Origin of the sequence: Haladaptatus sp. W1, assembly GCF_001723155.1 — an archaeon.
Lineage (GTDB): Archaea > Halobacteriota > Halobacteria > Halobacteriales > Haladaptataceae > Haladaptatus > Haladaptatus paucihalophilus.
In genome coordinates, this window is record NZ_MEIH01000391.1 from 1 (window position 1) to 44135 (window position 44135).

Here is a 44135-nt window from a genome sequence, read left to right on the forward strand (position 1 = left end):
CTGGGAGGAACAGAAACGCCGCGATGCTGTAGACGAACGCAACCGTGATGCTGAGCAACGCCGCGGCGCTCCGGTCGCCGAAGGCGGTTTCGTCGCTTCCGACGCGGGCTATCTCCCCTCCGAGCGACCGAATCGGGACGAGGGTCCGTGGCGACGGTCGCCGCCGCGCGAAGTCGAGAATCGTCTCGGTTTCGTCGCCGCCGAACGCGGCGAGGTAGTGCGATTTCCAGTAGTAGCGGTCGCCGTCCGGGAACGCCGCGTCGAGCATCGACTGTACCTGCAGGTAGGGCATCGGTCCGCTCAAGTCGAGGAGCGGCGTTCCGATTTCCCGGAGGGGCTGCATCGCCTCTGGCCCCTTCTCCGGCGGTCCGGCGTACATCCCGACCACGCCGATGAACGGCGTGCCGTGAAGTTCCTCCGGAAACATCGGGTCCGGCGGAACGCTCCAGATGAGCGCATCGACCGTTATCTCGTCCGGCGCGTCGGTCATGAACTCGCGCCACGCCGAGAGCACCGCCTCGCCGTCGTCGAGCGGGTAGAGCGCGCCGAGGAAGAACACCTCCGGGCCGAGTCGGAGACACTCGTACTCGAAGGACGTGACGACGCCGACGCCGCCCCCGCCGCCGCGGAGCGCCCAAAGGAGGTCTTCGTGCTCGTCCTCGCTCGCGTGGACGAACTCCCCCTCGCCGGTTATCACGTCGGCCGAAACGAGGGAATCACAGGTGAGTCCCAACTTCCGTCGCGTCCATCCGTATCCGCCGCCGAGCGTGAGTCCGGCGATTCCCGTCTCCGAGACGACGCCGCCCGGCGCGACGAGTCCGAAGGCCTGCGTCTCCCAATCCACGTCGGCCCACGTCGCGCCGCCCTGTGCCCTGACGCGGCGGGATTCGGGGTCCACCGTGACGGACCGCATCTCCGAGAGGTCGATGACGAGGCCACCGTCGCGGACGGCGGTTCCGGCGACGTTGTGCCCGCCACCGCGTACCGCGACCGGGATGTCAGCCTCGCGGGCGAACTCGACGGCCTCCTTTACGTCTCCGACGCCGGAACACCGCGCGATGATGTCGGGGTGTGCGTCCCGCATTCCGTTCCAGACGATTCGGTCCTCCTCGTATCTCGCATCACCGGGGCGTGAAATTCGCCCCCGGAACCGCTCGTCTATCGTTCCGTCCTCGCTCATTTGGTGTGTTTTCGTCCCCATCTCCACCGCCCCAAACGTATGTTAGCATCCGACAACCAAAGTGATGTATCGCGTGGCGTCTGCCACGATATACGGCGGAAAAATTATAGAAGACAGGAAACGAACGCTCGTTCGAACGACCCATCGAAAAGCCGTCCGTTCGATGGCATCGTATCGTGGTTTCTCCGAACGTATTTTCTAAATCGAGAAAAATTATTCTCGGTTAGAGAACTAGTGCGACCATATTTAGAAGTGAAGACAGAGAATAGGAAACATAAGCGGCAAATTTATAAACAATACCTCTTATATTCTACGTACAGGAGATCCTGTTAATGTCCGAGGATACACCCAAACACGGCATGGCAGAACCCGATTACGAGCAGGAGAACGTCGAGGCGTTCGACCGCGAGGAGACGCAGGAGGTCTCCCGATGACGCTCGGTGACGACCACGACTGGTGGCCGGAGCACCTGAAGGTAGAGCTCCTCGACCAGAACGCACGGGACGTCGGCCCGATGGACGAGGAGTTCGATTACGCCGAGGCGTTCGAGTCGCTCGACCTCGACGCCGTGAAGGCAGATATCGAAGAAGTGATGACGTCCTCGCAGGACTGGTGGCCTGCCGACTACGGGCACTACGGGCCGCTGTTCATTCGGATGGCGTGGCACAGCGCCGGGACGTACCGCACCAAGGACGGCCGCGGCGGCGCGTCCGGCGGACGGCAGCGCCTTCCGCCGATCAACAGCTGGCCGGACAACGTCAACCTCGACAAGGCTCGCCGTCTTCTCTGGCCGGTCAAACAGAAGTACGGCCGCAAGCTCTCGTGGGGCGACCTGATCGTCCTCGCCGGGAACGTCGCCCTCGAATCGATGGGCTTCGAGACCTTCGGCTTCGCCGGCGGCCGAGAGGACGACTACGAGCCCGACGATGCGGTCAACTGGGGTCCCGAAACCGAGTGGGAGAAGACGTCCTCCGACCGATTCGACGAGGAAGGTCACCTCGAGAACCCGCTCGGGAACACCGTGATGGGCCTCATCTACGTGAACCCGGAGGGTCCGAACGGCGAACCGGACCTCGAAGGGTCGGCGACGAACATCCGCGACACCTTCAGCCACATGGCGATGAACGACGAGGAGACGGTCGCGCTCATCGCTGGCGGGCACACCTTCGGGAAGGTTCACGGTGCCGACTCCGGCGACAACCTCGGTCCCGAACCCGAGGCCGCACCCATCGAGGAGCAGGGCCTCGGCTGGGAGAACGAGTTCGGTGAGGGCAAGGGTCCCGACACCATCACCAGCGGCATCGAGGGACCGTGGACCAGCGCCCCGACCAAGTGGGACATGGGCTACATCAACAACCTGCTCGACTACGAGTGGGAGGCCCACAAGGGTCCCGGCGGCGCGTGGCAGTGGCGGCCGGTCGATGAGGAGGCACAGGATACCGTGCCGGACGCCCACAAGCCCGACGAGTCGGTCGACCCGATGATGCTCACGACCGACATCGCGCTCAAGAAGGACCCGGACTACCGGGATGTTCTGGAGCGCTTCCAGAACAACCCGGACGAGTTCCAGGAGTCCTTCGCAAAGGCGTGGTACAAACTCATCCACCGCGACATGGGCCCGCCGGAGCGGTTCCTCGGTCCCGAGGTTCCGGACGAGACGATGGTCTGGCAGGACCCCGTTCCCGACGCCGACTACGACCTGATAGGGGAGGACGAAATCGCCGAACTCAAGCAAGAGATTCTCGACTCCGATCTCTCCGTCACTCAGCTGGTCAAGACCGCCTGGGCGTCCGCGTCGACGTTCCGCCACAGCGACAAGCGCGGCGGCGCGAACGGGGCCCGCATCGGTCTCGAACCGCAGAAGAGCTGGGAGGTCAACGAGCCGGACGAGTTGGAGAGCGTGCTGACGACCTTGGAGGGAATTCAGGAGGACTTCAACAGTTCGCGCTCCGACGACACGAGGGTGTCGCTCGCCGACCTGATAGTGCTGGGGGGTAACGCGGCCGTCGAGGAGGCGGCCGCGGATGCCGGCTACGATGTGGAGATTCCGTTCGAACCGGGCCGGACGGACGCCACGCAGGAGCAGACCGACGTCGACTCCTTCGAAGTGCTCGAACCGGACGCGGACGGATTCCGCAACTACCTCGGGGACGACCTCGACCGTCCGGTGGAGGAGGAACTGATAGACAAGGCCGAGCTACTGAGCCTGACCGTGCCCGAGATGACGGTGCTGGTCGGCGGCATGCGCACGCTGGGCGCGAACTACGAGGACAGCGACCTCGGCGTCTTCACCGACGAACCGGAGACGCTGACCAACGACTTCTTCGAGAACCTGCTCGGCATGGACCACGAGTGGGTGCCGGTCTCCGACGACGAGCAGGTCTTCGAGCTCCGCGACCGCGAGACGGGTGACGTCGAGTGGGAAGCGACCCGCTTCGACCTCATCTTCGGATCGAACTCCCGACTACGCGCGGTCTCGGAAGTCTACGGAGCGGACGACGGCGAGGAGAAGTTCGTCCAGGACTTCGTTGACACGTGGGACAAAGTGATGAAGCTCGACCGCTTCGACCTCGAATAACCGCAGTCGAGAGTCACCGATTCGGTAGCCGCGTCCCGCGTTTCGATGGCGTCGGCACCTGATTTTTTCGTGCGATGGTTCGAGCGCTCGTTGCAGCACGGTCGCCGCTTCCGCGATTGTAGCGCCGAAAATATAAGATATAATACTGAAGCGCCGTTCTGGAAAGGTTGATACTCTGACCGAGTATATTGTCATTCGATGACAGGAAATTTTTCCCTCGAATCCCTCGCACGCCTTCCGGAGTTCAGCCATCCGGCGGCGTCACCCGACGGCGAACGGGTCGCCGTCTACTACGACAGCACCGGCCGCAACGAACTCCACGTTATCGACGTGGAAACGGGCGAAATGCGGCAGGTGAGCGACGGCGAGGTGCCGCGGAACGTGAGCCAGCCGTTCGGGTGGGCACCGGACGGCGAGCGCATCTACTACCATCTGGACGACGCGGGCGACGAGCAACACGACATCTGGGAGATAGACCTCGACGGGAACGCCGCGCCGGTCGTCGAGGACTCCGGGCAGTGTATCCTCACCGATATCGACGACGGAAAACTGCTCTACGTGAGCAGCACCGACGGACAGATGAACCTCTACCGCTACGACCGCGAGACGGAAACGAGCGAGCAACTCGCGGAGTACGAGTTGGGTGTCTTCCACGCGTCGTACGGTCCCGATGGGGACCGGATGGTCTACATGACCAACGAGTCGGACGATTTGACCAACATGGACGTGTACGTGGCCGACGCCGACGGGTCGAACCCCCGGAATCTCGAACTCGGCATCGACGGGAGCGAAACGCACTTCGAGGACTGGTCGGCGGACGGAACGAAACTGCTCGTCTCGGATAACGCGGCGGACAAGACTCGAAGCGGCGTCTACGATTTCGAATCCGAATCCGTCGAGTGGTTCGGCGACGGCGAGTACGTCGAGGACGGCGTCGCGTTCCTCCCGGACGGAAGCGGCTTCCTCGCGCTCCGAAAGCGTGACGCCGCCGTCGTTCCGTTGGTGTACGACTTCGACGGGACCGCGACGGAACTCGATCTCTCCACGGGCGTCGCGTCGTTCCCGCTGTACAGCGACTTCGCATTCCTCGGCGACGGTCGCGTGCTCGTCGAAGGGACGACGCCGACACAGCGGCCCGCGCTGCTCGTCTACGACCTCGAAACGGGCGAGACCGAAACGCTTCTCGAACCGGTTTACGGCGACATCGACCCCGAGTCGTTCGTCGACGCGGAGTACATCACGTTCGAGTCGCACGACGGCACCGACATCGGCGGCCTGTTGTACGATTCCGGCGAACGCCCGTCCAAGGCGGTCGTGAAAGTCCACGGCGGCCCGCCGGTACAGGACCAGCGGAACTTCAAACGACGGACCCAGTTCTTCCTGAGCCGGGGCTACACCGTGCTGGAAATCAACTATCGTGGGTCGACGGGCCGCGGACGCGAGTTCAAGGACAGTCTCATCGGCGACTGGGGCGGTGCCGAACAGGCGGACGTCGCCGAGGGCGTCCGTTGGCTCCGCGACAAGGACTGGATAGACGAGGACGAAATCGTCGTGTACGGCGGCTCCTACGGCGGCTACAGCGCCTACTGGCAGATGGTTCGATACCCGGAACTGTACACCGCGGGCATCGCGTGGGTCGGCGTCACCGACCTCCACGACATGTACGAGAACACGATGCCGCACTTCCAGACCGGCCTGATGGAGAAGTACATGGGCGACCCCGACGAGAACCACGACCTGTACCGCGAGCGAAGCCCCATCGAGTACACCGAAAACCTCGATTCGCCGCTCCTGATGGTCCACGGCGTCAACGACCACCGGGTGCCGGTTTCGCAGGCCAGACTGTTCCGCGATGCGCTGGACGAAGCCGGATTCGAGGAGGGCGAGGACGGCGACTTCGAGTACGAGGAACTCGGCGAGGAGGGGCACGGCACGAACGACATCGAGCAGAAGATTCGCTCGATGGAACTCGTCGCCGACTTCCTCGACCGGCGGGTGGCGACGAACTGCGTATCGTAATCAGCGGTCGTCCACGACCGCCAATCCGCGTGCCGTCGTCCGTTCGAATTCGGTCGGCCACTCCGCGACCACTTCTCGCCACGTCGTCCCGGCGTCCTCGGTTCGGAAGAGGCCGCGGTTGTTGACGGCGTACAACTCCCCGTCGGCGGTGCCCGATTCGAAGACGGCTCGGGTGACGCCCTCGCCGGTCGGGAGGCCGTCCAACTGCTCCCACGGTTCGCCGTCCCGCTTCCGGGAGACGATGGAGTCCGCAGAATCGACGTTGTGGGCGGTTCGCGGCCCCGTCGCGCTGGAGAGGAGGACGGTATTCGGGTCGTCCGGCGCGAGCGCGACGCTCCAGCAGTACCGGCGGTCGAGTCCCTCCTGCGGGTACTCCCATGTCTCGCCGCCGTTCTCCGATTCGGCGTAGCCGTCCCCCGCGGCGGACCAGACCTTCCCCGGCGCGTCGGGATGGGTGGCGAGCGAGTGGTTGTCCACGCGAGCGGTCGGTACCTTGTCCTCCCACGTCTCGCCCGCGTCGTAGGTTTGGACGAGCGCCCCCGCCTCGATACCAACGTAGAGGTGGTTCGGGTCGTACGGGTCGGGTTCTATCCACCGGACGTGATGGGTGTGCGGACGGGGCGGGAACGACCAGTTCGGTTCCGACGGCAGGTCCGTCAGCCCCTCGCGGCGCTCCCACGAGTCGCCGCCGTCCGTGCTTCGGTAGACGGCGCTCGGTTCCGTGCCGACCCACACGGTGTCCGGGTCGGTGGGGTCGATGGCGAGCGACATCACCGACTCGCGGATGGTCTCCTCACCGACCGACTGGAACGACTCGCCGCCGTCCTCGCTCCGGAAGAGACCGGCGTCGAACGTGCCACAGAAGACCCGTTCACCCGTCGCGGCGACACACTCCAAGTCGTGGTCCGACAGCCGAACCGCGGCCGTTCCCGCTCCGTCGGTGACGAACAGCCCGTTTCGCATCGCGGCGTACAGTCGCATACCGGGAATAACGGACTCCAGCCGCCTGAAGCTATGGATCAAGTGAAATATATTCTACAGGAACGGATTTCAGGAAACCGTTTACTATCGACCGTTCGAACGTCGACTCGATGTCGCGCTCGTCGGCCATCTACAAGTACTACTGCTACCAAGCGACCGTCTCGTTCGGGTTCTTCTCGCCGATATTCACCCTCTTTCTCCTCTACCGAAACCTCGATTACACGCAAATCGCGCTCCTCAGCGCGCTCTACTCGACGCTGACCGTTCTCGGCGAGATTCCGACGGGCTACGTCGGCGACCGCATCGGCCGCCGGGACAGCCTCGTCGTCAGTTCGGTCTGCATGACGCTCTCCATCCTCGGGTTCGTCGTCGCTCGCTCCTTCCTCGCGCTCGCCCTTTTGTACGTCCTGTGGACGCTCGCGCTCGTCTTCCGCTCCGGGAGCGGCGACGCGTGGCTCTACGACCACCTCCGCGCGGAACTCGACACGGACCGGTTCGCCCGCGTTCGCGGTCGGGGCATGGCCGTCAACCGAGCGGTGACGGTCGTCACGGTCCTCGCCGGTGGCGTGCTGTACGAACTCGACCCCCGACTGCCGTTTCTCGCATCCGGCGTGCTGAACGGTGCTGGCGTGGTCGTGCTGTTGACCCTCCCGCGAAACCGGGCGTACGCCGAGGGCGACGACAGGGACGTTCTGTCGCCGCTCGACGCGGTTCGCGTCATCCGCCGTCACCTCTCGAAACCGCCGCTCCGGTCGTTCGTAACCTACGTGGCGCTGTTTTTCGCCGCGACCGGTGCCGTCGAGAGTTACATCCAACCCATCGCCACGGGACCGCTCGGACTTCCCGTCGAACTCATGGGACCGCTGTACGCCGGGTTCACGCTCGTCTCCGCCGGGGTGAGCTACTACGCCGGGACGATAGAGGAGGTCGTCGGCCTCCGAACGACCACCGTGTTCGTCCCGGTGGTTCTCTGCGTCTCGTTCGTCCTGCCGGTGTTCGCGCCCCTCCTCGCCCTCCCGATGTTTGTCGCACGAACCGGATCGAACACGCTGCTCCGGCCGCTGGTCAACCAGTACATCAACGACCACTCGGAGTCGGTCGGCCGGGCGACAGTCCTCTCCGCCGCGTCGATGGCCTACGCGGTAATCAGGCTCCCTCTCGTCCTCCTCGGCGGTCTTGTCGCCGACGCGTACTCGCCGCTGGTCACGGTGGCCGCCGTGGGCGCGGTCGTCCTCGTCGGACTCGTCTCGGTCACCCTCTGGGAATCGCCCGTCGGAACCGGAACCGAAACGGCCAGCGGCTCGTGATTCGGACGACGCGCCCCCGAAAATTCGCTCGACCGTTCGCGACGGTTCTCACTCGGCGGTGCTCGACGGTTCTCGTTCGACCGTTCGCGGCGGTTCCCCGCCGCGTCTCGTGATGTACCCCGCGATGCGGTTCCGAACGCTCTTCGAATCGACGTTCGTCAAGACGCTCACGCTCTCCTTGTTCCGGTCGAAATCGTCCGTGAACGCTTCCGGGTATCGCTCCAAGAGGATTCCACCCACCTTCTTCACGTAATCTGGTTGAACGGGCATTGGCACGTCGTCAACCCACTCCGGCAAAACAGTTGGGGCATCCCTCAACACAGTGAAACGAAGACGATTCCGACCTACTGGTTCGCCTTCCCGACGAACTTCTCGCGCACTTTGCGGATTTTCGGCTGGGCGTTCATCGTGCAGTAGGCGTCGTTGGGGTTCTTCTCGTAGTAGTCCTGATGATAGCCCTCGGCCTCGTAGAACTCCGAGAGCGGTTCGACGTCGGTGACGATGGGGTCCTCGAACGCGCCCTCCGATTCGAGGCCGTCGATGTACGCCTCGGCGACCTCCTTCTGGTCGTCGTCGTGGTAGAATATCGCGGAGCGATACTGCGTGCCCACGTCGGGGCCTTGCCGGTTGAGCGTCGTCGGGTCGTGGATGGTGAAGAACACCTGCAGGAGTTCGTCGTAGCCGACCGTCTCGGGGTCGTACTCCAACTGGACGACTTCGGCGTGACCCGTCTCGCCGGAGCAGACCGCTTCGTAGGTCGGGTTCTCGACCGACCCACCGGCGTAGCCCGACGTGACGGACTGCACGCCGTCGAGTTCCTTGTACGCCGCTTCCAGACACCAGAAACATCCGCCCGCGAGTGTGGCCGTCTCGGTCATGGGTGGAGGTTGGACCGCGAAGCGTTAAGACCCTGCGGTGGCGGTCAACGTTTCAGCTATCGCCTCGTTCCGGCGTTTGAACGAAATGAACGAACCGACGTCAGCCGTCGATGAGTTGGGAGGCGGTGATGACGTTCACGTCCTGCTTCTCGACGTACTGCAGGAGCGATTCGAAGTCGGCCTCGCTGATTTCCCCGTCCGTCCCGACTTCGTGAAAGAGCGGGACGACGAGTTGCCCGTACTCGGCGGCGTTGTCCACGTACCGCTTCGTCACGTCGAGGTTCTTGCCGTTTACCCGCGAGACGATGGCGTCCTCGTTTTCGAACGGCATGGCGTTGGGCGACGCGCCGAAGCTGAACACCGTGTCGTAGTACTTCCGGGCGAGGTCGAAGGTGTTCGGACCGACCTCGTTTTTCGGGACGAGGAGGTGGCGCGCGCCGTCCTCGAAGCCGCGGGACTGCAGGTACTCCTGTGTGCCCTTCAGGAGGTCCTCCTGCTCTTCGGGGGAGTAGTCGGGGAAGTAGCGGGCCTGCACGTCGGGGTGTGCGGAGATGTCCCAGCCGCCGTCGGCCATCTCCGAGAGTTGGTCCTCGGTCAGGCGGTCGTCGTGCCCGATGCTCTCGGGGATGACGGCTTCGACGCCCGCGAAGTCGTACTTTTGCATCAGTTCGAACGCGCGGTAGTGGGTCGTGTGGCTGTCATCGAAGGTGAACATCACCGCGCCCGTCTTCGGGCGAGAAACGGTCCGAAGGTCGTCGACGAGGAACTCGATGGGAGCGGACGCGTTGGTGTCCACCGGCCGTCCGACGATGCGGAGGTCCGACACGGAAGCGAGGTCCGGGCTCCCGGTCGCGGCGGTGACGCCGAGGTTGAGCCGCACCCAGCGGTCTTTCGGTCCGACGAGGGTTCGTTTCAGACGGAGGACGTTGCGTCCGTCCGGAGCGTGCAGTTGGACCGCGATTTTGGCGAAATCGTGGCTGGTGACCTTGACGGCCACCGAGAGGTTGGTCCCGCGGAGGTCGGCACCCGAAAGCGACCGCACGATGTGCCCTTCCTTCGTCTCGTCGCTGCCGGTCACGCGCGCGCACTGTGACCCCTGATACGGGTCGTCGGTGGCTTTCGAGAGCGTCCCCTGCCGCGGAACCGCCTGCCACTCGTCGAGCGTTTCGAAATCGTGGGGAACCGGCACGCTCGACGCACCCCCCTGCCGCGTCTTCCGCTGGTTCTCGTCTGTCGGTAGCGGTGCCTTGCCTGCAATCGAGGAACAGCCTGCAAATCCGACCGCACCGGCGGTCGCCAGAAACGTCCGTCGCGTCTGTCGCGTCTGTCGCGTCATCTCTATCCTGCCAAATGAGACCCCGTATATATTCTTATGAGCAGTTTAATGAGATGCGGTTTTTGTTACTATAGAATACTGAATTTAGTACGTTTACTTGGGACCCTATCCGAAGGCTTGCCAATTCAAGCGATAGCTTTATATGTATTTCGCACTTACCTATAGTTAGTGGGACGCCCTTGCCACCGGTTTCTCCCGAGGGTCAGTTCCGACTCATTCCATCATGACGAGCACGAAAATCCAGCAGACCGACGAGCGGACCGCAGCGCACTCGAACCAACCGCGGACGCGAAAGCGACGGGCACGGACGAACGAACACGAGGACGAACGGGCGACGGAGCACGAGCACGAAGACGAGCGGGCGGACCACCGCTGTCCCGAATGCGGTGGCACCCTCGTCACCGACTCGGAACACGCCGAAACCGTCTGTAGCCAGTGCGGCCTCGTCGTCGAAGCCGACGGCATCGACCACGGCCCCGAGTGGCGCGCCTTCGACGCCAGCGAACGCGATTCGAAATCCCGCGTCGGGATGCCGACGACGAAGATGATGCACGACAAGGGGCTGTCGAGCAACATCGGCTGGCAGGACAAGGACGCCTACGGACGGTCGTTGAGTTCGCGCCAGCGCCAGAAGATGCAGCGCCTCCGAACGTGGGACGAGCGCTTCCGCACCCGCGACAGCAAGGAGCGCAACCTCAAACAGGCGCTCGGCGAAATCGACCGCATGGCCAGCGCGCTCGGCCTCCCGAAGAACGTACGCGAGACGGCCAGCGTCATCTACCGCCGCGCGCTCGACGAGGACCTCCTGCCGGGACGCTCCATCGAGGGCGTCGCAACCGCCTCGCTGTACGCCGCGGCGCGCCAGAGCGGCGTCCCCCGCACGATGGACGAGGTGACCACCGTCAGCCGCATCGACGGCATGGAATTCAAGCGCACCTACCGCTACATCGTCCGCGAACTCGGCCTCGGCGTCAAACCCGCCGACCCCGAGCAGTACCTCTCGCGCTTCGAGAGCGAACTCGACCTCACCCACGCGACCAAGCGCCGCGCCCACGACCTGCTCAAGACGGCGAAAGAGACGGGTATCACGAGCGGGAAATCGCCCGTCGGCCTCGCCGCCGCGGCGCTGTACGCCGCCGCCCTGCTCGAAGACGAGAAGCTCACGCAAGACGAGGTGAGCGACGTCTCCGACGTGAGCACCGTCACGATTCGCAACCGCTACCACGAACTGTTGACCGCGGCCGACGAGACGGATGCGCTCCCGACGACCGCCGGTACCGACGAGGCGACAGCCTAATCGGATTTTTCCTTCGAGTAAGCGACGAATAGAGGCATCCCTCGAATTTCGTATCGCCCCAAAATATAGTATTTCTGAAGTCGTTGCCCACCTATGAACCGGCGAACGCTCACGGCGGGACTGGCGAGCGGTTTCGCGGCCGCCCTCACCGGGTGCGTCTCCCGACTCTCGACAGCGGACCAGACGAATAAGACCGAGCACCGGACGTTTCAGGTACAAAGCGGAACGCGGCTGGCGGTCGAGAACGAAAATGGGTCGATAGACGTTCGTCGCCACGACGGCAGCGACGTCGATGTGACGATGAAAATTCACCCCCGAGAGGCTGGCTCGCTCGATGACGTCTCCCTTTCGGACACGAAGACGGCGGACGAACTCCGCCTGCGCGTGCACGCGAACGCGGACGACGTGAGCGTGGCGCTGACGATTCGCTACCCGAACTCCGTCCCGGTCGGGGAGCTACGGAGCACGAACGGACGCATCGATGCGACTGTGGTCACCGCCGGAGACAGCGCTGCCGTTCGAACCGAGAACGGCAGCATCGACGTGAAATTGCTCGAAATCGCGCGCGACACCGACGTTCGAACCGAGAACGGCAGTATCGACGCGGCGCTCGCGTCCGACCTCGACGCGACGGTTTCGGCGACGACGAAAAACGGGTCGCTCAACGCGAGCGGACTCGACTTCTCCTCGGAAGAACTCTCGATGACGGGGTTCACCGGCGTCCTCGGCGACGGGTCGAACGACCTCTCGTTCGAGACCGAGAACGGGTCTATCTCGCTCTCCGCCACCTCGGAGTAACCCCTCACCGAATCCGCGAGAAGCGCATTTTCCGGTTCGTGCTCGATTTCGAATTCGGCCGAATGTCGTCCAAATCGCCGACCGTCGGCCCGTTGACGATGGTCACCGTTCGCCCGTGGCGGTCGATGCGGAAGGCGTCGGCGAACGGCCCGTCCTCGATGCGCCACGTGTCCGGGCCGACGCGGGTCGCGTTCCGTCCGCGAAGCAGGTCGCGGTACGCTCGTCGGAACTCGGTCGCATCACGGGATGTCTCCCATTTGGTTCGCCAGACGTACCCCCGTTTGTCCCCCTTGTGGTACGGCCAGAGTCGGTCGTTCGCCCAGCCGTCTGACGGCGTACTGGAGTAGTTGAACAGGTCGAACTTCCCTTCGTCGGGGTTCTGGAACTGCCGCCAGCGGATGATGGGGTTCCCTTCGGCCCGGCCCTGATACCAGAACATGGTGTAGATGCCGGTCTCTCCGACCGTCTGTGACCCGTTGACGCCGCGTTTGCCGTACAGCTTCCAGCCGTTTCGGGCCTGTTCGCCGAGGCGGAGGCGTTCGGGACCGTCGGTTCGCGTCTCGGGGTGGATGACCGCCTTCGACGACTCCGGCGGGTTTCGATACTCCTCGGTCACCGCCTTCCACCCGCCGGAATCGAACCGCGAGGCGACGTACGCGGGACCGTCGGAGTAGGGTTGAATCAGCGCGACCTGCATGGCGAGGTTGTAGGACGGAAGCGGGCCGCCGCCGTACGGCGTCCGCTTCGGCCCGACATCGGGCTTGGCGACGCACTGCCACGACTTCCCACACCGGTTCGTGTATCGCTTCTCGACGTACATCGCTTCGCCCTCCGTCAGGCCGTCGGCGGCGCGGCGGCCGTCCATCGTCTTCGATTCGAGTTCCGACGACGACAGGTCGACGTGCTGGTCCTGTATCGCGTGGGTGAGTTCGTGCACCAGCGTCGCGTTGTCGATGCGGCGCTGGCCGTGCGAAATGACGTAGATTCGGTCCTCTCCCGGGACGTAGAACCCCGCGACGCGCTGTTGATAGAGTCGGGTCTGCTGGCGGGCGGCATCGGCGCGCTCGCCGGTGACGAACAGCCCCTCCCACACCTGATTCTCCCACGCGCGCTGTGGCGGCGTGTTCGAACGTGCCGCCTGCTGTCGGACGAGGTTCCGATACTCCTCCCGCGACAGCGGCTCGACGTCCACCGACCGGGTGAACTCCTCGTCCCGAATGAACTCGACGCGCGCCATCGCCCGCCCCACGTACGCCTTCAACTCCGCGTCGGACAATCCGTCGCGCTGGTTCACGTCGATGCTCTCGTTGTACCAGTAGCCGTTCTCCCAGCCGATGACGTCGGAACTCGGGTCCGGCGGATGGGTTTCGGCCGCGCTCGAATTTCCGTGGTTCCCCCGGGAGCCACCATCGCGACCACCGGCGCGGCACAGACGAGTAACACGACGACCAGCCCCACGAGTCGCATACCGATGCCACGAGCGCCCGCGGCATAACGATTGACCGTTGTGTTACGCCGCGTTTTTCGTCGGATTTGGTCGAATCCCGGTGAACGCTGGCGGGACGGCTTCCTCGATTCGGTTACAGAGAATCAAGGAGAAAGCCCCGCTCTTTAGGGCGGGGATAAATCCGACAATACCCTACACCAACCACCGTTCGATGGCACGACTGAATATTCCATGCTGCGTAACCCATTCCTTCAAGTAGGTTTGTCTATATAGTTTACATATGTCGAAACAGGTCGTCACCCGCGCCTACACCGCGTCCATCAGGAACCAGCAACAGGTGTCTGACGACCTTGATTCGCTCGGGTTCGCCGCCAGTAAACTCTGGAACGTCGGACGGTGGACATGCAGTCGCGTCTGGGATAAAATCGACTACATCCCCGAACACGACGAACTCACCGCGTACCTCAAGAAACTCGAACGCTATGCTGACCTGCATTCTCAGTCAAGTTCGTTCGAAAGACGAAGTCTTTCGTGATGCCAAAAATCGGAGATTTTTGAGCACAGCGAGTCCTTCAAGAACTCGCTGAGGCGTTCAACGGCTGGCACGGCAAGCGACGCAACGGAGACACGAGAGCGAACCCGCCCGGCTACCGCAAACACGGCGACGAACACCCGCGTTCAACGGTCACGTTCAAAGCCGCTGGCTTCATCGTCGCGGTGACGACGGCCAATACGAAGTCCTCTCCTTCCATCTGTCGGGCGAGACGGTCGTCGTGTATCTCGACATCCATCGAGTTGACCGCTCGTTTCGGTTTGTATATTTCTTGTCATCCTCCGGGACGCCGATGTCGCGGAAAGAAGACAGAAACCCTAAGTTATCAATCCCGCTACTCGGTACCGTGGAACGAGATACCGCCCGCGTCATCGTCATCGCCCTCCTCTGCACCCTCGCCATCGCGTTCGCCGCCGCGACGCTGAACTCCGCCGTGACGGACGGCGGGTCGGGGACCGGTTTGGGCGGCGGTCCCGGTGGCGTCGGAAGTGGCCAGACGAACGGATCGAGTCCCAGCATGGCCGGTGAGGGAGCCCCGGCGATACCGCTCGAATTCCCCTGCTATCCCGTCCTCAACACGGGACCGGTCATCCTGCTCATCTTCGCGGTGTTTCTGGGACTCGTGGCGCTCGCCTACCGGAAGGCGGGATTTCTCGGCGCGTTCGCAATAATCGGGCCGGTCGGCATCCCGACACTGCTCCTACACGCGCTGTTGACGGCGTGCACCGCCTCACCCTTCCAAGGAGCGGGTGGACTCATGGGCGGGAACCGGACCAACTTCTCGCTCCCGAAGGGCGGTACGGGCGGCATCGGAAACGGTGCGACGAACGTGACGACGCCCTCGGTGCTGATGTTCCTCGTCCTCGGCGTCGCACTGGTCGGTGCCGTCGCCCTCCTCGTTCGGAGTTCGAGCGGCGACGAGGAGACGACGCCGGAGGTCGAAGCCCTCGACGAAAGCGACGAGGACATCGCGGCCGTCGGGCGAGCGGCGGGCGAGGCGGCTGACCGAATCGAATCCGAATCGAGCGTCGAAAACGAGGTGTATCGAGCGTGGCGCGAGATGACCGAGTATCTGAACGTCTCCTCGCCGGAATCGAGCACCCCGGGCGAATTCGCCGCGGCCGCCGTGGACGCGGGGATGGCCCGTGACGACGTGACCGAACTGACGAGCGTCTTTGAGGAGGTCAGGTACGGCGGGCAGGACGCCAGCGACGACCACGAACGGCGTGCGGTCGATGCGCTCCGCCGCATCGAGCGAACGTACGCGGAGGACGACGAATGAACGTTCGGTCGGTCGTTACGGCGGTCGGAGTCCTCGCCGTCGGATGGGGGCTGACGGTCGTCTTCGCGCCCGAGTTGGCGACGCTCTTCCCGCTGCGGGACCTGTTCGTGAAGTTCGTCGGACTGCTCGCGTTCGTACAGGGACTTCGCGTCGTCCAGTCCCGACGGCATACCGACATCGACGGGACCGACACCGGCGACCCAGAGACGAACGTGACGCTTCCGATACCCGGGCAGGAGTTCGACGAGCGACTTCGGTCGGTTCACTCGGGACCGCGAAAACGACGGTTCCGGTCGCGGAAGGAACTCAGGGAACGACTCGAAAGCGCGCTGGTCGAAGCCATCGTTCAGCGCGAAGGCTGTTCGGACGACGGCGCACGGACGCGCATCGAGACGGGGGAGTGGACGAACGACCCCGAGGCCGCCGCGTTCGTCGCCGGGCAACCCGCACCGCGGCGGTCGTGGCGCGAGTGGCTTCGCCAGTCGTTCGGCAGCGAGACGGCGTTCCAACACCGTGCACGGCGGTCGGCCCGTGCCGTCGCCCGGTACGTGGAGGAGGGACGATGAACGTCGTCCGCGAGACCAACCGGTGGCACGGCGTGAGCGCCATGGCGCTGCTCGCGGCCGGTGTCGGCGTGTTCACCGAGAGCCCGGTCACGCTCCTCGTCGGCGTGGTCGGCGTCGCCTTCGCGGCGTACGCTCGGACCGCGACGCCGCCGTCGACCGACTTCGAGTTGACGCGCACCGTGGCCGAGTCGGCGCTCGGACCCGGAGACGAAACGACCGTGGAGGTGACGGTCGAGAACGTCGGCGAGACGACCGCGCCGGACCTCAGAATCGTGGACGGCGTTCCGGACGGACTCCGCGTGACGGCGGGGTCGCCCAGAATCGGGACGGCGCTCCGCCCCGGCAAACGGGCCACGTTCAGTTACACCCTCGAAGCGGTTCGCGGCGACCACGTTTTCGGCCCGGCACAGGCCATCGCCCGAGACTTCAGCGGCGCGGTCGAACGCGAGTTCGAACTCGAAGACGAGACGACCATCACCTGCACACCCCGACTCCAATCGACGGCCGACGACGTTCCGCTCCGCGAACAGACGATTCGACACGTCGGACAGGTCACCACCCGGGAGGGCGGCACGGGCGTCGAATTCTTCGCCACACGGGACTACCGTCCGGGCGACCCGCTCTCGCGCATCGACTGGAAGCGCAAGGCCCGAACGGGCGAACTGACGACCGTCGAGTTCCGCGAGGAGCGAACCGCGACCGTCGTGCTCCTCGTTGACGTTCGGGAACAAGCGTACCTGACGGCTGCGACGGAGGACCCGAGTGCGGTCGAGCACTCGATTCGCGCCGCCGGAGACGTGTTCAGCGCCCTACTCGACAACGGGGATAGGGTCGGCATCGCGGCGCTCGGCCCGGAGGAGGCGTGGCTCGCACCCGGCACCGGCGAAACCCACCGCGCCGAAGCGCGGAACCTCCTCTCGCACGCGGCCGCATTCGCCCAGAGGCCGCCGGACGAGATGTTTTACTCCACTGTGAAACTGCGCTGGCTTCGGCGGCGGTTGCCGAGCGACGCGCAGGTGGTGTATCTCTCGCCGCTCTGTGACCGGTTCGCTCCGGAGGTGGCGCGGCGACTCGACGCCATGGGCCACCCCGTAACCGTCATCAGTCCGAATCCGACGACGGACGAGACGATGGGACAGCGACTCGCACGGGCGGAACGAACACAGCGCATCACGTCGCTCCGCGCCGGAGGTGTTCGGGTCGTGGACTGGAACCCCGACGACCCCCTCGGCGTAACGCTGGCGAAGATGAACAGGCGGTGGGCGCGATGAGCGGAACGGAAATGCGGGACGGGACCATCGACCGCTCGCCAGCGCGGGTGAGTCAACTGCTCTCCGTCATCGCCGCGTCCGTCGCGGTCGGCGCGAGCGCGCTGCTCGGCGGCGTCGGCGCGCTCGGCGGCATCCTCGGCCTGCTGTTCGTCACCGTGGGCGTCGTTCGGGGAAGCCGTCGCTCCGTCACCATCGGCAGTTTCGTCCTCCTGCTCGGGATTCTGGCGGGAAGCCTCGTCGCCGCACCCCCCGAACTTCTGATTCCCGGCGCGATAGCGACCGTCCTCGCGTGGGACTTCGGCGAACAGGCCATCAACGTCGGCGAGCAGTTGGGCCGGGAGGCGGACACCCAGACCCTCGAAGTCATGCACGCCGCGTCGAGCGCGGTCATCGGCATCACGGCGGGCGTCGTCGGCTACGGCATGTATCTGGCCGGAAGCGGCGGCAGGCCCGTGACCGCGCTGGTGTTCCTGCTGATAGCGGTGCTGGCGCTCACGTCGGCGTTGCGGGCGTGAAACGGAAGAAAAACTATTTTCTACTCGACTGTCGGCACGGGAACGCTGTCCAGCACCGACTCGACGATTTCGTCCTTTCGCGCGTTGTTCACCTTCGCGTCCGGCGTGAGGACGACGCGGTGGGCCAGCACGGGGAAGGCGACGCGTTTCACGTCGTCGGGGGTGACGAAATCGCGGCCCTGCATGGCGGCGCGGGCGCGGGCCGCCTCGAAGAGGCGCTGGGTCCCGCGGGGGGAGACGCCGACCTCGACGCGGCGGTCGTCGCGCGTTCCGCGGGCGATGGCGGCCATGTATTCGAGCAGGTCTTCCTCGACGCGGACCGTCTCGGGGACCGATTGGAGGTCGGTGACGAGTTGGTTGTCGAGGACGGTTTCGACGGACGGGCTCTGGCTGTCGCGGCCCGCACGCCGCCGGAGGAGTTCGATTTCGCCGTCGAGTTCCGGGTAGCCGAGGCTGGTCTTCACGGCGAAGCGGTCCACCTGCGCCTCGGGGAGCGGGAAGGTCCCCTCCTGTTCGACGGGGTTCTGCGTGGCGATGACGAAGAACGGTTTCGGCAGTTCGCGGGTGTCGCCGTCCACCGTCACCTGTCGCTCTTCCATGGCTTCCAGGAGCGCGGCCTGCGTCTTCGGCGGTGCGCGGTTGATTTCGTCGGCGAGGACGACGTTGGCGAAGATGGGGCCTTCGTTGAACTCGAACTCCCGGTCCTGTTCGTTGAACACGTGCGTCCCCGTCACGTCGGCCGGGAGGAGGTCAGGGGTGAACTGCACGCGGCTAAACGAGAGGCCGAGCGCGGAGGCGAAGCTCCGCGCGGTGAGGGTCTTTCCGGTTCCGGGCACGTCCTCCAGGAGAACGTGGCCTTGCGCCATGACGCCGAGGAGGACTGTTTCGAGGAATTCGCGGTCGGCAATGACGGCAGTTCCTATCGCGTCGAGGACGGAATCTGCCTTGGTGTTCGCGTCTGTAACGTCCATGAAATATCACGCAACGGCCATCGATTTTAATGTGGTGGTCGTCTGGGTTTGCGTGGCGAAAATCGAAACCCATAAACCGGAAAACGCGGTACTGGAAAGTGAGCCGAGATAGCCTAGCCCGGCCAAGGCGGCAGATTCGAAATCTGCTGTCCTCACGGACACGGGAGTTCAAATCTCCCTCTCGGCGTCATTCTCCGAACGTAACCGACCGAGAGCCGCGTCTCTCGGTCGCGTGTGAGGAGATGGCGGTTGAGGGATTTGAACGACGGAAGAGGCAGTCTCACGAGCGAAGCGAGTGAGGAAGCGTCTTCAGGTAGTTCAAATCTCCCTCTCGGCGTTTCTCTCACGAGCAAATCGTCGAGCACCGCGTAGCGTGTGCTCGCCACGACGCGAGTGGGAGAAACGCCGAGGGAGTTCGAAGTAGACCGGACGCACGCCCGCGAACGAATGAGTGAGCGGGACCGTTCGGGCGTGGTTCAAATCTCCCTCTCGGCGTTTTTTCAACCACAACGTGATCAGTCGAGACGTTGCGAACGGAGGTGAGCAAACGTCGAGACCCATCTCTGTGGTTGAAAAAGCGGTCAGGGAATTTGAGCAGGCGAGTCGCACGCCCGCGGAGAGAACGAACGTGAGCGAGCGGGAACGTCTCGGCGGGTTCAAACCTCTCTCTCGGCGTTTCTCGTGGAAAATACTCGTCGTTTTTCCTCCCTTATCACCCGTTCAATCGTTGACTCAAACTTCGAAAATCGACGCGAGCCTCCGGGCGGCGTTCCCTCCGGTCCGTCCCAGCGCGCGCCGGGGCAGTTTTTCACTTCGAGCTTTGCCACTCCCGCACGGCATCTCACGTCCAAAATGAGAAATCCCGCCGCCGTCAGTGGCGGCGTTCGGAGAGCATCGGGCGGGCGGCCTCCAGAACTTCGCCGGGGTCGATGTCGGTGTCGTCCCACGCCGGGAGGACGGCGTAGCGGTCGTGGTCGTCCGGGGGTCGAACGGCGTCGGCGTACGTCTCGACCTGTTCCCGCTCGGCCGCCGAATCGTAGTCGAGGCGGTTGAACTCGGCGTCGGCGGCGTACTGCCGGACGAACCGGCGCGCGGTGTCGCGGTAGCGCTCGGGGAGCGTTTCGTACTCGGGCGTGACGCCGTGGGCCTCACAGACGCGAAAGAGGGCACTGCCGACGCCCTCGCTCATGGTGGAGAGGCCGCCCGGTCCGGCCACGCCGCGGTGGTCGTGTTCGTAGCGGCCGAGGTCCACCTGTGCGCTCCCGTCGAATCCGGCGTGTTCGAACGCGCCGCCGAGGGTGCCGACCTCCAAGCCCCAGTCGCGTTCGACGCGCATGCCCGCGGCGAGGTCGGCGGTCATGCCGAACTCGCCAGCCAGCGCGTAGCGAAACGCGGCGAGGTAGTCGAGGATTCGTCCGTCGTCGGCGCGGCGCAACGTTCGAACCAGCGGCGCGTAGAACAGGCGAAACAGCCGACCGTAGAACCGGTTCTCCTCGACGCGGGCGTAGTAACCCTTCGTGAACGAGAAGTCGCGGTCGAGCGGGGCGAGCAGTCGCGGCACGACGGACGAATCGTACGTTTTCGTGTCCGCGTCGTGGCAGACGACGAACTCGGAATCGGCCGCAGCGACGCCGAGGGCCAGCCACACGTCCCGGCCTTTGCCCGCCGGTCCCGTCAGACCGTGATCGTCGAGCAGCGCCTCGACGCGCGGACTGGAACACCAGAGGACGGAGAGCGGCACGTCGAAGGCCGAAAGCCAGTCGTACATCGGCCCGACCGCATCGTGCGGTGCGCGGAGCGGAACGACGACGCGGTTCGGCGAAACCGTTTCGAGCGCCGACAGGACGCGTTCAGCCGTCCGCGACTCGAACTCGCGGTCGGTCATCGGGACGACGACCGCTCCGCGGTCGGTCGGAGCGTCGGGAATCCGGCCGGTCAGGTCGTGGAGCGTCGTCACCTGCTCCTGCACGTACTCCATTGGCGTTGGCTTCGGTGAGGGGAAAGAAAAAGGGCGTGGAGTCGGCAGACGCGTGTGATTTACCGCGGGGTTAGCTCGTCACCGCCGTGGCCGGAAGTCGGTTGGCACGGTGCAGGACGAACAGCACCGCCAGAATCGCCAGCAGGCCGACGGCGAACGTTCGGAAGACGGTATCGAAGAGGTATCCGGCGTCCAACAGCGCGCCGACGACCGAACTTCCCCCGGCTTGCCCGATCATGGCGAGGCCGCTGTACATCGCGTAGGCGCTGGCTCGGTTCTCGTCCGGGAGGGAGTCGAGGAGGTAGGTGTCGAGCGCGGGGAACAGGCTGTGGATGACGTAGCCGAGGGCGAGCGAGACGGCGACGATGGCCGCGAGACCCTGTGCGACCGTCAGTCCGAGGAGACAGACGATGAAGCCGCCGAGGATGGACAACATGAGCGGGACGTGTGGCAACCTGTCGGCAAGTCGCCCGGTGAACCAGAACGCGGGGACGCCCGCCGCGAAGACGACCGTCAGTAGGGTGCGGGCGGTTTCCGGCGACAGCCCCTTCGTCTGGTGGAGATAGCTCGGGTAGAAGTTGAACAACCCGTTCCAGACGAACCCGGTCGCGCCGATGATGGCGACGCCGCTCAAGATGATGGGCCACTGGCGACGGAACGCGGTGACGAACTCGCGGTCGGTGGCACCCGCGTCGGGGAGGTCGGTTCGGCGCGCGACCACGAAGAAGACGACGGTCACGGCCGCGGCGACGGCCGCGAGCAACTTGAGAACGCCCCGCCAGCCGACGACCGTCAGCATCACGCCGACGAAGACGGGTGCGATGGCGGCCGCGAGTTGGCTCGCCGTCCCGTGGATGCCGATAGCCCGCCCCACGCGGTCGGGGTACAGTTCGCTCACGAGCGGGTTCGCGGCGATGAAGTACACCGCACTGGAGACGCCCATCGTGAACGCGCCGACCGCGAGGAGCGGAACGGAGGGTGCAAAGGCGGTGAATCCGGCGGCGGCGGTCAACACGATGCCAGCGCCGAGAACGGCGCGGTGGCGCTCGACTCGGGTGAGGAGGTATCCCGTCGGAATTCGGGGAGCGCGCTCCCGAGCCAGACGAGCGTGGCGATGAGCCCGACGGTGGCGTTACTGACGAGGAATTCGTGTTTGAGCGGTTCGAGCAACGGCGCGAACATCACACGAGCGAAGTTGACCAGAAAGACCATCGAGCTGAGTGATGCAAAGAGACGTCCCCGGGACACGCGAATCTCTTTATCGAGAGGGTAATCAAACCTTCCGAAACGGGCAAAGAGAGTCTTACGGTGCGGTATTCGTTCGCATTCCCAGAGGTCGGAGAACGTGATGACCTCGACGCCAGCGGTTCCGTCGATGTGCGAGAGGAGTTCCCTGTAGTCCGAGATGGACATCGTGTTGCTGCTCTCGAAGTCGTGAAAGTTCAGGATGCCGCAGTTCCGATACGTTGCGACGTTATCGACGACCGTCTTCGAAATCTCCAGATTTTCGCCGATGGTTCGAGGGAGGACGAGGGGGTCGAACCCCCGGACTCCGGTCGTGTTGACGTTCCCCGACTGGTTCATCCCGCCCATATAGTGATAGTTCGAAACGACGTCGAGCGCCGTCTCGTCGAAGTTGTTTCCGGGATAGACGATGAAGTCCGCACCCGAAAACTCGTGGTCGATGAGCCACTGTTTGTGTGTTTCGAGGATTCCGTCGAGTTTCGACGACGAAATCCGGGCGAATGGGTCCTGAACGCTCCCGTGTGCGACCACTTCGTCGCCCTTCGAATCCCGTTCTTTCAGCTCTTCGAGCGACATGAACGCGTCGCGTTTCAATCCCGCGAGGTGCGGTGGGTGGGTGAGCACGGCGGGGAAACCGTATTCGTCGTGGAGCGGCGCGGCGTTCTCGTAGTAGCTCCGCTTGCCGTCGTCCCAACTGAGGATGAGGTACCCTTTGTCGGGTTTCGGATGGAATCGCACGTCGTCCACCCACGCTTTCACGTCGTCCGCCGTCCCGTTGGTGACCTGTAGCAGTATTCGGTCGATGTTGCGCAAGTCGAGTTTTTCGTCGGCTTCGAAGACGCCGGGGCAGGTTCGGAACCAGCCGATGTCTGGGGGTCGATAGGAGATATCCCGGAGTTCCAACGCGGCTTTGTTTCCGTCAGTGTCCACCAGATACACGTAGAAGCCGATTTCCGAGGGCGTCGTCGTTCGGATCATGGCCGATACGTCGCGGTCGGTGAAATCCATCGTCCCGGACAGCCGGCGTTCGATGATGACGTGATGACCGTCCCGACCGACCAATCGAAGGCTCTGTGAACCGGTGTACTTCGTCTTCGAATCCGGCGTCATCTCGCCTTCCAACGACCGCCAACGGGCAGAGTCTTCGAACGTCTCGAAACTCGTTCCCGGCGAAGCGAACCGCTTCCGACTGTCGTATTTCGTGTGAAGGAGGACGGTCGTTCCGTGATCGTCGTCTCGGTCGAAGCGGTTGTGGCGGTCGATTCGCTCGTCCCAGACGATGTAGGTGGGGAACTCGTGTGCTCGGTCGTGTCTCCGGTGCCGTCGTTGGAACACCCAGCGAGAAAGCCGATTAAACCGGTACCGGAGAGTTGGAGGAAGCGGCGGCGGGTTCTATTCATCTAAGATACACAATTTGAAAAACAGCAATAAATGTTTGTTGGCCTGATTTTAGTATGTACAATGGTAACATTTATCAAAAATAAACACAATCGTTCCCCTCGCCCCGACGAAGGATGATTTCGTCGGTGCGTATATGTCACTCCATGGATTATGTTATCTCAATGCAATCAGTTCGAAGCGGTCTGCGAAAGGGAGAGGTCGAGAAGGACACGTACGGTCGTCTCTCGTGTTCAGACTGCGGAGAATCGCTAAAAACGCGAAACGACCCGGACGAGGTGTACTCGGTTCGTTTGTGTCCGAGCTGCGATAGTAAGTGGAAAGTACTGTAGGTCAGACTGTTCGACGCCCTCACTCGAAAACGGCATCGAAGGCGTTCGCACCCATCGGGTCGAAGCGCCCCGCGTCGAGGTTCTCCTGAACGTGATCGCTCGTGCTCGCACCGACGAGCGAACTGGTTACGCCGGGCGCACTCCGCGCGAAGTTGATGGCTCGCTGTGCGGTCGTCTCACCGGCGAGCTGTTCGGCGACTTCCTCCGGCATCTCCGCCGCGAGGTCTCCTTGCGCGATGCTCGCGCTGGTGACGACGTTCAACCCCGCCTCGTGGGCGAAGCGGAGCGCACTCTGTTTTCCGTCGGGACCGTCCTGTGACTCGACGGTGAACGCGTCGGCCATGACGACGTTGAACGGAAGTTGAATCACGCGGAAGTGGGTCGTCGTATTCTCGGCGGCTTTCGCGGCGCTTCGAGCGCGGGAGACGACTTCGCGGAGCGAGAGGTAGTCGTCGTGCCCCTCCGGGACGCGGAAGGCGTTCCACGTCGCCACGCCGTAGTGACGGATGTCACCGGCGGCGGCGCGCTCTTCGAGTCGGGTGAACGTTGCTTCGAGTCGGTCGTACACCTCCTCGTGCGAGTTGGAGTAGAGCTGTGTTTCCGGGTTGTGGACGTAGTAGCAGTCGATGGTGTCGAGTCCGAGGTTGTCGAGCGACCGGTCCAGTTGGTCGTCGATGTAGTCCGGCGCGAGACAGTGACTCCCGCGAACCAGGTCGTCCGAATCGACGAGGCCGGTGTCCACGAACTCGCGTTTGACGTACTTCCCCGGTTCGTCCGGCCGCTCGCCGTCGAAGGGAACGAACCCTCCCTTGGTCGAGACGAAGACGGCATCCCGGTCTACGTCGGCGTCGGCGAGCGCCTCCCCGACGACGCGCTCGCTCCGCTGACACCGGTAGTTGATGGCGGTATCGACCATGTTGATACCCCCTCGACCGCCGTCGTGATCGCGTCGTAGTAGTTCTCGTCCACCGCGTCGGTCGGGTCGCCGAGGTACGTCCCGATACCGATGGACGAAACGGCGAAGTCGCCGAGTTGCCGGAAGTACGTCCGCCCGAAGTCCTCTCCGTGTTCGGTTCGATAGCCGTGTGTTCCCGATTCGGTCGCCATGCATCGTGCTAGTCGGGAGAGCGATAAAAGACCGTGGCATTCGCACGTCGGCCGCTGATTCCTGTAGGTTTATCGTCCCTTCGTCCGCATCGACTCCATGACACGAGCACTGCTCGTCGGCGGAACGCGGTTCATGGGCCGACATACGGTCGAGGAACTGCTGACCCACGGCTACGAGGTGACGACGTTCACCCGCGGCGAATCCGGAAACCCGTTCGTCGACCGCGACGGCGTAACGCACTTCGAAGGGAACCGAAACGACCGCGAGGCGCTCGAAGCGGCCCGGAACGAGGTCGAACCGAACGTCGTTATCGACTTCTGCGTCATGCATCCCCGGCAGATAGCGGCCGCCACCGAAATCTTCGCCGACGTGGACGCCTACGTCTACGTCTCCAGCGGCAGCGCGTACGCCGAACAGCCGATTCCGACGCGCGAGGACGCGACGCTTCACGACTGCACCCCAGAACAAGCCGACGACGAATCGATGGAGAGCTACGGCCCGCGAAAGGCCGAGTGCGACCGCGTGTGTTTTTCCGCCGCCGCGGACGGCGTGAACGCGATGGTCGTCCGTCCCATGCTCGTCTACGGCCCGTACGACTACACCGAGCGATACGACTACTGGCTCCACCGCGTGGCGGAATACGACCGGGTTCTCGTGCCGGGCGACGGCGACAGCCTCCTGCACCGCGCCTACGCGCTCGACGGTGCCCGCGCCCTCAGAATCGTCGCGGAACGCGGGACGCCCGGCGAGGCGTATAACCTCGCCGACCGCGAAACAATGTCCCTCGATACGTCCCTCGAACTCGCGGCCGAGGCGCTCGACACCGAAGTCGAACTGGTCCACGCGAGCGAACGAGAGTTGGCAAAACACGACGTGTCGCCCCTCGACTTCCCGCTCTACGCACCGACGCCGCACCTCGTCTCGGCCGAAAAGCTCGCTTCCCTCGGATGGGAATCGACGCCGCTGTCCGAAGCCGTCGCCAAAACAGTCGAGGAGCACCTCCAATCCGACCGCACGGGCGAGGAAATCGGCCCGGACCGCGGGACCGAGGAAGGGATCATCGCCGACCTGGCGGACTGATACCCGCTATCGGCTATCGAACCCGGAACTCGAACCCTTCCACTTCCCCCCTCTCGTCGCCGACCACGCTCGCGATGCCCGCACCGAACGAGTAGGCAATTCCGCGCGCGCCGAGGTTCAGCCGCCGTCGCAACGGCTGGCTGGGTTCGAACTCCCGTACCGACACCTCCGGCACGCCCAACCGCTCGGCGAGTCGCGCCTCCACGTCCTCGCGCGTGCCGAGTTCGTCCACGAGACCGATGCGCTCCGCGTCGTCGCCGAGGTACACCCGCGCCTCCGTCTCGCGGACCGTCTCGGGGTCGAGGTCGCGCCCCGCCGTCACGCGCTCGACGAAATCGTCGTACATGCCGTCGATGATGCCCTGCAGGTAGTCGCGCTCGTCGCCGTCCAACTCCTTCAACGGGATGCCCGCATCCTTGTATTTGCCCGCCGCCAACCGTTCGTAGGAGAGGCCGACCCGCTCCGCCAGTTCGGCCGCGTTCACCCGCGAACCGATGACCCCGATGCTGCCGACGAGACTGGCCTCGCGGGCGAACAGTTCGTCACAGCCGCTCGCTATCCAGTAGCCACCGCTCGCGCACACGTCAGTCGCGTAGGCCACGGTCGGCCCGTCGAACCGCTCCGCCGCGAGACGGATGTCCTCGCTCGGGACGACCTCGCCGCCGGGCGTGTTCAACCGCAACAACAGCCCGTTCGCGTTCTCGTCGTCGTTGGCGCGGTCGATTTGCGCCACGATGTCGTCCGTCGGAGTCCCGGCCGGTGAGGGAATCGACCCGCCGCCGCCGTCCCGCCGTATCGGGCCTTCGACGGCGACCTCCGCCACGTCGTACGACGAAAGCCGCTGGGCGGCGACGCGGCTGGCTAGCCGTGCGCCAATCACGCCCGCCAGCAACACGAGAAGAATCCCCAGCAGTTCCACGAGCGATGTCGGATAGACGAGAAACAGCCACCACGCGACCGCCACCGTTAGCACTGTTCCGATGAAAACGATTGCGAGCCGTCGCCCGCGGCCACCACTGTCGGCCGAGCGTCCGCTTGCCATACCCGGTATCAGGTGGGCGACGGCGTTAAAAGTTCGCTCGCAAAGGTTCGCAGATTATAGCAGACCGGTCTTCTGGAGCTTCATGAGGTCCTCGGTGTCGAGGGTCTCTCCTTCCTTGAACTGCTGGTAGATCTCCTCGGCCTCGGCCTTGGCCTCTTCTCGCTCCTTGGCCTTCTCGGACTTGCGCTCTTTCTCCTCTTTCTTGTCGAGTTCGCGGAGGCGCTTTTGGACGCGGACGAAATCCTCGTGGTGCTGGTCGGCGGCTTCCTGCGCTTCCACGAAGTTCTCGTGCATTTCGTCGGCGTCGTCACGGATGTCGTCGGCCTCGCGGTAGGCCTCGATCATCTTGTTGTGGTGCTGCTGGGCCTGATCCGCGAGTTCCGTCACCTTCTCGTGGTGCGTGCTCGCTTCGGCGCGAACTTCTTCGGCCTCTTCGACGAGTTCCTCGAGGTCGTCGCTCTGGTCGAGCTTTTCCTTGCGGCTCTGGTACTCGTCGCGCTTGGCCTCGATCTTCTCGATGAGTTCGCGCTCGTCCTCGGTGGAGAGAACTTCCGTCTGCTGTTTGAACTCAAGCTCTTCGATTTCCTTCTTGAGCTGCTCCAGATCCTTTCCCTCGTCCAGTTCGAGGTCGGATTTTCGCTGTTCAACGCGGTCGAACAACTCGTTCGCCTCGGCGTTGAGTTCGTTGCGCTTCTTTTTGTGTTCCTGAACCTGTTCGTTCAGTTTGTCACGCTGCTCTCGGTGTTCTTGCGCCTCGTCCACCTTCTCACGCGTCTTCGCGTTTAGTTCGTCGCGTTTGGACGCGCGCTTGCTCGCTTGCTGATTCAGCTCGTTTCGTCGGTCTCGGAGCTGTCCTGCGAGTTTAATGAGTTCACCTTTCGACTTGTTCTGAAGATCCTCTTCTGTTACGCTTACCATTCTTAGTTAAACCTCGGTTCCTCCCGCTCCGGCGGATAAGAGCATCGCTACTCTTCTATGAGTACCAACCAGCCGATGACAATATTCCCATATCATTGGTTGACGCGCGGTGCTACCGTGACGCCGGAAGCGTTCAGGTATTACGAAGTATTCGACATAGCTATTTAAATGTTGTGCCCTCGAATTATGTGGAAACGCCTAGCACACGCCCCGTACGCCGTGGAAACGGTTGACACACGCGTCCGTGCGAGTTTATAAATGGTCGGTGGCGTATGCAAGCGACGATGCGGGGGAATAGAGGAGGTAGGAGTTGGTACCGGAGTAAAACGCACCGGAGAAATCCTGTTCCGGCGATTTTCACTTTCACTCCGGACACGGGTCGATTTAACATAGATGGCGGAACGAAATCGGATATGATCGAGACGCTCCGCTGTACGTGTGAAGCCGCCGAGTGTGACCGCGAACTCGACGAATCCCAGCGCATGCTGACGATGGAGACGAGCGCCGGAATCCGCCACGCGTACGAGTGCGAATGCGGTGCGGTGACGGTGACCGTCGTTCGGTGACGGTGGTCGTCGGGCGATGCGGGCGACCGCCATCCGAGAATCACGACGCCATCGAAATGGCGACGCTGAAGTGCCCCCCGCGGAAAGCCGACGCCATGAAGGAGACGATCCACGCGCGCGGCCACGAGAACGTGTCCGGCCGCCACGCCAGCACGTTCGAAATCACGACCGACGATTTCCTCACACCCGCGGGCGACTGCATCCTCGCCATCGAGGCCGACCGCGCGCCCGCCGACTTCGACCCCGACTTCGTGGACGCCTGCCGAGACGAGGACGCCACCATCACCGTGACCGTCGAAGCGGGCGACCACGCGGAAACCGTCACCGGCCGCGGCCATATCGGTTTGTGACTCCGGAGGAAGATTTCGAAATCAGAAGTGCGATTGAATGGTGAAACACCGGCCTATGCCTTTCATATGATTTCATTCTCTCTCCATAGTCAGACAATCTGACTTCGGACTATCGAAGGAGAGAGTGTGGAGTTTCGACAATGATCGGGATTTCAAGAGAGAGTGGGTGGCTACGGAGGATAGCGTATGCGGTTGTGAACAGGCTTGCCGACGATGGCGAGATTCGCAAGAAGCTACGAAAAACACCCATTAGGTCGTTGCAATCGTTTCTGTCACTGTGGTCTTCGAGTTCGGCGTTTTTGAGGACGTTTCAGGCGTGTTGGTTTCAGTGGACCCGAGGATGTCTGAACACCCAGCAAGCATACCGAGACTCGTTGTGGCCAATGCCGATGTGAGAAACCGCCGCCGTGATCCCTTGGTCATGAAAATAAGGGTTGTCGACTGGCTGCCTCAGCAGTCGTCTTGGGAATCCTCTTCGCTGGACGAGTTGTCGGGAGCGGCGTCTTCGGAGTCATCGCTCCCCGAGTTTTCGCTCTCATCCGACTCAGTGTCATCATCCGACTGGGTATCATCCGAGGAGTCACCGCTCGACTCGCTGTCGTCGGAGTCGTCGGTCGTTTTCTCCGACGTGGACTCATCAGAGTCATTTTCGGTGGTCGTCTCTTCTTCGGTAGTGGTTTCGTCAGAGGAGTCCTCGGTGGTATCGTCCTCTTCGGTAGTCGTTGTCTCGTCGGTTGCAGAGTCATTGCTCTTGGCGACGACATCACCGTCCGTATTCAGCAAGGCAACAACGTCCGGGTTCTCGTTGTTGAGCATTGCTTTGTCGTAGCCGAGGCTCTGATCTACATCACCTTCGGTTTTGGAACCAGTGCCGACACGGATTGAGTCACCAGCAGGAATGACCGTGTTGTCTTCAAGGGATTGGTCTTGAGTAGTTTGATCGCTGTATTCGAGGTCGATGCGATAGTCCGAGAGATCTACTTCGGAATCCCCCGTGTTTGTGAGCGTAACGTATTCCGCTTCGGCGTTGATATCGATCTTGATCGACGGCATGTCTGCGCCAATTACCTGGGTTGCGCCGATACCGACTGTTGCTACGGCTCCGATTGCGCCAAGAACGCTTCGTCGTGTCTGCTTCATGCAACATGGAATTAGTTGATTAACAGATAAAACTATGTCAGACATTCTGGAAATCCCAGAAGAGTATTGAATAAATGCAGTTTCGGATACTATAGATTAGAATAGATTCAGGCTAGTTGAAGATATGGTACTCTACCGCACGCATTCTCAAAACGAATTATTACCGAACGCTTACTCACTCGGTGTCATCAGGTGGGCGACGCGCTAACCGGTCGAACTGCTCTTGAGCAGCATCTACTCGCTCTTCTGTCTCTGTCGGCTCGTACTCAATCTCAACCATTGTGCTCCCGTCAATAGTAACTGTGAAAATCGCGTCTTGATGGCGTCCAGATTCTGGAATATCATTGCGTTGAATGACGAGCTCATCAACAATCTCGCCGTCCGATTCGAGGAGTAAGACTGCCTGTTTCTCTTCAAATCGATCAAGTACGGCAGTGAACGTCTGCGGAGAGCTTGTATTTTCGTCAGTCATTCGTAGATCTCCTGGAGCACGGTTTTGCCCTCGTCGTCCACGACAATGACGGTATCGCCTCCGTTGTTCCAGATTGGCTGGCCTGAGTTCCAGTAGAGGTCAGCATTTGTATTCGTTCCACCCCCAGAGTGGACAGTAATCTGCTCACCAGGGCTGAGAGTAGTTCCTATGGGAATGGTATACCTGTGATCGGCCTCATCACTGAGTTGCCATCCACCGAGGTCGAGTGGTTCGCTCCCTGTGTTTTATCCTCCGAACGCGGGGCGTAATCTTGCCCGAAGTGGTTCCGGAGTACTCCTCCACAGATGACAAGGGGACGCAAATTGTGCCCCCTTTTGATGCGGAACGAACGGTCAGCTACTGTGGGATGTAATTACTCTCACTTTTATCACCGCTATTTCGAGGTGGAAAATGATGGGAGAACAGGTCTGACGTGATTAAGCTTCTCTTTCGGGCGTTAATTACGACAGTGTAATCTTGGTTTGAGTGTGCATCGGTGAGAACGATAATTTAGGTATCGTGTTTCATCCTATTTTTCGATGAGTTCGTCGTTGAGGGCGGTGAACTCGAGCTAGTTAGTGATGACGAGCGCACCGACCGCGCCATCGAGCACCTCGGATGCGACACGCAGTTCGCCCGGACAAGAGACGAATTAGTCCGGTATCCATACCCTTTTCGTGGGGACTAGCCATTGCGCTACCCATGCGAGTCACTGTCATCGGAGCCACCGGACACATCGGTACCTACCTGGTGCCGCGATTGGTGCGGGCAGGCCACCAGGTCGTCGCAGTCAGCCGGGGAGAGCGTAATCCCTACCAAGACGATAGCGCGTGGACTGACGTCGAGTCGATCGAAATCGACCGCGAAACTGCCGAGGAACGCGGCGAGTTCGGTGAGGAGATTGCGGCTACCGACCCGGACGCCGTTGTCGATTTGATCTGCTTTGAGCCGGAGAGCGCGGAAGCGCTCGTCGCGTCCCTACGCGGTGAGGTTCAACACCTACTGCACTGTGGGACGATCTGGGTCCACGGTCCCAGCGACGTCGTCCCCACGACCGAGAACTCCCCTCGCACGCGCCGGCCGCTCGGCGAGTACGGACGAAAGAAAGCCGAGATTGAAGCGTACCTGCTTGATGAGGCGCGACGGAACGACTTCCCGGCGACCGTCCTCCACCCCGGACACATCGTGGGCCCCGGCTGGGAGCCCGTCAATCCAGCGGGCAACTTCGACACCGACGTGTTCTCGCGACTCGCGCGCGGTGAAGAAGTCGCGCTCCCCAACTTCGGGCTCGAAACCGTTCATCACGTCCACGCCGACGACGTAGCACAGGGCTTCCAGCGTGCGCTCGAGAACTGGTCAGCGGCCGTTGGCGAGAGCTTCCACGTCGTCTCGCCGCGGGCGCTCACCCTCCGCGGCTATGCTGAGGCCGTCGCTGGGTGGTTCGGACGAGATGCCGACCTCACATACCTGCCGTTCGGGGAGTGGGCCGATCGACCCGAATACAACGAGGAGGACGTCGAGATGACCGAGGAACACATCCGATACAGTCCAAATATGAGTATCGAGAAGGCGTGCGAGAAACTCGGATACGAACCGCGATACACCTCGCTCGAAGCGACCCGCGAGGCGGTTGAGGCTCTGATCGAGGCCGGAGAGGTCGACTCGAGCGAGTAGCGCACCCGCGCCGGAAAATTTTAGACTAGAAAGCGGTCACGACTGCTCAGGCCACTCGTCCTCATCGGAGTCGTCGACGATTAGTGTTCCAGTGCGGAAGTATCGTCGTCACTGTCGAGCCGTTTGAAGAGATGCTGCGACGCTCCTTCGGAACAGTGTGCTGAGTAGTGAAGGGAATCTATGAAGTCCGTATTGGGACGGGGGCGGAGTAAACAAGAACAGATCTGGAGAGGTATTGACAAGGGTGAGGGTCGGTATGGTTACTGTATGACAACATGGGACGAGCGGTTTCGTACCGGCGAATATCCATCTGAGCCGGATCCTTCGCCAGTATTGCGCGAGTACGCCGACGAGACGTCCGACGGACGGGCACTCGATGTCGCCTGTGGTACGGGACGCAACGCGGTATTCCTCGCCGACCGGGGCTACGAGGTGGATGCGCTCGACCAGTCGATCGAAGGGCTCCGTATCACCAGAGCAAATGCGGAGGAGCAGGATGTCGCTGACAAGATCAATCTGATACAGACGGATGCGACTCAGTTCGACTATCCGGAGGAGTATTACGACGTAGCGACGGTCAGTTTCTTCCGGACGCTCGACCGACTGAGTGACATCAAGTCAGCGCTGAAACCGAACGGGTTGTTGTTCTACCAACATCACCTCCGTTCGGAGCCACCAGCAGAGGTAGGCCCGAGTACGGACCGATACCGGTTTTGCTCGAACGAACTGCTCCACGCCTGTCTCGACTTGACTGTCTTGTACTACGAGGAATCGAGCGAGCAGTGGGAAGGAAAACACTCAGCGACCGTCGAACTCGTCGCTCGCAATAGCCACGGCGGAACCCAATCCTATCCAGAGACACAGTGGCCGCCTGTGCGATAAGTGCCAGCTCGGTCAGGGACGATGGACCGTATGACCGATATGCCTCTGTCTACAGCACTGCTTCTGAAACCTATCCCCGATTGAGGGTCCCAACAGACCCGATTTAACCAAATAGTCCTGGACCATGTGTTCTGCGCTGTCCCCAGATCGCCCTATCTGGTTTTGGTGTAGCAATATATGACTTATGTGTGTTCAGATGGCTGTTTTCGGTCGATATAGGGTTTGAAACGGTTGGATACAGTAGAGGTGGTGATGTATAAGTTACTCCCGCATTTTCGCCAAAGCGGAAATGGAATCTGATGGGTCGCCGTCCTCGACGAAGTGCGAAGCTTGTATCGAAAGGTTGGTGGCTGTTTCTCCGCTCAAATTCTGGCGTTGGCATAACTCCCGGAAAGGATCATCCCACGAGAATTCCTGGGACTGTTCTCTTGAGAGCAGCTAAGTTTCCCGAAAGAGTGATAGATGGATTGTTTTTCTCGTGTCTCTGCTGACCGACCGAAATCGCACCGCTCAAAGAAAATAGAGAGCCAGTAACACAAGTAAAACGAGCGATGTCAGGATATCTGTCCACAGAATTGGCCCAGCGTTTCCGGGACTTCGGTTCTGTGTCTCTCGGATATCCTTCACGTGGACAATGGCAGCCCCGAGCATGAAAACAGAGATCCCGATCGCCGTTGCGATCCAGAATCCACCCCGAAACCAGAGACAGAGAATCCCCAGCACTCCGAAAGCGAGATTACCGAACGCGACTTCTTTTTGGAACGGGCTATCCGCCGGCCAGCCGATGAACGCGGCTATCTCATCAGATCTAAAGTAATGGCCTAAAAAGGCCCAGAGTCCCTGTATGCCGACAACTATCACTAAGAACGCGAGTAAGAACGCTTCCACTGCTGGGGTATCCAAAAGGAGAACCTGAGCAATTCCAGCAAGGATACCCCCTGCAGGAAACAATAGTGGGCTATAATCGCCGACTGTTCGGTCGGTGCGCGGTTGACCGGCAACTGATGCTTCGGTTTCGTGTGTGGATGATCGTCCCCCGTGAGCCATGTTATTCCCCTCCCTCTGGACTCCGCGGCCAGATTGACTAGAAACTGCGCTTCGGGATCTAATAAGTGTATCAGAACGCGATTGTTCGGATTAGAATCAATCTCTACAGGATAAGAACGATTAATTACACCCATAATAGAGTTCAATCCGACTCAACAAGCGATACTATCTGCGAGCTATTATTTGACATGAACAGCCGATGAGGGAAGCCAGATTCGGAGGCGATCGTTCCGTCGCACGACCGTTTAGAGGGAAAATCAGTGTGCAATTTCACGGAGGTCGGTAGAATTGCATAGTGACTGTTACTATTTTTAAATGTGAGATTATCTAACACTGCCGCTTTGGCGAAAATGCGGGAGTGGGAAATTCATCCATTGGCGCCTAAATCCATAAGCGGAAGTAACAACCCCCCGGGATCCTCAATGGAATCTGTGCGCGGATTGGAGTGCAAATGATACAGCTCCGTTTAGTAGCCTCATTTGGAGTGATGAGACCCCGCTATTCTACTGCTTCGTCGTGGTGATTTTTCGCCCCCAAAAGTCGTCCCCATTTACCAATTCAACCCAATAGACTTGCCCATCGTATGTGGTGAGATAGTCCCCAGTTACACCTTCCTTCCCATCAGCGACTGCCTCGTGCTGCTGGAAGATTTTGACCAGGGACCAGAACGCATCAGACGGCGATCCACCGCGGTCAATGTTATATCCGTATTTCCCGATAGCTTTCTCTACGAGGTTACGCTCAGCATCAGAGAGCCCCGAAAGTTCGAACGTGTATCGGGTGCGGAGCTGCTGACCATACGCTTCGACGGTCGGTGCCAGTTGATGCGCCGTATACCGGTACGTTTTGAGCGTCGCGTTTTTGGAGTTTGAGTCGGTAATCGAGAACCGTGCGCGTGAGCCAGACGACCATTCAATAACCGAGCGATCAGGAGTCGGTACGAGTGCCGATTGATTTCGATCAGCATTCGCGTATACGAACGTCCTCCCGATATCGAGTGGAGTATCTTCATCCACATCGCTGTCTCCAAGGCCAACTAACCGAAATTTCTCGCGATCGAGACGCGGAAGCTCATCAAACTGCACGATGTTATCCTGGTTAGCCTGTTGCACAGGAGTGAGATGCCAGAAGTAGCGAGTCGCCGAGCGTTCATTTCGTACTTCATACGAGAGTCGATACACACCGCCGTCGCACACCCATGGTCTACTGTCTTCCCAGATTGGCGGTGATTGGTCGTCAACTATCATCGACCCGTTTTGCACGGCTCGCTTGATCACGCGTCGGCCCTTCTCTGAATTTTCCCGTAGAGATAGGGCATGTCGTCCACCGATGTCTCTGTCATCAACTGCTCTCATCCGTAACCGAGCAGCCGGAGGCGGGTTTCCAGCAGACTCAGAATTTCGTTGAGGACTGTTGTCTTGGCTGAGTAAACCGAAACCGCTGGCACACCCGGCTATTGAGGTCGTGAGAACCGTTGAAGCGGTGGCGAGGAACACACGTCGGGAGTAATTCATTGTGATGTACTAGCATGAAGAACAGTTATAATTATTCCGATGACACAAAGAAACATTTGATACTTCCGACCGACACATAGCTGGCTTGCAAACGAGCAGGTATTATTGAAGGTACGCTCTGCAGTCGGCAAAGAGGTAACCTCTTGCCGCCTACCCCCCAAGCGAAAGTAGACTTCCCGGGCACCCTTGAGTTGATCACTGTGCATTACGTGGTACATATTTGGCGTGTTAACTGTCGTTGATTTCAATGATCGAATTCGGCTGCTTCGAACAATCGGTGGAAAAGTAGTCTGCGTTCTGTGATTTCGGCGTGTTTCAAGATGCGTGATTGGTTCTATAATGGAAGTAGAACGCGAGAAGGCAGCGAGTTCAAGCAGAACAGAGGTAGTAATGTTCCAGCCCGTGGGACTGTCATCCCGGCACCAGCAGGTGATTGTTATATCCGGTGACGACCGGGGGGACTGTCCAACGTGTTGGGACGAGTTTCAACTGGACTGGTTGCGGCCAATGGACGGTCTTCCGTGAACCAGCAGTGGGACTGTCATTGGTGTGGGTCAATAGGACTGTCTGTGAGAGTGAAAGTGATTGTGGGAGGAGAAGGCGTCTTCCGGTAGTGTACAGCAGAGTTACTCCGGAAATGTGGTGTGATAGTAGTGGACTGTCTGTCTGGTTGGTTCTGGTTGTCTGTGCTATTGAATTTCACCTGAAAGACGGGGTGTTTCACACCGGGTGGGTGCTGTTTCTGCCGGCCGACTGTCCTCTTTACGAATGCAGGCCGACTGTCCACTTCGTAGGAGAGTTTGTAAAGAGGTGATGGGCTAGTGGGATGGTGGTAAGCGTAGCCGGATGCGGTTATCAGGAAGACGAGGGCTCGTTGATCGGAGTAATTAACGTTAGTCTGTTTGAGCGCATGATCGATCGACGGCGTACAGCCGGGTGTAGCTAAGGCGGGCGTCACCGATGGCATTGAGCGGGGTCCTTGTCCGCGATATCGCTGCCCGTCGCCGCCAGATATGGAAGCCGGAGAGTCGTACGGCCACCTAGCTCGCTTCCTCAGAGGCGATCTGTTCGGCGAGTTCGACGATCAATCCTTCAGGACCGCGCACGTAGCAGAGCCGATAGATGTCCTCGTAATCACAGACTTCGCCGACCGTGTCAAAGCCGTTGTCTCGCAGTTTGTCGACGATCGTGTTGAGGTCAGTGACCTCGATGGTGATATGCCGGAAGTCCAGCCGGTTCGCCGGCAAAGGGTGTGCGTTCTCGTTGTCGGCTGGTGCATGGTACTTGACGAGTTAGAGCGTACCACTGGCGTCCGGCGTTTGCACCATCACCACCTCTGCTCGGACGTTGTCGAGCCCGTTGATCTTGTCCACAGACTCGCCCTTGACCAGTGTCCCGCCCTCGCGCTCGAATCCTAAGCCGAGGAAGAACTCGGTCACGGCGTCAAGGTCATCGACGACAACTCCCATGTGATCAAAACGTAGTATCCCCATATCAGTCATCCCTTAGACTCCGGCTCTATTGAATCTCTGGCGGGCGTTTATCGGCGACGTGCTGGATTTCTACAGCTCAGAGGTTCACGCTGATAACGATACTATCACATCGTCGGATCTGGCACCATCAATCTAGTCCACTCTACCCTACCACGCCCTGGCCTATGCGCTCTTTTATGGATCCATAAGAGGGTCATCACAGGGAATATTCATTGTTAGTATAAGACACTAACCAAAGTCGAATCTATAGCCGAAACAAAAGCGATGGAGGTAGCTCACGCAGAAAGGAGAGGGCCGTGAGAATCTTCCTCGTATCTATTGCTTGTCGCGAGAATTACTTAAACGAGAATTCGGTCAGTGGCCGTTGCCCTTCTCGACGCGTAGTGACCCACCGCACTTGCTACAGCAGTACTGCTCGGGGTTACGTACCGTCTTCGACCGGCGATACCGAGCAATCCGTCCGCCGCAGTCCTCGCACACAAGCCACCGCTTGGGTGTAGTAAAGCGCTCGCAGTGCTGCGAGGTGTTGAGACGGTCTATCCACTGGGAGAATGTTGCGCCGTGGTCCGCGTCACCGAACTCGTGGTACTGCCACGCGTGAATGAGTTACATGCCGGACGGTTTCACTGAATTGCTCCCAGCCGTGCTTCTCGTCGGCTGTCCAGGTCAGCGCGATCGTGATTGCCTCTGTTGCAGGGTCGTACTTCGTGACGCCCGCCTGTCGTTGGGGTCGATGTGAAATCTTCCAGTCGATCGTTTCGACCGGCAGGGCAGGGAAGTACACAGCAGATTATAGGGAGTATTTTTCCTCGAAATAATGAGACTGGAGTCACCAATGAGGGTTCCTGTGGGTTACCAATTTTGTTGGCTCCTAAACAACTTAACCAGAAGACTAAGGGAAGCCACTCACGGGGTTTAGGTATGGAACACACAATTCGACTCCAGAATGGGGCTGATCTCGAACTCACAGACATCGGTATTGCAACTGACGACGATCACATTTCCTTCTCGATCGATGGCCGGATTGATGGAGTCAGCGATGACTTAATGGACGCGTTCAGCGGCAAGTCACTCACGTTAACCGCGGTGACATTCCGGGCCGAAGCAAGCACTCCTGGATGACGGGCGGTACGAGACTATTCTTCTTCGTCAATCGGCTCGACGGTGACTGTTCGGTCGCTTTTAACGGTTGTCTCATATCCGGCATGTGTGAAGGTGATCTGGCCAGTCGTTCGGGCAGTCCCATCGTTTTGTGGCGCGAAGAGGGCATCTAGGGCGTCAGGATCGATTGTTTTGTAGAGCGGCTCGAGGTCCGCTGGATCGATCCCTTTGTGGGTCGCGATGGTTTCTGCGATAACGGTACTAATAGATTCGTTGTCCGTATTCTCTCCGCCACTTCCTAGTGCCATGCTTACAATCATTAAATCGAACTCCGACCACCCAGATCCTCCTGAGACAGTCACTAGCTCACCCACGTCCAAATATAAAATCGCTCTGAAGTCCACTGATTCCTCATCTCCCCGTCAGCGTTCGCTGGTCGGTGATATCCGAGAACGTCACTTGGCGTGCCATGAATAAAAACAACTGAAGTGGTGGTTAGTTCGGTAGTTCCTTTCGTCCCGTTCGCACGCACGGCCAGCACGGGAAGCCATCGAGGCCATCACAGTCGCAGTCTTCGAGTTCGGTCTCGTCGTCGTCCTCGGAGGGGAACCCCGTGAGCGTCCCGTCGTCGGTCGCGTTTTCGACGGCGGCCATGTGCTTGCAGACGGCATTGCGGTGGACTTGGTGCGGGCAGATGCAGGCCATCAGGTCTTCGGGCACGTCGTCGATGGCAACAGTGTACTGGTGGGCTGCGGGGTTCTCGTGGCTCTCGTTGGTGACGTCAACGAGTCCGGGGGCATCGACGTCGAAGGCGAATTGGTCGGCCTGTGCGCGTTGCTGTACTGTCTCGTTACGAACTACAATATTGTCAAGAAACATCTACTGAATTCGAAACCTTTAGGTAAGAAATGCGACTCTGGGAAAACTATTTTACGTAGCGGTGCGCAGTACTACGTATGACCGATATCAACGAACAAGTCAAAGAGGAATGGAAAGCCACAACAACAGGCAGGGAGCGAGTCAAAGAGATACTCACCGAAACCACGGAATACACAAAAGCTAGTTCCATTGCAAAGCAGGCCCTAGTGAGTGAGCCCACTACCAGAAAATATCTGACTGAACTCGTCGACGAAGGCATCGGTAGCACTCACCAGGATGGTCGCACGACACTATACAAACGCAATGAAGGCCAACGAATCGACAACCGTATTAAAGAACTCCGCAGGACCCACTCGCATCGAGATCTCATTGCAGGCATCCAAGAGATGAACGAGACACTGCAGGAGTTTCGAGAAACCTACGATGTCGAAAGTCCAGAGGACCTCGCAATCGAGCTTGAACCCGGTGATGACGGGTGGAACGATCTAGGGAAATGGCGGTCAACGAGACAAAATCTAGCTCTTGCAAAAGCTGCGCTGCAAGTAGACGAGGCCCATCGGCTCGCGGAAGCCTGATCTATGACGGACGATTGGACGTATGTCGATACTGGCGCTCCGGACCAGGATCTCATGAAGAGAGCACGAACAGTTGCCGAAGAGTACGAACCACTCATTACCGATTCAGAGTTTGATAACGCTCTGAATCCAGAGACGCTTCATCTCTACGTCGCAGACGGTATTACCACAGATAGCGGCCGGTTTGATATCACGTGGACGGACAAACACTACTACCGCTATCATTACACCGAAGGAGACGACTTCAACTATCGCTACGACTACCATCCTCGACGAAACCTCCCTACAAACCACTTTCACGAACCACCGGACGCTACCCATGGTGATGCTGTTCCATCCTGTATCGAGGTCACAGCAGTACGACTTGTCACTCTCGCTGTCCTCCAGCTCTGGCGGGATGCGGTGGATGCTGATGACCTTACATGCCTCCAGCAACCAAATCCCCCATAACGTACAATCTCGGTGAGAGCTACTTAAACAGAATTCGGTCAGTGACCGTCCGCCTCCTCGACGTGTAGTGACCCACCGCACTTGCCACAGCTGTACTGTTCGGGATTGCGCACTGTTTTCGAGCGTCGATATCGGGCAATCCGACCGCTACAGTCCTCGCACACAAGCCACCACTTGGACGTAGTGAAGCGTTCGCAGTGCTGCGAGGTGTCAAGGCGATCTGTCCACCGGGCGAACGTCGAACCGTGATCCGCGTCGCCGAACTCGTGGTACTGCCAGGCGTGAATGAGTTCGTGGCGCACCGTCGAACTGAATTGCTCCCAGGCGCGATGTTCGTCGGCCTTCCAGGTCAGCGCGATTGTGATTGCCTCTGTTGCAGGGTCGTACTTCGTAACGCCTGCCTGTCGTTGGGCCCGGTGTGAGATCTCCCATTCGATAGTCATAATCGGCGGGTCGAGATGTGCTCAGCAGCAAACGAACTTTCAAAGTTGAGTCAGCCAACAAAGTATAGGAACTCTTAGTTTTCAACTAATATTATATTTAATACCGGTGGTATCCTTGCTTCTGTCCCGTACCAATGTCACCCCAGTATGAATATAAGACCATAAAGTCTACTAAAAAATGGCTCGGATTAATGACTGACCGAACCATAACAGAACAGAGACTCAATCGCCTTGCACAGGAGGGATGGGAACTCGATCAGGTGACAACCGATTGGACTGGTATTCTCCAGGTTTTAGTGCTACGACGCCCAAAACAATAGACGTACACGTCTTCTAAATCCGAGAGACTGTCATTTTTGATTCATAATTGAGTACCAATTATGGTGTTCTCCACGGCAGCCACGTGTGTGGAATGCTTTCCAGTGAGCGTGGGGAAGCCAACATTCAAGAATGAAGCATCAAATTCCATGCTTCGCTCTACAGGCGGAGCAGGCCAAGTGCCTCGGAGTCACGCCCCGAGGCGGTTCAGTCGTCTCGTGGCATCACGAAAACAGCAGAGCAGGAGAGCTATCGTTGGTCGAACTACCTACCCAAAGATAACCTGGAAGAGAAGCGCCACCAGATCTAGTTGAGTGAGTCGACTGACCCAAAAACCCAATTATCGCGCTCCCGTTCCTGTAGGAGGATGCCATCACTACGGCGAGTCGTCATCGATTTATTGAAACCCCACGAGCCGACGATACTCGAACTCGCGAGACTCGTCGGGGAGAGCGACGGCGTAGAGGGGGTCGATGCCACCTTACTCGAAACCGATCGGAAAGTCGAGAACGTGAAACTCACGATAGAGGGGGATGATATCAACTTTGACGACGTTCGTGACGTGATCGACGAACTGGGCGGTAGCGTTCATTCGATCGATAAAGTTGCGTATGGTGAATATATCGTCGAAGAGCGCAAAACACCACAGGATTGAACCGTGAGACTAAGACGGCTCCGACAACTATTGCGAAAAGAAGACGTTCGGTCCATCTCACGACGATACTTCATCTCGAACGGGTTCGACGGCACGCTGACGAGCATCGGGATCGCCATCGGGTCATTTCTGTCGGGGGTCCCGAATGGAATTACCGTCTTCAAGATCGGTGTTGGGGCCGCCATCGGCTTGAGCACGTCGGGGGTGTGGAGCGTCTGGGAGATCGAACGGGCGGAAAAACGAGCCAAACGACGACAGATCGAACGAGCAATGCTGCGGGATCTGGAAGCGACGCGAATGCACCGTGAACAGCGGGGTGCACGCGTCATTAACGCTTCTCTGAGCGGACTCGGCCCACTCATTGGGGTCCTCCTTCCGATAACTCCCTTTCTCTTCGTTGATACATCTCTGACGCTTTTCGCGGCAACCGTGTTAGCGGTTGCAATTGGCGTCGCGTTGCTCTTTGTCTTCGGTGCCTACATGGGGTCGATTTCGGATCAGAACTGGTACGTAGCCGGTGTTCGGATGGCGCTCGCTGGCGTCATCGTCGCGTTACTGAACTTCGTCTTGCCGGGATAGCAATGCCGTAGCGTTGTTACATTGCTTCGATAAGCCGGATAATCGTCACACGCTAAAGTGACGTTCGGAACGAACAGGCATCGAACGTATTCGACGACATCCTGAGACACACATAGAACGTTAAGTATGATGCGATCGAATGTAGCTCTATCTGTACGATGACGTTCTCGTGCCGACTGGTGGGAGCGAAGGGCTGAACGGGCCGTCGAGTTGTCGGTCGACATCGCAACGACGTACGATGCGGTATTGCACACTCTCTACGTCATCGACGTGAACACGCTCTCGGTAGGAGATGAATCGGAATCAGTCCTCACGTTACTCGAGGAATCCGTATAGGATGCGATAGACGAAGTCGTCGAAGTGGCTGACGAAGCGGGTGTCAGGACGACCGAAGCGTCCGCCGCTCGTGGAGGCCCGTATCGAGCAATTCTCGACTATTCGGACGGTCAAGATATCGACTTTATTGTGATGGGGACACACGGACGGGCGGAACTCGACCGCTATCTTCTCGGAAGCGTCACTGAGAGGGTCGTTCGCATGTCCAACGTACCAGTGCTAACGGCTCAATTGCCCGATTCTGAATCATAACGAGAGAACGTCAACGTGCCTGTTCAAGGAAGGGTTCATCTTAATGGGACCTAGCGAGATCAACGATCTGAAACGCCCGACCTGGGTGTATATAAAAGAAAACTGCGGGCACCATCTCCATTCACAATCATTTTGAAATGGCATATATCTTTAATCAGGGGGATGCCATACCATCAAACGCCTTCTCCGATACCTACCAATGAACTCCGAAACGTCACAAGGGAAGGATTCGACAGGGTGTCATACTCGACCGATCGAACGCGTCTTCGAAACGTTGGATTCAAATGAGGTATCCTATTGTCGATTGCACTTTCGGCAGCCGCCCTATGTTTGCAAAAGGCGTTGTGGTGGATGAGATGCAGATAGGTGTAGGTCGTCAGGTCAAACGACTTCCCTGAGGAGTCCACGCTCTTCGAATTGGACGGTAGATTATGGTTTTTGGGCTGAATCGAGCCGTCGTACGAGAACGCCGATCCACCAGAGTTTCAGCCCGCTGGCCATCACCGTGGCCACAGCGGCACCTGTTGGCCGTCGTCTCCACGCGGCGACGAACGCGTAGAGGAAAGCCATCGCGCTAATCGTATTGCAGATATTGGGGTAAGTGACTCCCATGGTCCCTTTCTCCTCCTCGCGTACCCACCAGCGTTCGGCGAGGACGCCTCGGGTCATCCACGCTTCGTCCGTTTCCGGTGGCGGGAAGAGAAATGGATTGATGGCGGCCCACAGGAGTCCTGCGAGGAGGAGCCGCCAGTCTCGCCGATAGACGGCGTAGACGAGGACAGCCCCAGTCGGGACTCGGGTCCACCCGCTCTTCGGGTTTGCGTGCCGCGACCAGAGGACTTTCTCAGTTCTGTCGAGCGTGTCTTGCATACTGATTTATTGACATCTATCGGTCTTAATAGTCGTCTCTGATTCTACGACCGCTGAAACGGGGAGTACTACCGCCATCAATTAAACCTCGGGGCGTTTCGTAACGAGCGAAAAGGCTGGTTGCGAACCTTAATATCCCAACACTCGGGAATCCTCGCCTTTGAGGGCGGGGAGGATGTTCGCTTTCCGTCGAGGTTGATCCAGATGACTTTGTATCGCTCGGTTGGAATGAACCCCAGCGTCGGATTGCGCCGTCCCTCGATGACCTTCGGTGCCAGTCCGAGCCAGTGACCGACCCGTGCCCCGAGGATGATGGTTCGACGGGACTCCTGTCCCCCGTTGCCATCCGACTGGTTCGTCGTGCTCGTCGTATTCGACGTCCCGTTCGTGGTCGTCGATGTCGTTCCCGAATCGGTGGTGTCCTGTGCGGTCGTCAGTCGCCCGAGAACGCCGAGTCCC

At 60.4% G+C, this 44135-nt stretch carries 42 protein-coding genes, 1 tRNA gene and 6 pseudogenes; 24 read left to right on the plus strand and 25 right to left on the minus strand.

The genetic code is table 11. The annotated features are described in order from the left end of the window. Positions 1 to 1180, minus strand: a 1180-nt coding sequence (locus BG842_RS24600) for an FAD-binding oxidoreductase (protein ID WP_254663460.1), incomplete at its 3' end; no start/stop codon positions are given. Positions 1181 to 1610: 430 nt separating this feature from the next. Between BG842_RS24600 and katG the strand changes: the two genes are divergently transcribed. Together katG and BG842_RS24610 are read left to right on the plus strand one after the other, a co-directional pair. Beyond that, positions 1611 to 3758 (plus strand): catalase/peroxidase HPI, encoded by a 2148-nt coding sequence (gene katG / locus BG842_RS24605; RefSeq protein WP_069452855.1) that lies wholly within the window; start codon positions 1611 to 1613, stop codon positions 3756 to 3758. A 198-nt stretch (positions 3759 to 3956) separates the two neighbouring features. Continuing rightward, positions 3957 to 5777 (plus strand): prolyl oligopeptidase family serine peptidase, encoded by a 1821-nt coding sequence (locus BG842_RS24610; protein ID WP_069452856.1) that lies wholly within the window; start codon positions 3957 to 3959, stop codon positions 5775 to 5777. Here BG842_RS24610 and BG842_RS24615 read toward each other — a convergent pair whose 3' ends face one another. After that, positions 5778 to 6758 carry a hypothetical protein gene (locus BG842_RS24615; protein WP_069452857.1) on the minus strand — a complete coding sequence of 327 codons (981 nt, stop codon included), beginning with the start codon at positions 6756 to 6758 and terminating at the stop codon, positions 5778 to 5780. 110 nt (positions 6759 to 6868) lie between these two features. On the opposite strand from BG842_RS24615, the gene BG842_RS24620 reads away from it, so the two are divergent. Next, the gene (locus BG842_RS24620) at positions 6869 to 8065 is read left to right on the plus strand and encodes an MFS transporter (protein WP_069452858.1); all 1197 of its coding nucleotides are present in this window, start codon (positions 6869 to 6871) and stop codon (positions 8063 to 8065) included. 48 nt (positions 8066 to 8113) lie between these two features. Here the strand turns inward: BG842_RS24620 and BG842_RS24625 are convergent, their stop codons facing one another. The 3 genes from BG842_RS24625 to BG842_RS24635 form a co-directional block, all read right to left on the minus strand. Next, entirely contained in the window at positions 8114 to 8335 is a 222-nt protein-coding gene (locus tag BG842_RS24625) for a 30S ribosomal protein S17e (protein ID WP_069452859.1), read from the minus strand. A 74-nt stretch (positions 8336 to 8409) separates the two neighbouring features. Then, entirely contained in the window at positions 8410 to 8943 is a 534-nt protein-coding gene (gene msrA / locus BG842_RS24630; protein ID WP_069452860.1) for a peptide-methionine (S)-S-oxide reductase MsrA, read from the minus strand. A 100-nt stretch (positions 8944 to 9043) separates the two neighbouring features. Beyond that, positions 9044 to 10279: a polysaccharide deacetylase family protein gene (locus BG842_RS24635; RefSeq protein WP_069452861.1), complete on the minus strand. Its 1236-nt coding sequence runs from the start codon at positions 10277 to 10279 to the stop codon at positions 9044 to 9046. 223 nt (positions 10280 to 10502) lie between these two features. On the opposite strand from BG842_RS24635, the gene BG842_RS24640 reads away from it, so the two are divergent. Then, positions 10503 to 11576, plus strand: a complete 1074-nt coding sequence (locus BG842_RS24640) for a transcription initiation factor IIB family protein (protein WP_069452862.1) — start codon at positions 10503 to 10505, stop codon at positions 11574 to 11576. Positions 11577 to 11669: 93 nt separating this feature from the next. Next, entirely contained in the window at positions 11670 to 12374 is a 705-nt protein-coding gene (locus tag BG842_RS24645; RefSeq protein ID WP_069452863.1) for a DUF4097 family beta strand repeat-containing protein, read from the plus strand. 4 nt (positions 12375 to 12378) lie between these two features. Here the strand turns inward: BG842_RS24645 and BG842_RS24650 are convergent, their stop codons facing one another. Next, a complete protein-coding gene (locus BG842_RS24650; protein WP_254663461.1) occupies positions 12379 to 13668 on the minus strand; it encodes an Hvo_1808 family surface protein in 1290 nt (429 codons plus the stop codon). 433 nt (positions 13669 to 14101) lie between these two features. Here BG842_RS24650 and BG842_RS28385 point away from each other — a divergent pair. Next, positions 14102 to 14529, plus strand: a pseudogene (locus BG842_RS28385) (RNA-guided endonuclease TnpB family protein); the annotation flags it as partial. Here the strand turns inward: BG842_RS28385 and BG842_RS30365 are convergent. Continuing rightward, complete coding sequence (locus BG842_RS30365) at positions 14469 to 14612, minus strand: hypothetical protein (RefSeq protein ID WP_175424279.1); 144 nt, start codon at positions 14610 to 14612, stop codon at positions 14469 to 14471. The pseudogene BG842_RS28385 and the gene BG842_RS30365 overlap by 61 nt on opposite strands. Positions 14613 to 14720: 108 nt before the next feature. Here BG842_RS30365 and BG842_RS24660 point away from each other — a divergent pair, with 108 nt between their 5' ends. From BG842_RS24660 to BG842_RS24675, 4 genes are read left to right on the plus strand one after another with little or no spacing between them, the layout of a single operon-like run. Further along, positions 14721 to 15656 (plus strand): DUF4129 domain-containing protein, encoded by a 936-nt coding sequence (locus BG842_RS24660; RefSeq protein ID WP_069452865.1) that lies wholly within the window; start codon positions 14721 to 14723, stop codon positions 15654 to 15656. Next, positions 15653 to 16222 (plus strand): hypothetical protein, encoded by a 570-nt coding sequence (locus BG842_RS24665; protein WP_069452866.1) that lies wholly within the window; start codon positions 15653 to 15655, stop codon positions 16220 to 16222. Before BG842_RS24660 ends, BG842_RS24665 begins: the two co-directional genes overlap by 4 nt. Beyond that, positions 16219 to 17493 carry a DUF58 domain-containing protein gene (locus BG842_RS24670; protein WP_069452867.1) on the plus strand — a complete coding sequence of 425 codons (1275 nt, stop codon included), beginning with the start codon at positions 16219 to 16221 and terminating at the stop codon, positions 17491 to 17493. Before BG842_RS24665 ends, BG842_RS24670 begins: the two co-directional genes overlap by 4 nt. Next, positions 17490 to 18008, plus strand: a complete 519-nt coding sequence (locus BG842_RS24675; protein WP_254663462.1) for a hypothetical protein — start codon at positions 17490 to 17492, stop codon at positions 18006 to 18008. The genes BG842_RS24670 and BG842_RS24675 overlap by 4 nt, the downstream gene beginning before the upstream one ends. A 20-nt stretch (positions 18009 to 18028) precedes the next feature. Here BG842_RS24675 and BG842_RS24680 read toward each other — a convergent pair whose 3' ends face one another. Next, positions 18029 to 18979 (minus strand): MoxR family ATPase, encoded by a 951-nt coding sequence (locus BG842_RS24680; protein ID WP_069452869.1) that lies wholly within the window; start codon positions 18977 to 18979, stop codon positions 18029 to 18031. A 102-nt stretch (positions 18980 to 19081) separates the two neighbouring features. On the opposite strand from BG842_RS24680, the gene BG842_RS24685 reads away from it, so the two are divergent. Next, positions 19082 to 19166: transfer RNA gene (locus BG842_RS24685), tRNA-Ser, on the plus strand. Between the two features lie 684 nt (positions 19167 to 19850). Here the strand turns inward: BG842_RS24685 and BG842_RS24690 are convergent. Together BG842_RS24690 and BG842_RS24695 are read right to left on the minus strand one after the other, a co-directional pair. After that, positions 19851 to 20957 carry a glycosyl transferase family 2 gene (locus BG842_RS24690; protein ID WP_069452870.1) on the minus strand — a complete coding sequence of 369 codons (1107 nt, stop codon included), beginning with the start codon at positions 20955 to 20957 and terminating at the stop codon, positions 19851 to 19853. 70 nt (positions 20958 to 21027) lie between these two features. Next, positions 21028 to 22169 (minus strand): annotated as a pseudogene (locus tag BG842_RS24695) (MFS transporter). A gap of 1595 nt (positions 22170 to 23764) precedes the next feature. Here BG842_RS24695 and BG842_RS32690 point away from each other — a divergent pair. Then, positions 23765 to 23932, plus strand: a complete 168-nt coding sequence (locus BG842_RS32690) for an HVO_0758 family zinc finger protein (RefSeq protein ID WP_303645381.1) — start codon at positions 23765 to 23767, stop codon at positions 23930 to 23932. Positions 23933 to 23951: 19 nt separating this feature from the next. Here BG842_RS32690 and BG842_RS24705 read toward each other — a convergent pair. Continuing rightward, a pseudogene (locus tag BG842_RS24705) lies at positions 23952 to 25039 on the minus strand (aldo/keto reductase). A gap of 97 nt (positions 25040 to 25136) precedes the next feature. Here BG842_RS24705 and BG842_RS24710 point away from each other — a divergent pair. After that, on the plus strand, positions 25137 to 26120 hold the full coding sequence (locus BG842_RS24710; protein WP_069452871.1) for an NAD-dependent epimerase/dehydratase family protein: 984 nt from the start codon (positions 25137 to 25139) through the stop codon (positions 26118 to 26120). 13 nt (positions 26121 to 26133) lie between these two features. Here the strand turns inward: BG842_RS24710 and sppA are convergent, their stop codons facing one another. Next, positions 26134 to 27162 carry a signal peptide peptidase SppA gene (gene sppA, locus BG842_RS24715; protein WP_069452872.1) on the minus strand — a complete coding sequence of 343 codons (1029 nt, stop codon included), beginning with the start codon at positions 27160 to 27162 and terminating at the stop codon, positions 26134 to 26136. A 54-nt stretch (positions 27163 to 27216) separates the two neighbouring features. Further along, on the minus strand, positions 27217 to 28080 hold the full coding sequence (locus BG842_RS24720; RefSeq protein ID WP_007981791.1) for a coiled-coil protein: 864 nt from the start codon (positions 28078 to 28080) through the stop codon (positions 27217 to 27219). 413 nt (positions 28081 to 28493) lie between these two features. Here BG842_RS24720 and BG842_RS30370 point away from each other — a divergent pair, with 413 nt between their 5' ends. Both BG842_RS30370 and BG842_RS24725 read left to right on the plus strand, forming a co-directional pair. Then, positions 28494 to 28646 carry a hypothetical protein gene (locus BG842_RS30370; RefSeq protein ID WP_007981793.1) on the plus strand — a complete coding sequence of 51 codons (153 nt, stop codon included), beginning with the start codon at positions 28494 to 28496 and terminating at the stop codon, positions 28644 to 28646. A gap of 95 nt (positions 28647 to 28741) precedes the next feature. Then, a pseudogene (locus BG842_RS24725) lies at positions 28742 to 28981 on the plus strand (DUF371 domain-containing protein); the annotation flags it as partial. 465 nt (positions 28982 to 29446) lie between these two features. Here the strand turns inward: BG842_RS24725 and BG842_RS28390 are convergent. The 3 genes and pseudogenes from BG842_RS28390 to BG842_RS28395 all read right to left on the minus strand — a co-directional run. Continuing rightward, a complete protein-coding gene (locus BG842_RS28390) occupies positions 29447 to 30136 on the minus strand; it encodes a lamin tail domain-containing protein (RefSeq protein ID WP_139136259.1) in 690 nt (229 codons plus the stop codon). A gap of 175 nt (positions 30137 to 30311) precedes the next feature. Then, positions 30312 to 30608 (minus strand): DUF3006 domain-containing protein, encoded by a 297-nt coding sequence (locus BG842_RS24735; protein WP_069452873.1) that lies wholly within the window; start codon positions 30606 to 30608, stop codon positions 30312 to 30314. Beyond that, a pseudogene (locus BG842_RS28395) lies at positions 30605 to 30841 on the minus strand (lamin tail domain-containing protein); the annotation flags it as partial. The pseudogene BG842_RS28395 and the gene BG842_RS24735, both read right to left, overlap by 4 nt. A gap of 469 nt (positions 30842 to 31310) precedes the next feature. Here BG842_RS28395 and BG842_RS24740 point away from each other — a divergent pair. Both BG842_RS24740 and BG842_RS24745 read left to right on the plus strand, forming a co-directional pair. Then, positions 31311 to 32282, plus strand: a complete 972-nt coding sequence (locus tag BG842_RS24740; protein WP_069452874.1) for an NAD(P)-dependent oxidoreductase — start codon at positions 31311 to 31313, stop codon at positions 32280 to 32282. Between the two features lie 267 nt (positions 32283 to 32549). Beyond that, positions 32550 to 33164 carry a bifunctional 2-polyprenyl-6-hydroxyphenol methylase/3-demethylubiquinol 3-O-methyltransferase UbiG gene (locus tag BG842_RS24745; RefSeq protein WP_175424281.1) on the plus strand — a complete coding sequence of 205 codons (615 nt, stop codon included), beginning with the start codon at positions 32550 to 32552 and terminating at the stop codon, positions 33162 to 33164. Positions 33165 to 33674: 510 nt separating this feature from the next. On the opposite strand, the gene BG842_RS24750 is transcribed toward BG842_RS24745, so the two are convergent. The 4 genes from BG842_RS24750 to BG842_RS30745 all read right to left on the minus strand — a co-directional run bounded on the left by BG842_RS24750 (position 33675) and on the right by BG842_RS30745 (position 37227). After that, positions 33675 to 34211: a DUF6790 family protein gene (locus tag BG842_RS24750; RefSeq protein ID WP_139136260.1), complete on the minus strand. Its 537-nt coding sequence runs from the start codon at positions 34209 to 34211 to the stop codon at positions 33675 to 33677. 503 nt (positions 34212 to 34714) lie between these two features. Next, positions 34715 to 35458 carry a hypothetical protein gene (locus BG842_RS24755; RefSeq protein WP_139136261.1) on the minus strand — a complete coding sequence of 248 codons (744 nt, stop codon included), beginning with the start codon at positions 35456 to 35458 and terminating at the stop codon, positions 34715 to 34717. A gap of 1307 nt (positions 35459 to 36765) precedes the next feature. Then, complete coding sequence (locus BG842_RS30740; RefSeq protein ID WP_217493373.1) at positions 36766 to 36972, minus strand: hypothetical protein; 207 nt, start codon at positions 36970 to 36972, stop codon at positions 36766 to 36768. Between the two features lie 45 nt (positions 36973 to 37017). After that, the gene (locus BG842_RS30745; protein WP_217493374.1) at positions 37018 to 37227 is read right to left on the minus strand and encodes a hypothetical protein; all 210 of its coding nucleotides are present in this window, start codon (positions 37225 to 37227) and stop codon (positions 37018 to 37020) included. Between the two features lie 912 nt (positions 37228 to 38139). Between BG842_RS30745 and BG842_RS24765 the strand changes: the two genes are divergently transcribed. Further along, positions 38140 to 38340 carry a hypothetical protein gene (locus BG842_RS24765; RefSeq protein WP_069452878.1) on the plus strand — a complete coding sequence of 67 codons (201 nt, stop codon included), beginning with the start codon at positions 38140 to 38142 and terminating at the stop codon, positions 38338 to 38340. A 14-nt stretch (positions 38341 to 38354) separates the two neighbouring features. Here BG842_RS24765 and BG842_RS24770 read toward each other — a convergent pair whose 3' ends face one another. Continuing rightward, positions 38355 to 38723: a HalOD1 output domain-containing protein gene (locus BG842_RS24770; protein WP_217493375.1), complete on the minus strand. Its 369-nt coding sequence runs from the start codon at positions 38721 to 38723 to the stop codon at positions 38355 to 38357. 91 nt (positions 38724 to 38814) lie between these two features. Next, entirely contained in the window at positions 38815 to 39198 is a 384-nt protein-coding gene (locus tag BG842_RS30375; RefSeq protein ID WP_175424280.1) for an SWIM zinc finger family protein, read from the minus strand. A gap of 77 nt (positions 39199 to 39275) precedes the next feature. On the opposite strand from BG842_RS30375, the gene BG842_RS24780 reads away from it, so the two are divergent. Beyond that, entirely contained in the window at positions 39276 to 39773 is a 498-nt protein-coding gene (locus BG842_RS24780; protein ID WP_069452880.1) for a hypothetical protein, read from the plus strand. Between the two features lie 3 nt (positions 39774 to 39776). Next, the gene (locus BG842_RS29375) at positions 39777 to 40223 is read left to right on the plus strand and encodes a hypothetical protein (RefSeq protein WP_139136262.1); all 447 of its coding nucleotides are present in this window, start codon (positions 39777 to 39779) and stop codon (positions 40221 to 40223) included. A gap of 38 nt (positions 40224 to 40261) precedes the next feature. Here BG842_RS29375 and BG842_RS24790 read toward each other — a convergent pair whose 3' ends face one another. Further along, entirely contained in the window at positions 40262 to 40666 is a 405-nt protein-coding gene (locus BG842_RS24790; RefSeq protein WP_069452882.1) for a SprT-like domain-containing protein, read from the minus strand. Positions 40667 to 40800: 134 nt separating this feature from the next. Here BG842_RS24790 and BG842_RS33345 point away from each other — a divergent pair, with 134 nt between their 5' ends. The 4 genes from BG842_RS33345 to BG842_RS32285 all read left to right on the plus strand — a co-directional run bounded on the left by BG842_RS33345 (position 40801) and on the right by BG842_RS32285 (position 42806). Then, positions 40801 to 40986, plus strand: coding sequence for a DUF4177 domain-containing protein (locus BG842_RS33345; protein ID WP_083252741.1), 186 nt, complete (start codon positions 40801 to 40803; stop codon positions 40984 to 40986). A gap of 365 nt (positions 40987 to 41351) precedes the next feature. Further along, positions 41352 to 41639, plus strand: a complete 288-nt coding sequence (locus BG842_RS24795; RefSeq protein ID WP_069452883.1) for a DUF211 domain-containing protein — start codon at positions 41352 to 41354, stop codon at positions 41637 to 41639. 30 nt (positions 41640 to 41669) lie between these two features. Beyond that, a complete protein-coding gene (locus BG842_RS24800) occupies positions 41670 to 42218 on the plus strand; it encodes a VIT1/CCC1 transporter family protein (protein WP_254663464.1) in 549 nt (182 codons plus the stop codon). A 360-nt stretch (positions 42219 to 42578) separates the two neighbouring features. Then, on the plus strand, positions 42579 to 42806 hold the full coding sequence (locus BG842_RS32285) for a universal stress protein (RefSeq protein WP_254662788.1): 228 nt from the start codon (positions 42579 to 42581) through the stop codon (positions 42804 to 42806). Between the two features lie 429 nt (positions 42807 to 43235). Here BG842_RS32285 and BG842_RS24805 read toward each other — a convergent pair whose 3' ends face one another. Then, positions 43236 to 43676, minus strand: a complete 441-nt coding sequence (locus tag BG842_RS24805) for a DUF6653 family protein (protein ID WP_069449212.1) — start codon at positions 43674 to 43676, stop codon at positions 43236 to 43238. Between the two features lie 77 nt (positions 43677 to 43753). Continuing rightward, positions 43754 to 44135, minus strand: a pseudogene (locus BG842_RS24810) (hypothetical protein); the annotation flags it as partial.

Bases quoted from the DNA above. Each gene is read 5' to 3' on its own strand.
- katG (WP_069452855.1), top strand. From the start codon at position 1,611: ATGACGCTCGGTGACGACCACGACTGGTGGCCGGAGCACCTGAAGGTA.
- BG842_RS24610 (WP_069452856.1), top strand. From the start codon at position 3,957: ATGACAGGAAATTTTTCCCTCGAATCCCTCGCACGCCTTCCGGAGTTC.
- BG842_RS24615 (WP_069452857.1), bottom strand. From the start codon at position 6,758: ATGCGACTGTACGCCGCGATGCGAAACGGGCTGTTCGTCACCGACGGA.
- BG842_RS24620 (WP_069452858.1), top strand. From the start codon at position 6,869: ATGTCGCGCTCGTCGGCCATCTACAAGTACTACTGCTACCAAGCGACC.
- BG842_RS24625 (WP_069452859.1), bottom strand. From the start codon at position 8,335: ATGCCCGTTCAACCAGATTACGTGAAGAAGGTGGGTGGAATCCTCTTG.
- msrA (WP_069452860.1), bottom strand. From the start codon at position 8,943: ATGACCGAGACGGCCACACTCGCGGGCGGATGTTTCTGGTGTCTGGAA.
- BG842_RS24635 (WP_069452861.1), bottom strand. From the start codon at position 10,279: ATGACGCGACAGACGCGACAGACGCGACGGACGTTTCTGGCGACCGCC.
- BG842_RS24640 (WP_069452862.1), top strand. From the start codon at position 10,503: ATGACGAGCACGAAAATCCAGCAGACCGACGAGCGGACCGCAGCGCAC.
- BG842_RS24645 (WP_069452863.1), top strand. From the start codon at position 11,670: ATGAACCGGCGAACGCTCACGGCGGGACTGGCGAGCGGTTTCGCGGCC.
- BG842_RS30365 (WP_175424279.1), bottom strand. From the start codon at position 14,612: ATGGATGTCGAGATACACGACGACCGTCTCGCCCGACAGATGGAAGGA.
- BG842_RS24665 (WP_069452866.1), top strand. From the start codon at position 15,653: ATGAACGTTCGGTCGGTCGTTACGGCGGTCGGAGTCCTCGCCGTCGGA.
- BG842_RS24670 (WP_069452867.1), top strand. From the start codon at position 16,219: ATGAACGTCGTCCGCGAGACCAACCGGTGGCACGGCGTGAGCGCCATG.
- BG842_RS24675 (WP_254663462.1), top strand. From the start codon at position 17,490: ATGAGCGGAACGGAAATGCGGGACGGGACCATCGACCGCTCGCCAGCG.
- BG842_RS24680 (WP_069452869.1), bottom strand. From the start codon at position 18,979: ATGGACGTTACAGACGCGAACACCAAGGCAGATTCCGTCCTCGACGCG.
- BG842_RS24690 (WP_069452870.1), bottom strand. From the start codon at position 20,957: ATGGAGTACGTGCAGGAGCAGGTGACGACGCTCCACGACCTGACCGGC.
- BG842_RS32690 (WP_303645381.1), top strand. From the start codon at position 23,765: ATGCAATCAGTTCGAAGCGGTCTGCGAAAGGGAGAGGTCGAGAAGGAC.
- BG842_RS24710 (WP_069452871.1), top strand. From the start codon at position 25,137: ATGACACGAGCACTGCTCGTCGGCGGAACGCGGTTCATGGGCCGACAT.
- sppA (WP_069452872.1), bottom strand. From the start codon at position 27,162: ATGGCAAGCGGACGCTCGGCCGACAGTGGTGGCCGCGGGCGACGGCTC.
- BG842_RS24720 (WP_007981791.1), bottom strand. From the start codon at position 28,080: ATGGTAAGCGTAACAGAAGAGGATCTTCAGAACAAGTCGAAAGGTGAA.
- BG842_RS30370 (WP_007981793.1), top strand. From the start codon at position 28,494: ATGATCGAGACGCTCCGCTGTACGTGTGAAGCCGCCGAGTGTGACCGC.
- BG842_RS28390 (WP_139136259.1), bottom strand. From the start codon at position 30,136: ATGAAGCAGACACGACGAAGCGTTCTTGGCGCAATCGGAGCCGTAGCA.
- BG842_RS24735 (WP_069452873.1), bottom strand. From the start codon at position 30,608: ATGACTGACGAAAATACAAGCTCTCCGCAGACGTTCACTGCCGTACTT.
- BG842_RS24740 (WP_069452874.1), top strand. From the start codon at position 31,311: ATGCGAGTCACTGTCATCGGAGCCACCGGACACATCGGTACCTACCTG.
- BG842_RS24745 (WP_175424281.1), top strand. From the start codon at position 32,550: ATGACAACATGGGACGAGCGGTTTCGTACCGGCGAATATCCATCTGAG.
- BG842_RS24750 (WP_139136260.1), bottom strand. From the start codon at position 34,211: ATGGCTCACGGGGGACGATCATCCACACACGAAACCGAAGCATCAGTT.
- BG842_RS24755 (WP_139136261.1), bottom strand. From the start codon at position 35,458: ATGATAGTTGACGACCAATCACCGCCAATCTGGGAAGACAGTAGACCA.
- BG842_RS30745 (WP_217493374.1), bottom strand. From the start codon at position 37,227: ATGACTGATATGGGGATACTACGTTTTGATCACATGGGAGTTGTCGTC.
- BG842_RS24765 (WP_069452878.1), top strand. From the start codon at position 38,140: ATGGAACACACAATTCGACTCCAGAATGGGGCTGATCTCGAACTCACA.
- BG842_RS30375 (WP_175424280.1), bottom strand. From the start codon at position 39,198: ATGTTTCTTGACAATATTGTAGTTCGTAACGAGACAGTACAGCAACGC.
- BG842_RS24780 (WP_069452880.1), top strand. From the start codon at position 39,276: ATGACCGATATCAACGAACAAGTCAAAGAGGAATGGAAAGCCACAACA.
- BG842_RS29375 (WP_139136262.1), top strand. From the start codon at position 39,777: ATGACGGACGATTGGACGTATGTCGATACTGGCGCTCCGGACCAGGAT.
- BG842_RS24790 (WP_069452882.1), bottom strand. From the start codon at position 40,666: ATGACTATCGAATGGGAGATCTCACACCGGGCCCAACGACAGGCAGGC.
- BG842_RS33345 (WP_083252741.1), top strand. From the start codon at position 40,801: ATGTCACCCCAGTATGAATATAAGACCATAAAGTCTACTAAAAAATGG.
- BG842_RS24795 (WP_069452883.1), top strand. From the start codon at position 41,352: ATGCCATCACTACGGCGAGTCGTCATCGATTTATTGAAACCCCACGAG.
- BG842_RS24805 (WP_069449212.1), bottom strand. From the start codon at position 43,676: ATGCAAGACACGCTCGACAGAACTGAGAAAGTCCTCTGGTCGCGGCAC.